Source organism: Magnetococcus marinus MC-1 (assembly GCF_000014865.1).
Taxonomy (GTDB): Bacteria; Pseudomonadota; Magnetococcia; order Magnetococcales; family Magnetococcaceae; genus Magnetococcus; species Magnetococcus marinus.
In genome coordinates this window covers 230,686-275,000 of record NC_008576.1, presented here as the reverse complement: position 1 = coordinate 275,000, position 44,315 = coordinate 230,686, and the positions used below count along the sequence as shown (strand labels likewise).

The following is a 44,315-nucleotide window of genomic DNA, read 5'->3' as shown; positions in this document are numbered from 1 at the left end:
GACTTGGTGACCGTCCGTGTTACCGTGGTGCCCCCTGTCGAGAACGCAGATACTACGCACCTGACACGCTTTCGTCAAATGAAAAACGCATACTTTTTAACTTTTTTTGAAATCATCAATAAAACAAGGGCTTGCCATTCGGCAAGCCCTTGTTATTCCCAACCATTCGCGCATGCTGTTGCTCAGCACCCTATGGGTATGTCCACATTAACCCAGCTCACCGAGCCCTGGAAAGATCTGCAACAGCAGACTGCTGATCACCGTCATGTTACCAAAGAAGATCAGCACTCCGATGATCACCAATAGCCCACCCGCCACAATCTCCACCTTATGCATATGCTGGCGCACCTTCTTAAAGAACACCAAAAAGCGGTTGATCGCCAAGCCTGCCAAAATGAAGGGCAGCCCCAAGCCGGCTGAATAGGCGACCAGTAAGACAATGCCCTCATGCACCGTATCTTGCCCAGCCGACAAGGCCAGAATACCCGCCAGAATCGGACCGACACAGGGGGTCCACCCAAAAGCGAAGGCCAGCCCAATGAAAAAGGCTCCCCACATACCAGGGGGCTTCCGGTCCGGGTTAAAACGCGCCTCAAAATTGAGAAAGCTGATGCGAAATAGCCCCATGAAGTGCAAACCAAAGATCACAATCAGCACACCGCCGATCTTGGAGAGATACTCCATATAGTCAAACATAAGCTGACCAAGTGCCGAAGCGGTGGCACCCAGCCCCACGAAAACCAAGGAGAAGCCCAGCACAAAAGCGAGGCTGTGCAGAGCCGCATGCATGGCAACCTTGTGGTTGCCCTGGGCCCCTGCTGCTTTCATCTCATCCACCGAGATACCGCTCATATAGCTTAAATAGGCGGGAACCAGTGGTAAGACACACGGGGAAATAAAAGAGAGAAAACCGGCACCAAAGGCGGTGAGCAGTGTAACGTCGGGCATTTATGGCTCCTGTTCAGGGGATAAAGGGTTTTGCTCCACCGACTGGGCCAGCCACTGCATATAGGCCGGCAGCCCGGCATCAATGCGGGTCAAGATAATCTCTGGAACCTCATAGGGGTGGTTCGCACAGATGGCTTCTATCAAGGCTGTTTCGCAACGGGGATGGGATTTGATCATCAATAGATGTTCGCTTTGGTGTTCCACCTTACCCAGCCACCGATAGGTGGACCGCCCTTGGGGCAGTGTGTGCACACAAGCGGCCAGCTTCTGTTCCACCAGCCGTTGACTGAGGGTATTGGCAGAAGCCTGATCTGGGACCGAACACCAGACGATTATACCTTGTGCTGTGCTCATCGCCATCCCCCCCTTGGTGAACCAGCTACTTTATAGCCGCGGTTTAAGCCAGTTTTCCAAGTCTCTGTAGTGAAGCTGTCCTGTATGGGTTTTAACGATTTTCCCGTCTCTGTCAATAAGAAGGCTCATGGGTAGGGCAAACACCCCACCCATCTCTTGGCTTAACTGCTGGATCTTACCTGGGTCATCCTTAATCACCGGATAGTTGATGCGCTTGCGTTGCACAAACGCTTTTAAGCTCGCGGTGTCGGCGCGATCTTGAAACAGAATACCCACGACCTGAAAGCCCTTATCGCCAAAATCATTTTGTGCCTGCACCAACTCCGGTATCTCTGCCAAACATGGGGGACACCAGGAGGCCCAAAAGTTGACCAACAGCAGCTTGCCCTTAAAGTCGCCCAACGTGAGGGTTTCCTCACCAAGGGTGGTTAAGGGGTGCTGCAACCAAGCAGGCTGTGAGGGGGTCGCAGAGGCAGCTGGCTCTGGGCTAGCTGTCGAGGGAGGCGGAGCCTCTTTGAGCAGCGTGACCAGTGCGATACCGATGCAAGCAAGCACAAACAGCGTGAATAAGAGGGTACGGCGCATGGGCAGATCACCTGAATGTAAGAAGCCAAAACAAGACCGGCAGCTGCGGTTGGCGGTAGGCCATCATGCCGCTTTACCGCCCAAATTACCAGATCGGTTTGCCCGTGCCCGGCAAACCCAACCGTGGCCATTTCTCTGAAACACGGTCGATGGTCGGTTGATCCATACGTAGCACCCGCCCCCACTCTCGCTGGGTCTCTCCCGGCCATTTATGGGTGGCATCCATGACAAAACCGCCGTGAATCTCATCCCGATAGAGATCTCGTCCGGCATCACTGCGGGTGGATACCACCCACCATAGATCATCCCACAGGGTCACATCCACATCTTCATCCATCAGCCAAATCTGCCGTGGGGCGCCCGGATGCCACGCCGCAAGCAGCTGTTTGGCCAGGGTGCCACTCTGCCCCGCAGCGGTTTTGTGCATGCTCACCACCGCCATGGCACACGCCGCACGTAGATGGATCTGCACAATCTCCCCTGCATGGCGCTGCTGCGCGGCCTCGGCCCACTGCTGCAACGCCTCGGCCTCGGGCCATACAGCGGGATGGGGCACCACCTGCAACTCCGCACCGCTCTTACGGGTGGCATCCAGCCCCAATTTACCCCCTAAGCCCGCCACCGGTGAGGCAAAATCCAGATAGTCAATGGGCGTATTGGTAAGCTGTTGCAGATCTCGCCGGGCATCCACATGCCGCCCCACGGCGGCCATAACCGCATCCCAGTTATGACAATCCACGCTGCTATCCACGACAATGAGATACTTGGTGTAGAGAAATTGCCGCAAAAATCCCCAGACCCCCGCCATCATACGGAAAGCATGCCCTGCATACTGTTTGTTAATAGCGATCACCGCCACCCGGTAGGAGCAGGCTTCGGCAGGTAAATGAAAGGCGCTGATCTCCGGAAACTGCTTTTTCAATAAGGGTACAAACACCCGATTAAGCGCCAACGCCAACACCGAAGGTTCGTCGGGTGGGCGGCCTGTGTGGGTGGAAAGATAGATTGCATTGCGCCGCATGCTGATGCGTTGCACGGTAAAGACGGGAAAACGCTCCACCTCATTATAGTAACCGGTGTGGTCTCCGTAGGGACCTTCATCGGCCAAATCGTTTAAATCGACCGTGCCCTCCAGCACAATCTCCGCTGAATAGGGAATGGGCAGACCGCTCTCCTGACCCGTCACCACCGTTACGCTCTGCTCCATTAACAACCCGGCAAAGGCGTACTCGGAGAGGGTATCTGGCACCGGCGTAACCGCCGCCAGTATGGTACCAGGATCACAACCAATGGCGACCGCTACCGGCATCGGTTTGCGATAGCTGCGGCTGTGCTGAGCCCCACCCCGATGCTTTAACCAACGCATGATCAAGCGGTTTTTACCCAGCAACTGCATACGGTAGATGCCCAGATTAACCGCCCCTTGATCGGCACCACGGGTAATCACCACCGGCCACGTAATCAGTGGGGCCACATCCCCCGGCCAGCACCCTTGAATGGGTAAACGGGTTAAATCCACCGCCGCACCCTGGTACACCACCTGCTGCCATGGCGCACTTTTTTTACTGCGGGTCGGCATGTGCCGTACCGAGGAGAGCTTACGCGCCGTGCCCAACAGACCACCGACCCCCCCCGTGGGCGGATCGGGCTGGCGCAAATAGGCCAGTAATTCACCCAGCTCCTCTAATTGGTGCAGATCGGCCCCAATGGCCAAACCGACCCGCCGCTCTGTGCCAAACAGATTGTTGAGCACCGGCATCGCATAACCGCTTACCCGCTCATAGAGTACCGCAGGCCCCTGCTCGGCCAATAACCGCGTCGAGATCTCGGTCATCTCTAGGTGGGGGTCAACCTCTTCACGGATGCGCACCAGCTCACCTTGTGATTCTAAAAAATCACAAAAACTGGAAAGATCTTTAAAATGTTTGGGATCGTGACCCATGGGAATCTACCCAGCTTATTGGCAAAGGGTGGTTATCGCCGATGGCGTGTACCACCGGGGTGGTACCAAAAATAGGCACGCGACACCCTACATACCACCGCTTACACCATAAAGGAACACATGCGCGGCGATGACCCAGCTTGTCGGGTGCGTGAGGGAGAGGCGCTATTCCGATTTGGGGGGTAGATTAACCCGCACCACCACGGTATTACCTGGATCGTGATACTCCAAACGATCAAAACTCAACATTTTCGCCATGGCAATACCCCGCCCATGACTGTCAAAGGCCCGTGCTTGGTCAAACTCTAAAAATCCACGCCAATCAAACCCGTTGCCCTCATCCTGAATAAGAATCTCCAACCGATCCTCACTCTTAGTAAAGCGAATGCGCCCCCACTTTTGGCAATTTTCTGGTAGGGATTGACGACGATGCACCTCCTGCCACCAATCATCACGATTTTTTAAGAGCCGGGATTTATCTTCATAGGTAATGCCCAGATTGCCATGCTCCACCGCATTGATCAGCAGCTCCGACAACCCCAACACCACCCGTTCTGGATCGGGACAGCTATGGGAGAGCAACGCGGCCAAATCCTGAGCCTGCTTAATGGTCTGAAAGCGAAACTGCCCCGAATCCATCAAGCGCATGCTCAAAACGGAATCCACTGCCTTATCTTGGGCTTCGCGGGACCGATCACGGATTGCTCGGTAGTTGTTGTAGTCATCCACAGCGGTCCGCACAATGGCGCGCAGCATCTCTTTACGGTAGGGTTTGGTCAAATAGTAGTGCGCTCCGCCCTCCAACCCCTCCACGATCTCCTCTTGCGAAGCCTTGGCGGTCTGCATAATCACCGGCACCATACGCAGCTCATCATGCTGCTTCATACGGGCCAACACCTCCATACCATCCATGCGGGGCATCATACGGTCTAATAATAGGGCGTGAAAATTTAAGGGGTTTTTCTCCAGCAGTTCCCACGCCTCTTGCCCATCGCGGGCAATGCAGAGACGGTAGCCCTCATCACGCAGATATTCAGAAAGGATTTCCAAATTGATGGGTTGATCATCCACCAACAGGATTTGAGCTTTGCTCATCGTCACCATCCCAAAATAATAGATCCATCCCTTTTGCCGTTACCAATCCAATGACAACCACGCTGCAACAGGCTAAGAAAGGACAAAAGAGGTAAAAAGATTCATAGGTTAAGCGCCAAATAGAGCCAAATTTCCAAACACTTCGTCGGTTGCCAACGGCTTTGCGTGCCACCATTTTAGGCTGCTACTTTTGCAGCAAACAGACTGCTTTGCACTGTTATAGACGGCATACCCTACCAAACATCCTACCCGTTCATAACCATAACGCAAGGCTAGAAAACCCCCTACATCATGGTGTGCAATTATGCACACACCAAATTGCAGTTATCCCGTCATCTTTTTTACAGGGTTTGATTATCCGAGCCATAATCCGACCCCAATCAACATACCCAACCATTGGTTGCTTAAAAATGCCTCCATGAGCACCTCTGCCTGCCGACTGCGGGCATGCTGAATCTGCCACACCATATGCAAAGCGGCCCCTGCGACGGTGCCATAATAGGGCCACTGCATCTGTAACTGCCAACCGGTCACCAGCAACAGCAACACGGTGAGGACATAGAGTATCGCGACCCAAAAAAGGTCCCGTTGACCAAACAGAATGGCGGTGGATTTGACCCCAATTTTTAGATCATCCTCCCGGTCCATCATACCATAGAGGGTGTCATACCCTGCGGCCCACACCAGGGTGGTCGCAAACAGCAGCCACGCTCCAGGGGCCAACGCGCCAGCGGTGGCCGCCCAAGCCATCACCGCAGCCCAACCAAAAGCCGCTCCCATATAGAACTGGGGAATGGCCACAATGCGCTTGGTCAGCGGGTAGGTAACGGCTAAAAGGGCTCCTGCTACCGCCAACTTTAAGGTTAACAGGTTAAGCTGCAACGCCAACAGCAGCGCCACCCCCAACAACAGCACCAGCAGCACCACCGCAGCCCGTACCGAGATACGCCCCGCCGCCAAGGGGCGCTGCTTGGTCCGGGCCACATGTGGATCAAAATTTCGGTCGGCCAGATCGTTGGCCACACAGCCCGCTGAACGCATGACCCACGCACCCAGGGCAAACAGCGCCAACAAGACAGGATTGGGCGGTGCCGGATGCGCCGCAGCCACCACCCCCCATAGGGCCGGCCACATGAGCAGATAGGTGCCAATGGGACGATGCACCCGCATCAGCAGCAGGCTTTCCCGCAGCAGCGGCCAGGATAGGCGTTCTATCCAGTGTTCAGCCATGATCAACCGGCACAAAAAGTTCTAAAATGCGCGCATTGGGACGGCCATCCACGGTAAACAGCGAGCGCCGACACCAGAGTGGTGCTTCTCCCACCCGCTCCAGCCCCGCCACCGTTACCCGACTGATCTGCAAATGGGCCCGGTTGACCTGTGCGCCATTGGCCAGATAGAGCCCACCCAGGGGAATCTGTCCATTGCGAATGGCCACCCGCTCCGCCTGATCCAAGTGGTCCCAATCAATTTGGGAGTGGGCATAGACCAACATGGGACCGGCATGGTTGACCCAGGCATCGCGAATCAATAGGGTATGCGCCTGTAAGGCGAGGGTTTTATCCCAAAGGGCAGATAGGGGAGCTTTGGCCAAAGGCGCGGTGACCTGTTGTCGCACCGTCACATCCACAGGGTGCCCATAGCGCCCCTCTAAAAAGCGGGTCAAAGAGCCCGTATGGGTAAGCGCGGCGCACAGGTCGGCATCCGCCACCTCAGCTCGGGAGAGGGCGGTGGCCTCTTGCCACCCTTGTAACAACTGGAACCTTGGCGTCTGCATACGCCATGCTCTCCTCAACCGGTGTGAAGAACCCCCACCCGTTAGGCGGGGGACAAGGATGGCAAAAAAGTATACCCTATAATCGCCAGAAACAATGTTTACAGGTAAAAAAAGCGTGGCATACTCCCACACTTGATCTTTTATCACCATGCCATTGGGTCGCCTATGTCCACCACACCAAGACTCTATACCCCGCAACCCCTCTGCGCCGGGCAACCTGTTACCCTGGATCGGGAGGCCCAGCGCTATCTCTTGAAGGTGCTGCGCTTGGGCGAAGGAGACGCGCTCTATCTATTTAATGGCGAAGGGGGTGCTTGGTCGGCGCATATTACCCAAACCAGCGGCCCTCTACAGGTGACACCCCAACAGTTTGAGCCGGAACCGATGGCCCCCCTAAACCTCACGTTGGTGCAGGGCTTATCCCGGAGCGGCCCCATGGAGTTGGTCATTCAAAAGGGGGTAGAGTTGGGCTTGCAGCAGCTTATTCCCCTACAGAGCGCCCGCAGTGTCGCCCGCGCCAAGGGCGAGCATAAACTGGAACGCTGGCAACGTATCGCCATCGAGGCCGCAGAGCAGTGCCGCCGCAGCCGCCTGCTCCAGTTCCAGCCCGTGTGCGATTGGTCTCAGTTGGCGGGGTCTCTGCCGGAGCAGGGACCCCGCATCCTTTTTTGGGAAGATCACCGTCACCACACACCTAGCCTGCGCCAGTGGGCAGCGACCCTGGAACAAGCCCCGACCCAGATCACTCTGCTCATTGGTCCCGAGGGGGGGTTAAGCGCCGAAGAAGTGACCCATGCAACCACCAATTTGGGGTTTCAAACCTGTAGTTTGGGTCCACGGGTACTGCGTACGGAAACCGCTGCCCTGGCCGCCATCACGGCCCTACAGGCCCTGCTGGGAGATATGGCATGAGCCGTACCTGGTCGACCCTGCTCTTACTCGTCAGCCTGCTGCTGAGTGGCTGTAGCGAGAAGGTGGAGAACACCACGCAGTTACGTATGGGCACCTGGGTGAGCATCTCCACCCTTGGCCAACATGGTGCTGCGGTGGAGGCTGCCTTTGCCGAGATGGGCCGCCTGGAAAAAGCCCTTAGCAGCCACGACCCAAACAGCCCCATTTCGCGCATCAATCAGGGTTCGGTCAACCAGTGGCACCCCTTGGATGATGAAACCGCGCAGCTGCTGGAACGCGGATTAATCATTCAAAAAGCCTCCCTTAACCGCTTTCACATGGGGCTCTATCACCTCTCCCAACTCTGGGGTTTTATGTCAGAAACCCCCCTCTCGCAGCCCCCGGCGCTTCCCCTGCGGGAGATGTGGCGTCAGCAAGCCACCCCCAACCTAGAACACGCCTTTAGCCTGAGCAAACAGCCGGATACCACCACCCTACGCATCAACAACCCCGCCTTTGGCCTGGATCTGGGGGCCATTGCCAAAGGGTATGCCATCGACCGAGCCATCGCTGTGCTCAGGGCTCATGGGGTAGAGAACGCCATTGTCAATGCGGGGGGGGATCTGCGGGTCATTGGCTCCAAGTTTGGCCAACCTTGGCGTATTGGTATCCAAGACCCCACCGATAAAGAGCGGGTCATCGCACGCAGCGATCTACAGGGGGATCGTGCCATGGTCACTTCTGGCGACTATGAACGCTTTTTTATCTATCAAGGACGCCGCTACCACCACATCCTTGACCCCATGAGCGGGGAACCCGCCGATTATGGTTGGCGTTCGGTCTCCGTCCAAGCGGCTGATGCTGAAACCGCCGATGCCCTCTCCACGGCTCTGTTTACCATGGATTTGGCGCAGGGTAAGCGGCTGCTCGAACAGTTCCCCGGCTGTCAGGCACTCTGGGTGGATCAACAGGGGGAGCACCAGCAGAGCGAAGGGTTTATCGGCCAATGGCTCACCCCCTCTTAACCTCCCTAAGCTGGATACGTCGGGCTACCACCCCCACCGATGGGTTGATCGCATTTTCTACGCTGGGGATGATTCTCTATTTTTTGGTTGCTGCATCGAGCCAGGGGACCGACCGCTTGGAGATCTATAAGGAGAACCAACTGCTTCAGAGCCTCTCCCTGAATCAAACCACGGAGATTCAGGTGGCCGGACGTCTCGGACCGGTCACCATTGAGATAAAGCCCGGCGCGGCCCGTCTGCGTGAGTTTGACTCACCCCGCATGATCGGTACCCGTAGCGGTTGGATTCGTGGCGGGGGCGAGATGGCCATCTGCCTGCCTTGTGGCCTCTTTATTCGCATTCCAGCCCGCCAAACGCCACCCCATGGCTTGGATGCGGTGGCACAATGAAAACCTCCCTCACCCCCCTACGGCGGGATCTGCTGATTGGCTATCTGGCCGTGGCCGCCGTAGCCGCCCATATGTTAGAAGCCACCCTGCCCGGTTTGGGCCCCTGGTTTAAACCGGGGCTGGCCAATGTTTTTACGGTGGTCGCCTTTTTTTACCTGGATCGTGAGGCGGCCATTTGGGTGGCGCTCATACGGGTGTTGGGGGGGTCGCTGGCCATGGGGGCCTTTCTTACCCCCAGTTTTTTCCTCAGTGGGGCAGGTATGTTGGGGGCCATTGTGGTCATGCTGCTGCCTCCGCTACCGGGTATGGGAGCGGTGGGTCTCTCTATTCTGATGGCGCTGGCCCATATGTGCGCCCAAGTTGCTGCCGCCCATCTTCTGTTTGTACAACACAGTGGCCTCTTTTATCTGCTCCCCTGGTTTCTTCTCGGGGCATGGTGTACGGGCTGGTTCAATGGTGTGTTGGCCCATGGACTGCTGCACACCCTGCGCCAGCATAAGGTTTAAACGCAATGACCCTGCCCCATCTGCCCGCCGATCTGGCTCAACGTCTGCTGGCCTACTATGATGAATATGGACGGGATCTGCCCTGGCGTCAGCAGCAGGATCTCTACCGCATCTGGCTCTCAGAAATCATGTTGCAGCAGACTGGGGTGAAGACGGTTATGCCCTATTATGAAAAGTTTTTATCCCATTTTCCCAGCATTACACAGCTTGCAGCGGCCTCCCAGGAGCAGGTGTTGGCCCAGTGGCAGGGCTTGGGTTACTATCGCCGGGCCCGCATGCTGCACCAAGCGGCGCAACAGGTGGTGCAACAGCATGGTGGCCTTTTTCCTGAAGAGATAACCCAAGTGCAGGCGCTACCAGGCATCGGTCCCAGCACCGCAGCGGCCATTTTAGCCATCGGGCGGAACCAAGCCCACACCATTTTGGATGGCAATGTGATGCGGGTTTTGGCCCGCTTGCTAACGCTGGAGCTGCCCGTGGATAGCACCCCTGGCAAACAGCGGTTGTGGCAGGTAGCCCGCCAGCTTACCTCTCAGCAGCGCCCCGGTGATTATGCACAGGCAATCATGGATCTTGGGGCAACCCTCTGCACCCGTAGTCAACCGGCCTGCTCACGTTGCCCCTGGGGCGGCGCCTGCGCGGCGCGACAACACGGTAGCTGGGCAGAATACCCAAAAAAGCGGGAGAAAAAACCAAAACCCCACCACTACCAATGCATGTGGGTGTTACTCGATACACAGCAGCGCATCTTTTTACGTAAACGCCCCCTAGAAGGGCTGTTAGGAGGCCTGTGGGAACCCCTCGGCGAGCCTCTACTCGAAACCCCGCCCCTGGGTAATTTGGTACAGCGGGCCAGCCATCACTTGACCGCCTTGGGGATCCAGGGCCAGCCGCTGCTTGAGGCGCAGCCGGTCGATCATATCTTTACCCATTTCCGCCTGACGGTTTATCCTATTCTGGTGGTGGCGGCCAGCGGTGCGCCCATACTCAACGATGCCAACTGGTGGCCCCTTGCTCAACTGGATCAGCGCCCCATCGCCACCTTGCATCGAAAAGTGAATGAGAACGCTGTGGGTCTGGTGGAGCTTAGCCTAAATGGATAGGATAGAGTGTGATCGACGCCCCTTTATTTTAGGCTAGGCAGAAAACATAAAGGAAATCAAATCATGGCAGTTGTTGCGCACTATGCCGGGGAACACTATGCGGAACAAATTCTGTTTCGTAACATTCACTGGGAAGAGCTGGCATCGGTTTTATGCACATGTCCTGTAAAATCTATGCAGCCAGGAGAGGTTTTACTGGATCCAAAACACCCCAATGAAACCATCTATTTGGTTATTGAAGGGCGTTTAAGCATCCACTTAAAAGATTTGGAGACCCCCCCCATCGCCTCCATTGGGCAGGGTAGTTTTGTTGGTGAGCTCTCTATTATGGATGAGAAATACCCCACGGCTTTTGTGGTGGTGGAGCATCCCAGTCAGCTGCTGATGCTCTCTAGGGTTCACCTGAAGCAACTTATTGATTGCAGCAGTACCTTTGTATTTAATCTGCTGCAAGTTTTTTCGCATCGTATGCGGTTTAGTACCGAGGCACTCATTGAGAGTCATTTTGTGCGCACGGTACCTGATATTATTTATCGTTTGGATGCCCAAGGACATTTTATTTATCTTAATGAATCCATTGAGAAACTTGGTTATACCATGCAGGAGTTACTGAGCCAGCATTTTAGTGTACTGGTCAGTGTGGAGGATCTGGATTCGGTTAGTTTTGATTCGGTGGTGGTCCGTCATCCGCAAGCAACACCCTCATCAGGCACGGGCGTACAGCCTAAACTGTTTGATGAACGGCGCTCTGGTGATCGCAAAACCACGGGGTTGGAGTTAAAGCTTTGTACCCGTGATACAGAATCTACTCAGCGATCCATTATTCATGCGGAGGTGAGCTGTACGGGTATTCAGGTCGAGTCGTTGGTTTCGGGTGTGCGGGATTATCATGGCACCATTGGTATTATTCGGGATGTGACCGAGCGCAAGCAGTTTATGACCCAGTTGAGTGAGCAGAAGGCGCAAATGGAGGCGATTTTTAATACCATTGCCGATGCGCTCTTGGTGACGGATGTGTATGGCATTATTCAGTCGGCGAACCATTCGGCCAGTGAGATTTTTGGATATTCGCAAGGGGAGCTGTTGGGATGTTCCATAGGTATGTTGTTGGAGGCCGAGCAGCATGAAGATGCGGTTGTAAGTCGTTGGACGGCGTTGGCAGGGCATCGTAAGGAGGTTAAGGTACGCCGCAAGGGTGAACAGATTTTTGAAGCGGAGATGTCGGTTTCACAGGTTTTTCTGGAAGATCGCATTTTGTATACTGGGATTATTCGCGACATTACTGAGCGCAAGGAGGCGGAGCGGCGCATTACCTATCAGGCCAATTATGATGCTTTGACGGGTATACCCAACCGCAGTTATTTCCAACAGTTGCTTAATCAATCCATACAACGGGCGGCGGCGGAAGGCAAACGGTTAGCGATTATATTTATTGATTTGGATCGGTTTAAGTGGGTAAACGACAATTTGGGACATGGTGCAGGGGATGAGTTATTGAGGTTATCGTCGAAGCGGGCGGCCAGTTGTTTGAAGGGGCGGGATACGGTGGCGCGTTTGGGAGGGGATGAATTTGTTGCGATTCTGGAGCATGTTGGGGATACGGAGCAGGCATTTGCGGTGTCCAAGCGGGTATTGGAGAGTTTAAACCGGCCCTTTATGTTGGATGGCAAGGAGGTTTACATCTCGGGGTCGATGGGGGTTGCGATTTATCCACAGGATGCGACACAGCCGGAGGAGTTATTAACCCGTGCGGATGAGGCGATGTATTGTTCTAAGCGTGCGGGACGCAATGCGTGTCATTTTGTGACGGGGGAATCTTTTCAGATGGAGAAGAAGTATTGAGGCGGCGGAGTGATTCGCGTATTTTGGGCCTTCTAAGTCCCCGTAGCTCAGCCGGATAGAGCATCAGATTCCTAATCTGAGGGCCGTGCGTTCAAATCGCGCCGGGGACACCAATAACGAATGGCTTACCTAAGCGATTGGGTAAGCCATTTTTGGGTGGGGTGTGATAATGCGGCAAACAGCATGACGTAATGAAAATCGTGGGTACCTATCATGGCCACCTCAATCCTTAAAACATAGGCACCGCACAGTGCGCCCATGCAAAAACGAAGATTTGGGTAAGGAGCCGGCCAGCCACCCACACATCGACCCTACGCAGCAATCGTGGAGCAACCCGGAATAAACCCCTGCCATAAAACTAATATATTCTATAACTCTTATATCCATGCATACTACTCTATATACTTATTATCTAATGCTTATTATTAAGTTATATTATTACCCTTAAATTAAAACTCTAAAAAAATTATACCCACTTCAAACGCTCATCGCGCTATTATGATATAAAATTGAAGGTGACGGATCAAAAATTTATAACCAAACGTAACAATATTTATCACTTAGCTCCATTTTAAAATTTGAAAATATGGAGTTAGTTGTAAATATTCTGCCCGTTGGTGCGACTAAACATCCAACATGGCATACATAAGAAGAGGTTGGGTAGATCTTAAGAAAGGTAATCGGTACTCCATGAGCAAGCTCAACGAAATCTTGATGGTTGCTGTGGTCTATTTCATAACCGCCCGGTTGGGTCAACTGCTGGCTATATCCCCGGGCAATGTAACTCCTGTATGGCTCCCTTCTGGCATCTGCTTGGCATGGGTTTTATTGCGGGGTCGGCACCTCTGGCCTGGTATCTTTTTGGGTGCTTTTGCGGGAAATATCTGGGCCTATTTTGATACAAACACTTTGTCAGCTATCCTAAAATCTATCCTGGCAGGCAGTGCAAATGGGCTGGGGGATGTCATCGCAATCGTCGGTGCCGCATGGATGATTAATACTATATCTCCCGCTACAGCCCTATTTAATAACAGCAAAAATACCACCATATTTCTTATTTATGGGGGTATCATTGGGCCATTTATTAGTGCTTCTATAGGAATTTTTGGACTATTGCTCACCGGTAATATTTTACCCAATGATGCTTTTTTTTCTCTTATTACTTGGTGGACCGGCGATGCAATGGGTGTATTATTCATTACACCTGTTATTCTTGAACTCTATCATTTAAAAAATATTCAAACCATACGACCTAACCGTGATGTTATACTGCATTTTGTTTTATTCTTATCCATCACTACCACTGTATTTTTCTTGTCTTCTAATCAAGACCCATCTATTTGGATTGTTTTTCTTGCCCCTATGTTAGTCTGGGCAACACTTAGATTTTCTCAAGTTATTTTATTTTCTGAGCTTTTTATATTATCAACCATTTCAATTGTTGCAACAGCAACACAACATGGACCTTTATTAATCCTTGATGATTTAGCCTCTACATTAATTCATCTTCAGGTGTTTTTGGGTAGTGTTGCCCTATCGGTCTTCTATCTCAACAGTGTCAACCGTGAGCTGCGCGCGTCTAAACACAACCTTGAGCTCAATGTGATTGAGCGAACCAAAGATTTACAAGTGCTCAATAGCAATCTGCTTAAAGAGATCCGTTCTCGCCAACACGCGGAAGATTCTCTTAAAGAGAGTCAAAAAGCCCTGCTCGAAGCCCAAAATATTGCCCAAGTGGGGAATTGGACATGGACAATTGAAACCAACACGCTAAGTTGGACCGATGAAATCTACCGCATTTTTGGTTTAATACCACAAGAGACGCCACCAACCTACCAAGCCTTTCTGAGCGCTATCCACCCTGAGGATCGTCTCTTTGTGCAGAATGCGGTCAACCAAGCCTTGGAACAGTTAAACACCCCCTATCAAGTCGAACATCGCATCATACGTCCTAATGGTGATCTGCGCACGGTTGTCGAACTTGGCCGTGTCGAGCGCGACCAACAAGGAACCCCCTTTCGGATGATCGGCACGGTTCAGGATATCACGGCGCGCAAACAAACGGAGGCGTTGCTACTCTCCAGTGAAATAAGATTTCGCTCTTTGTTTGATTCCATGAATGAGGGTGGTGCTTTACATGCCATGGTTTTTAATGAGCATGGAAATCCCATTGATTACCGCATCCTTGAAGTTAATAAGGCCTATACCGAAATTTTGGGTATTACCAAGGAGCAAGCGGAAGGCCGATTGGCCACAGAAATCTATGGTCAGACTTCACCTCCCTATCTTGAACTTTATAACCGTGTGGTTAAAACGGGGCAGAGCTTACGCTTTGAAACCGAATACTCCCCTATGGTCAGAAACTTTGAAATCTCCGTTTTTTCACCCGGGGAAAATCAATTTGCTACCGTTTTCACAGATATTACCGAGCGCAAAAAAACCTTACAAAAGCTCAACGGTGCTCTGGATGAACTTGAGAAAAAAAGTAATTTTCTGCAATCATTGGTGCAAAATCTTCCTGATTTGATCTGGATGAAGGATCCTGAGGGGGTGTTTCTAACCTGTAACCCTGCCTTTGAACGCTTTGTTGGTTCTCAAGAGCAGCAGATCAAAGGAAAAACAGATTATGATTTTGTTGATCAAAAACTTGCTGATTTTTTTAGAATGAATGATCTGTTAGCCATAGAGAAAGGGGGTCCGGTTATCAATCAAGAGTGGGTGACCTTTGCCGCAGATGGTCATAAAGCCCTTTTAGAAACCACAAAAACCCCCATGTTTGACAAACAAGGGCGCATTATTGGTGTATTAGGTGTCGCGCATGACATTACAGCCACCAAACAGGCTGAACAGGATTTAATCCACGCCAAGGAGAAAGCAGAGGCCGCTTACCAGGCAAAAAGTGAATTTCTTGCCACCATGAGTCACGAAATTCGCACACCCATGAATGTCATCATTGGTCTGTCTGATATTTTAATGGAAACCCCTATTGATCATGAGCAACGCGATCATCTACTACGGCTACAGAAGGCCAATAAAACACTGCTTGATTTGGTCGACTCCATCCTAGATTTGAGCCGAATTGAAGCCAACCAAATTTCATTAAAACAAGAACCCCTCAACCTGGCGCTCATGGTTGAGGAGACCATGAGCATGATGAGCATTGTCGCCGACCAAAAGGGGTTACGTCTGGAGAGTCAGGTCACCCAGGCCACCGATGATTATTGGAGCTTGGGTGATGAAAGTCGTATACGCCAGATTTTGGTTAATTTGATTGGCAACGCGGTTAAATTTACAGAAAAAGGCTCTATATGGGTAACCCTTGAGCTTTTTACAGACACCCTTGAGCGCACACTGGTACGTTTGTGCGTCAAGGATACGGGAATCGGCATCGGCCCTGAGCACCTGGAAACCATTTTTGATAAGTTTACCCAGGTCGATTCCAGCTATGCGCGTCGATATAGTGGCACGGGCTTAGGTTTGGCTATTACACGTCGCATCATTCAATTAATGGGCGGGAAAGTTTGGGTGGAAAGCAACCCATCCCAAGGGAGTCTCTTTTGCGTTGAGTTACCTTTCATCCCTGTCCAGCCTATTGCTCTCAAAGAGGATACAACCCTGCAAAATGACGTGAACAGATCAACCAACCGCCCTCTACGTATCCTCTTGGCTGAAGATTCTGAGGATAATCAGATGTTGGTACAGACCTATTTACGACGCACCCACCATGAATTAGTCATCGTCATGGATGGCCAGCAAGCGGTTGATGCGGCCTGTTCTAAACCATTTGATCTTATCCTTATGGATATTCAAATGCCTATTATGGATGGTTATCAAGCCACGGGTATAATACGTGACGATCAACACCGGCATAACAAACCTCACACCCCAATTTTAGCATTGACCGCCCATGCCCTCGATGAAGATGTCGCTAAAAGTTTGGCTGCGGGTTGTGATGGACACCTGACCAAACCCATCAGAAAGGCTAAATTTTTACAATGCATCGAGCGCTATCAACCCATTACGTTTCTGGACGAGTCTTAATAACCCAACCCTGTTAGCATGCACGGTTTAACACCCTGACCCCGTGGCACCCCATCGCACGGTAATCCCCCCATGACCCTTCACAGCCGCGCCCCTTTGCGCTTAGCCGCCAGATGTGAAGCTGTTTTTTGTCCCTGTTGAATTTTTAGTGGGTTTCCTCCCTTTGTTTATGGGACACTATCGCCATACTCCATGTTATACAGCTCTGACCTGTGTGTAAGGTATGATCACCGATCTCTTTGCCAGACTGTTTCTACCCACCCTACAGCCGGTCACACAGCTTATTGAGCCCTTGCAGCTATCGGCTGAACGGGTCTGCATGGATCTAAACTCAAGTTTCGCAGTTCGTTGACCGATCAATTGGACTGATATTTGCCAACCAAGTCAAGGGCAAAGCTGCCTCGTGTATGCTATAATTCTGGTGTCGAATCAGTCAGATAGCTCAGGGACGAGGCCAGCTTCATGAATCAGCATAACAGGGAACAGGCTACTGTGCCTACCCCCATGATTGACGAGATCAAAACCCAATCCTTTGGAGTATTCGGCGTAGATAACGCTATCGTCGATTTTCTCCAGGAAATTGGCTTCCAGGCGATATTCAATCGGCGCGGATGGAGCAAACGAACGGGGAAGGATCTTCCGACGCTGATCATGTTACTGATCCTGCATCCTCTGTTGAAGGTGCCATCCATTCACCTTTTTTGCCGCGACCACTTTCTGTCGGTCTTCGCGGTAGGCAAGGATACCTTCTACCGGTTGCTCCAACGCCAATTTCCATGGCGGAATGCGCATTGGGCGCTAATCAAAAAGTTACTACCCCAGTGGCGAACGCTGGATCTCGGCCCCGGCTACCTTGTTGCCGATACCACCGTCAAAGAGAAGCGTGGTGATCGTATTGAAGGTGTTTGCTGGCATCATGACCACAATACCGGCCGCTCAGTTGCAGGTTTTGAAGCAGCCCACTTGGTCTGGGTTAACAAGCAGGGAACCTTGCCACTGGATGCCGCTTTGCGTTTTTCAAAGCGGCCTCTGATCAGCAATCTGCTCCACATCCTCAGTTACCGGTTCGATTGTCGCTCACATCTTGGACGGCGTTACCGTGAGGCGGCCAAGATGTCTAAGCTTGATCAGACTGTCGACATGGTTGCCAGAGCCATTCAAGCTGGGATTCCGGCCCAGTATTTTCTCGCCGATGCTTGGTACTCATCGGTTAAGTTCGTCAAGAAAATCCTGGATCTGGGCGTGGTCCCCCTGATCCGATGGAAGCGCAACAACACCAAGTTCCTATTCCAGGGCGAGAGACTGACCAGTGCCGAACTTTACACCCGGTTTGCCAAGGGCAAGATCAGGAAAGCTAAGGGGTCCAAGCGCTTCAAAGGAACCTTCCTAGATGCAGAGCACCCCGAAATCGGCCTTATACGTCTGTTCTTCGTCCGGCTGATCGATCCGAAAACCGGCTCGAAGGAGTGGGCCGTCTTTCTGACCACAGACCGGTCAATGGGGCTGTCAAATATGATCGAGCACTACGCCAACCGCTGGGGAATCGAAGTTTTCTACAAGGAATCCAAACAGCACCTTGGTTTCCTTAATGAATCCGTCCGATCCTTCGAAGCAGTCATCGCCTGCCTACACCTAGCTGCCATGCGCCATGCTGTTCTCTCCAGCATGGTGGCGATCAAAGGCAGCCAGCGGGATCAACTCGCCCACAATCTGGCCGCTTTGACCTATGCCCGAAAGCTCTGGCATACCTTCCGCGCCATCTTCAATGATGCCCTTGGCCGAACATCCATTCTTGAAAATCACCAAAAAAACGAGGTAATTGAACTCTTTGAACAGGAGGTCGAGGCTTGGCTCAGCAAGGCATTGATGCTCGATCCCCTTGGTTCACAACGTCAAATTCTGGCCGAAACGAACTGCGAAACTTGAGATCTAAACACACTCCCCCTTCAACTCACGCTCGGCCCTCATCTCGGCGCGATCCTTGTCGTACTGGAACCCTCAACCAACGACGATCAGCCTACGTGCGTTAAACTTATCAATAAAAATCGCCACCTCACGCAAGCGTGGGGTTTTTTGCGCCTGCAACAAGGGCAATCTTTACTGTTAGGCCGTGACCAACCCTACCAACAGGCCCTGTTTGAGTGGGATGCCACCGTCGCCACCCGTCATGCCGAATTGCACTTAACCGCCACCGAGCTGCATATCCGAGAGTTGCACACCGATTATGGCCTCACCATCGCGCCTGCACAGTGTGAACCTCACAGCACCGCAGACACCCTCTTAACCAACCTACTGCAACCCTTTTCACAGCCCTTAACGCCGCTGCCCGCCACGGCGGCCTTGGAGCTATTAGAGCAGGTTAACGCGCAGCGCAGCCAAGAGCCCTATCACCCCCTTAACCGGTTTGGCCAGCCCGGTGCGCTCTTAGAGTTGCCCCCTCACGTGCAACCCATATTGGTCGGTGATCTACATGCGCGGGTGGAAAATCTGCTTACCATCCTGCAATGGGATGGCCTGCTCAGTGGCATTGCCTCGGGACAACAGGCTTTGATCATTCTGGGCGATGCGGTGCACTCGGAACTGGATGGTGAGATGGAGAACATGGAGAGCTCCATGCTCATGATGGATCTTATCCTGCGTCTTAAATCGCTTTTCCCCAACGGGGTATTCTATCTACGCGGCAACCATGACAGCTTTTTAGCCAGTGTCTCCAAGGGTGGCGTCCCCCAGGGTAAACTGTGGCAGCATGCCCTCTTAGAGCAGCGTGGCGAGGCCTATGTGGCGGCGATGCAGCACCTTTATGAACACCTGCCCCTGGTGGCTGTGGGGCAAGCTTTTCTCTGCTGCCACGCAGCACCTCCCAGAGCCAAGGTGACACGTTCCATGATTACCGATGCCTACGCCTATCCAGGTTTGGTTAAAGAGCTGCTCTGGAACCGCATTCGTACCCAATATCTGCTGCATGGCTATAGCAAACGAGATATCCATCGTTTCCGTAAAAGCATGGGCTGCACCCCACAAACGCCTTTTATTGTTTCGCATAATCCTATGGACCGTCGCCAATCGCACTGGACCAACGCCTGTGACATTCCCCTTTATCATATTTTTTTCAGTGGTCTGACCTCAGATATTGGCTTGTTTGTGGGCGTTGGCCACGAAATGATCCCCCTTACTCTACCATGTCAATCCATGGTGCACGCCCACCCCTAGACAGAACCACCACCATACAGATGAACCGGCAAAAAAAACGCGATGGTGCAAGGCCATCGCGTTTTTTTTTGGCAGGATCACACCTTCAGGACCCAAAGATACCTTTGATGATGAAAAAGATCGCCGCAGCCAGCAATCCACCTGCCGGCAGGGTAACCAACCAAGAGAGAAAGATTCCGCCGATCACCCGCATATCCAGCGCCCCAATACCCCGGGCAAAGCCCACTCCCATCACCGCACCCACCGCAATTTGGGTGGTCGAGACCGGCATACCGGTTTTAGACGCCAACACCACCGTTACCGCAGAAGCCAGCGTCGCACAATAACCACGGGTTGGGGTCAACTCGGTAATCTTGGTACCGATGGTCTGCATTACCTTGTGGCCCATGGTCGCCAGACCGATCACAATGCCCACCCCCCCAAGCACTAAAATCCATACCGGCAAGGAGGCCTTTTGCGCCACTTCACCCCCAGATTGTACAATAGAAACCACCGCAGCCAACGGACCAATGCCATTGGCCACATCGTTAGAACCGTGGGCAAAAGCCATGGCACAAGCGGTGAACACCATCATGGGCATAAATACCTTTTCGACACTGGCAAAATGGTATTCTCGATCGGCCTCTACATCTAGCTTAACCTTATCAATCATACGCTTGCCCATATAGGCCACGATTAAACCGATCAATGCCGAGATGAAAAAGCTCTCTGCCATACTAAAATCGAGTTTAAGGTGTTTCAGACCTTTCCACAACGTCACCAGGGCGGTAATAAAACCCACCATAAACACATAGAGAGGACCCCACTTGCGCGCGGATTGAAAAGGATTGTCGGTATTGAGGATCAGCTTGCGAATGGAGATCATCAACATATAGGCGATGCCACCCCCCACAATCGGTGACACAATCCACGATGCCGCGACGGTACTAATTTTTTGCCACTTCACCGCATCCGGGCCAATGCCCACCACCGCAAAACCCACAATCGCCCCCACGATGGTATGGGTTGTTGAGACGGGCCACCCCTTGGACGAGGCAATCATTAACCAAATCGCCGCAGCCAGCAGCGCAGCAAGCATTCCATAAACCAAGAGTTCAGGATTATTCGCGATGGGTGCCGGATCAATAATACCCTTACGGATGGTTTTGGTAACCTGTCCCCCCGCGATAAAAGCACCTGCAAATTCAAACACTGCCGCGATTAAAATGGCCTGTTTAACCGTTATAGCACCCGAGCCGACCGATGTACCCATGGCATTGGCCACATCATTGGCACCAATACCCCAACACATGTAAAGGCCAAATATGATGGCCAAAAACATAAATATGGTACCATGTTCCTGAATTATCTCCATCGTGCGATCCCCTGTTTGCGATGTGCGATCTCTATTAACGTGCGATAAGAAGACGCAGGCGATCCCCCACCTTCTCTGCATTATCAGCCAGTTCACCAATCTCCCGAATCATCTGGTAGAGCATAATGGTAATCACCGGGTTAAGATCTTTCTCTCGCTCAAACAGTGATTGGCACAGCGCGATACCCAACTTATCGGTTTCGCTCTCTAGCGTACCCACCTCACCCAATAAGCGCTGCACCCGTTCCGACTCTCGGCCACCAAATCCTGTTTCCAACAGTTCATCGAGCTGCTCGATTGCCTCACCCGCCTTTTCGCAGGTTCGTACGCAGTGCTGGGCCAACGCTTTAAAAGCACCACACATACCCGCCGGTGGCACCAGATCCACCCGCAGGGTGAGCATACCTGCAATCTCTTGGGCGGAATCTGCTATGGCATCCTGCACCTCTAACAGTTCCAGTAGGTCCCGCCGGGCCACCGGCATAAACAGTGAGTTTGGCAGATGTGCACGCAGATCGTTTTTTAGGGCATCGGCCTGATGTTCCAATTCAAAAATGGATGCTTTGACTTGGTTTAAGGTTTCGCGGTCATCCTGTTCCAGCGCGTCAAAGAGTGCCGGTACCAGTTGTGCGCACAAAACGACCTTACGCATATGTTCTTGCATGGGTTTAAAGGGCGAACGCCCCAATAATGAGGCTAAGGGATTCGTTGTACCCATCGTCTTTCCTCTCCGCTCTAGCTCTACTTAAATGTATCGTTATTGGACAGCATGCCACCCACATCCATCCGCCACAGGTTGCATAACCCCTGCAACACGCACAGGGAACGCTTAGTGTCGATTCATGAATGCAACAGGCCTTTGCGTTGTTTGGGCAACGATTGGCTTAAAATTCTGTCATTGGATTGTACTTTAAATTAAGATGCCCTCTTATTGTGACAATGTGCCACCTGTATTTGTGAAATTTTAATGTCGACTTGGTAAAAATAGCGGTTTTTAAGGGTGAATATTAAGATATACCTACCGATAAACCTGTATAGGTGCCTGACTCTGCCCAAATACGATCGTTGTAAATATCCATTCGGCGTCATGTACCCGCGCGTCACCGTGCGATCCCCCCTGGCAAAGGGCGAACCCGCACATGAACCGTCTGGGTTAAATAGGTAGCGCCATTGGGCGTGGTGGAAAATCCACCCTAGGGAGGGATTAATGCAGGATCATGAGCAGTGCAGTTTCAGCCAACACCAACATGCTCAGCAGGGCAATGATCATCCGTAACCATTGGGTTGTTTCTACTTTTTGCCCCAAAAGTTCCGAAAAATTGGAGAGTTGCCGCCGTAAAAACAGGGTTTCCGAAGCGGTTTGTAAATGCTGTGCCAACCGCTCTAAAAAGTTGCGATCTTCTGCCCGGAAAGCGCGGCCATCTGTGGTATTGCGCACCAAAATCGCCCCTGATGCCCCTGCCCTAGAGAGGTGCGGAATGGGTACACAAAGGGCGTTGCGCATCTCTAACTCTCCATCTTGGGCAGGTTTCTGTTGCCCCTCGCCCAGCTCGAAAACTTGGTGCAAACCGGTGTGGATTACTTGGCTCACCAGATCACAGCCTAATGATTTCTGGCTTTTACAGCGCGCTGTGGTTTTTTCTTCAGCGTTGCTACTCACCAACCACAAGGCCTCACTATCTTGTTGACGGATAAAGATGGCACACTCCTCTACCTGCAAAATGGTGGGCACCATCTCCACAAACAGAGCCATAAGGTCACGGTTGGAGCGCTCGTTCCACGAACGGTTAAAGACGCGCTGGCGAAGTTGTACCTTATCTAGGGTCTGTAAAAGCTCTTGGGCAGAGAGTTTATTGATCGGTTGGGTGGCGCATTGTGGGCTATCAATGACCATAGGTGGGGCGTCCACCTCTGTACGCACCAGCACCCGCATACCCTCTTGGTGCATAAATTGAGCAAGCTGTTGGTAGATGCTCAGCTCTAACCGCACTTGGGCTAAGCTCAAATCCTCTTCTACGGTGTGGCTTCTGGCTTTGGCCCGCTGTTGCCGCCGTTGATACATGACTTCCGCATCTGGCAATAAAAATTCAAACAAAAAACGGTTGCGAAAATCCGTTGCCAGAGGGCCCTGCTTGCGGGGTGGTAATACCAAGCGAAAAAGGTCGATCTCCAGAAAATCAGGATGATCCAAACTTTTCAGTTCATACACAGGTACCGCACGCTCAAACCCCACAAAGGGTATAAGAAAATGTACCTCACGAGGGCGCATGTGCAGTACCGGCTGTTTCCACCATCCCTTTTGGGTTAGGTCGACCACCCCCTCTTCTGACCAACCATCCAAATAAGCTATCAAAGTACTCTTCCCCGATCCTGGTGGACCGGTGACAACCAGATCACGAAACGATACGGCCTCGGGATAGGTAATCCCCTTAATCAACTTATGGGTCGTGAAGGGGCGTAATGGTAGTCGGGTATCATCCATCTATTGACGCTCCTTAGTACGCATGGGCCAACCCTGTTTTTTCCAGATCATCACACTCACGTGATGGTGCGGTGACACCATGGTAACGCTTTCATCTGCCCAGGCAGATAATCCATAAAAAAACGATAACGTATTAAAATTTTGCAATATTTATTTATTAACTAAAACATTTTATGCCACGTTAAGGCTCACCATCGTCTGGCTAGACTCTCGCCTAGATCACACGCATATTAAATGACCGCATACATTTTGTAAATTTTATGTGACAATGACGTGGAGATATTGATATGTTTGTACAGAATAGAGCGCCTCTCTAACAGGCCATGCGCTGCTACCTGCTCTATTGTTCCCACATCTATTGATCAGCGTTTCAATTAAGAGCCACTTTTATGCTGCGTAAGATTTTTCTGCCCATCATCTATCTTCTGCTGGCCTATGGATTTTGGCTGAGCCCGGATTTTAAAGAGATTGCCGCCGGGGTTGCCATTTTTCTGTTTGGCATGATCTCTATGGAGGAGGGATTTCGCGTCTTCTCTGGCGGGATATTAGAAAAAATCCTTCGTCACACCACCAATCGCACCTGGAAATCTTTGGGATTCGGCATTGTCAGTACCACCATAATGCAGTCCAGCTCATTGGTCTCTGTCATTACCATCTCCTTTGTTAGTGCGGGGTTATTGGGTTTACAAGAGGGTATTGGGATTATTTTTGGTGCCAATTTGGGCACCACCACCGGCGCTTGGTTGGTGGCCGGTTTGGGGTTGAAGGTCAAGATCTCCGCTTATGCCATGCCCATGCTGGTATTTGGCATTATCGGTATCTTTCAAAGTACCAAGGCTGGTCGTGGATTGGGCTACATTTTAGTGGGGCTTGGTTTGCTGTTTCTTGGTATCCATTACATGAAGGAAGGCTTTGAGACCTTTAAATCCGCTTTTGACCTCGCCCGCTTTGCCGTAGGGGGATGGCAAGGTTTGCTGCTGTTTACCGGTATTGGCATCTTAGCCACCGTGGTCATGCAGTCCAGCCATGCCACCTTGGTGCTTATTATCACCGCGCTGGCCGCCGGGCAGATCACTTATGAAAACGCCTTAGCCCTCGCCATTGGTGCCAATATTGGCACCACCATTACCGCCATCATTGGCTCCCTTACTGCCAATGCGGCGGGTAAACGCTTGGCTATGGCCCATTTGATTTTTAATATTCTCACCGGCCTACTGGCGATCTTATTAATGTCACAGCTTATATTCATGGTGGATAAAACCAGCGCCTTGGTAGGCATTGCGGCGGATAATTACACCCTTAAACTGGCTGTTTTCCATACCCTGTTTAATCTCTTGGGTCTGATGGTCATGTTACCGTGGTTGCGGTTTTTGGTCACTTTCCTAGAGAGCCGCTTAAAAGATCAAAAACATGCGCTGGCCACACCCCATTATCTACACCAAGCCAACCGGACCATTCCCGTTGCATTTTTAGAATCCATTCGCATGGAGATTATCCACCTGTACGATAATGCTGTAAGCATCTCCATACAGGCCCTAAATTTTACCCCGCAAGATTTTAAGGATCCTATGGATGCCTGCGATTTGGCTAAAATACGTCGCCAAGTGGTCGCAACCGATATGGACCAATACTATGAACAGCGCATCAAGGGGCTTTACGGCACCATTATCGAGTTTTCCAGTACCCCAGATTTTATTATGTCTGCGCAGATGAGCTCTCGCCTGTTTGACCAACGTATTGCCTGCCGCCGGGTGGTCGAAGCGGTTAAGGATGTCAAACATATGCGTAAAAATTTGGTCCGCTATGCCGATGGGGATAATTTAGCCATACGCGATGAGTACGACAAAATTCGTGGGCAAATGCTTGATCTGTTTCGCTCATTGCACGAGATCCGTCAAGAAGCCGCTACCCAAAACGATGCCCTAACCGTGCTCTCCCTGGACACCCTGCGGGTGCGTATTGAAGAGAGTGATGTGCTCGCCAATGATGTTTTGGATTCGCTCATTCGCGAAAAACGCATTACCGATACCATGGCAACCTCACTGATGAATGATAGCGCTTATGCCTATGATATTGCCAAACGGTTGATTCAGGTTGCTGAAACGGTTTTTCTGCCGTTTAATGAAGAGCGACTGCGTGAGGCTGAACAGGCCATTTCTCTCTCGGATGACGAGTTGGAAGCGGTGATGGACCATGGCGGTAAGCCAACCCAATGAACCGCTGGCCTCCACGTCATCCCTTGATCAGGAGGCCCAACCATGGACATGTCAAAAATTGTAACACGGCTGAAAAATCTTTTTGATTCAAGCAAATCCAAAAAAAAACAGCAGTGCGATGACATGCAGGAAGTCTTGAAAAAACTGAAAAAGAAAGAGAAAAAACTTCAGCAGCAGATTGCTGACGAAAACAGTGACAAAAAGAAAAAGCGTCTAGAAAAAGATTTGCGCGTCTTGCAGTCCCATTGGAAAAAGGCCGATAAAATCTGCCGCAGCATTAAAAATTAATGGCAGACACACCCCCTGGCCAACGCCCACGCACGCTCCAGCCCAACCACCTAATGGTTAAAAGATCACAGCTCCTGGGCATGCCGGAGTCGCGACTACCGCTGTTTATGGGTTTAAACCATGCTCACCCCAGCACCTATTTACTTATTTAAAAAAGTGCTCCTGCACGGTAAACACCACCTCAATGACAATCAGCACCACAATGGCCCACTCCAAAAAGAGAGCGTGGCGGGTTTGGTGCAGTTCTAACAGGGTTTGTGCGGTATTTTGAATCAGCCCCAATTTACGCTCCAAAATGGCCTGCCGTTCATGAATTTCATACTCCCGTTCCATACGGTTAAACAGCGCCTCCATATCTGGGCGATCCCATAACATCTCCGGTTTTTCCCCGATTTGAGCCAGGCCAACCATGCGATTTTGTACATGTAAGGCCTCTCCAATATGCTGAACCAACCCATGTTCCCGGCGTGGAAAAGTATGACCCTTACGCATGGCTAAACCGAGCGGTTCCATCTTTTCTAAGGTTTGGGAAACCTGCTCTTCATACACCGCCAACAACACACTCTTGGCCAAAACATCGGCGATCAATTTAAGTCGGTCGGTATCAAAACTGCTGAGCAGCATTTTACCATGACTGAGCAGACCCGCCTGTTCGGCTGTGGTGGTACGTTGTAGTACCAACGTCTCCTCATGCAGTTGATTCTCCTCACTGGGTTCCAAACGATCCCCAAGTTGCTCAACCAACCCCTCAAAACGGGGGGGACTGGTGTGAAAAGCCACCGCCACGCCAAACCGATAGAGCACCACCAAGCCCCCTTCAGGATTGACCGTCATGGGTGGCTGCCACGGGTATTTGGTACCCGTCGCCAAGGGTTGAATGCGTTGCCCAAGATAGCTAGCCTGGGCAATCAACGATTCTTCGTTAGAAAGATCGTAGTGTACTTCTTTGGACATCAGACCATTCCTTCAATTGTGTGGATCCTGCTTGGCGCTTAGGTCGTGGGCCTAGAAGGGTCAGCGAGGGCTTCCAACGTTTGTCGAATCACCTGCCGCCCACGCCAGATGACCATCTCCTGCCAACTGGCCGAGGGGGGGTTAAAGAAATCCTCTAACTGCTTGCGCCAATGCTGCATGGTTGGATGATTCGTCGCTAATTTTTGTCGGTGACACCAATGGTCCCCTTGCAAAACCTGCAATAGGGTATCAAAGGGACCGGTACCAAACTCTAGCGTCACAAAGCTCAAGCGCTCACCAAAGGCGGCCAACCAACCATAGTCGGTAAGGCCATATCGCACCCCAGAGGCGGAACCCCCCAATACCGGATGGGTTACCGACGCCCCATACCAACGCTGGGCGCGCTGACTGCCGACCCCACCAGGGGGTAGATCACAGATAAGCTCACCATAACCGTGGGGACCAATACCCGTATGGATATCTACCACGGCAATCTTAACACGCTGGGTCAACCCAAAGTGCTGCCATATTTTTTCCAGCGTCTGGCGGGACCAACTGGGCTCAACCCCCCCATAAAATAGGCCGTGGGGATCACTATATTGACCCGCAGCCACCCCATGATCATAGCGAATTTCACCATGCTGCTGGCGATAGGCGGTGCGTTGCGCTTGCGCGTGTTGGAGGCTTGCTGGGTTTAATTCCCGGGGCAGTATTGCCTCGGCCAGCGCATTATAGTCCTGATTGAAGGGTAAGGGAGAAGCAAAATCGACAAAATTTCGATTAAGATCCACCCCCTTTTCATCCACCCGCCGCCCCCAGGAGAAACCATAGGGATTAAGCCCGTGTATGAGTAAAATTTCTACCCCCGCTGGTAGATTCTCCAACAGAGCATGCCGCAACAGGTCGCTCTGTAAGGCCGAGCCGGCAGGCCCCTCCACCCCATGACAGGCCGATGTAATCACCAAGGTAGCGTGGCACTGGGCATGCCCAAGGCGCACCACATCCATCGCCAGCTCTTCGCCACGACTACCACGCAGAGGATGCACATAAGCCATGTGACGATGGGGGCAGCCTTTAGCCGCCGCTAAAAAATGCTCCCGTAGTTGTTGGTAACTGGTGGCGGGAAAAAGCCGCTCAGTCAGTGATTCCACAACAGGCAGCGGTCGGTAAAGGGAGAGTGGAACGGTATGATCCATAATCAACCTCAAGATCTAAAACCAGATCGTCAACCCCACAGGGCGGGGTCATGCCCTTGCACGATGATGCGCCCACTGTTGATGCTACGGGGCTGGTGCTTAATTCTCGTCCACAGTTATGGATTCCATCCGGGGTGGACGCAGCAACACAGCGGCCTGTTGACGGGCTTTGCCATAGCTCATCATACCCACAAACGCCTCACAGGGAATGGGAATGCCGATACATTCGGTGGAGGTTTGGCCCTTTTCATCATCCAAATCTGGTTCGTGAACATAGACAAAACCATGGTTAATGGCCGCCACAATCACCCAATGGGGCGCTTTGCTACCGGAGAGTCGGTAGGCGCTGATCAAGACCAACACCGCCCAACCCGCCTCTAGGGCTGCGGAGATTTCCTCTAATGTCATGGGTTCTTCTTGCACGTTGACGTCATGCTGGTGCAGCACATCGATAAAATTGCTCTCCACCAGCCGAATCACCGATTTTTTATCCGGGTGGCGAACCGAATCCACAAACAGATCTTTACCCACAGAGGTATGGATGCGTACCTCATAACCCCGGTGCAGGGCTGCCACAGCCAGGCCGTGGGGTCCACAGCCACCATGCCCAGAGGTCATAAAAATGGTGGTGGACTCCCGCCATAGCTGCAACTCTAGCGAACGATCCAGGGCAAGCTCGGGAAAAAATCCACCCATTGCCATCATCAGCGAAGCCGGACCACAGGTAAAGGGTAGGGATTGGGCATAATAGGGCCAAGGGGTATCCCCCGGTTCCAGATTGCGCAACAGAGATTTTTCCATGCGCACGGCTTCGGCAAAGCCCTCATCCTTATCAATAAAGCGTTCGAAAGGTCGGTACCCACGGTTTTGATAAAGGGCAATGGCGGCCTCATTATCTTGATGCAGTTCCAACCGCACCCAGGCGGTTCGGTGTTCTAAGGCGGCCTCTTCCAATGCTTTGAGCAGCAACTTAGCACGCCCACCACCGCGCATCTCCGGGGCGACTGCCAGGGAATAGATACGCGCCAGTTGGGCACCACGGCGCAACAACAGCACCCCATAACCAGAGAGGGTGTGGTTCTCTTCTACTGCGACCAGAAAAACCGCATGGGCACGTTGAATAAAGTGGCGAAAACTGCGACGACTGATGCGGTCCCGGCTAAAACAGGCTCGCTCCAGCGCAACCAAGGCCGACAGATCTTCTAGCGTGGCAGGGCGCACCCTGGACATCACACAGCTGTTCATGGTGTGTGGAACCTCACCCAAGGTGTAAACGGGGACCCATTCGATCAACACAATGTTGTGTTCTCAAAGACCAAACCAACGACATATAACTTAACTTAATCTTATGGCAACAAAAAACAACCCAAACCCACTGTAAGCTACCCTTGATTGCCCACCATACTATCACATTTTGGCTAAAAATGGCTTTTTTCCACCCCTGTGGTTACCAACCATGCTCAGCTAGGAGCCGGACACCAATCTCCTTACATACCGCGATCTGGCACAAATCAAGAGGATGCCAAAAAGTGCTGAAAATGGAATAATCGTGCATGGGCAATTATACGTTATCTCTCCGCAGAGTGTCCTTGTCTGTTTTAGACACCATAACCTGTTCCAGCACTCAAAAATTGGCTGATGCCTGCGGGAGGATTTGACGTCATTCATTAACACAACTGGAGGATTGTTTCTCTCGGTTTATGCCGCCCCAAGAGCTGGATTATCAAACGGTGGGTGCATTGGCACTCTTGTCGCGGATGGCCGAGCTGGTCCCATGGCAGGATATTACTCTATTTTTGAGGAAAAATTGCTTTCTTGAACAGCCTGTTTTGTGCTCTCCACATGGGTTGGCTGCAAATAATCGTAACCAGCTTTTACTGCTATACCGAAGATGACACCGAAGATGACCAAGAATAGACTCCAGATAATGTCTTTCCATTTTTTGATCTTCAAGCTTTTTTTATGTTCACACAGTTCTTGACCAGCATACAAGACTGATTCATGCAATTTCTTTAATTCATCCACATCCTGAACGTATTGATCAAAAGTATCGTCTGTAATTCTGCCGATGTCTTTTTTGCCACGCCTATCCGCAGCCTGCTTAGTTAACTGGTTAAGTTTAATTTTAAGCATATAGTAATTAGGAATAACATCTGAAACTGTCTCCATCGTATATCCACTTAAATTCGCACTGATATGCTCTCGTAAGGAAAGAATAGTGGCGTCTAGAGCATCGAATGCTGCCCTATACAAATGTCCTATTGATTTTCCGATATTTATATCTCTATAGCCATCCAGGTCTTCTATATCTGCTGACTGAGCTGAGAGGCGATGATAAAGAACCCGCATAAGATGGTCCATGCCATCCCGAAGCTCTTTATATACTAATATATCGGCTTTATGATCTACTTGAATTTCTTCGGCATAAGCTATAAAAACTTTGATCTGGACATATCTTTCAGCAAGCATCCTGAGCGCATCAATATCATCTTGCGACAATCCATGCTCTTGAGGCGAGTTCTCTCGGCTTTCCATAAATTAAGGGAGGTTTAAGTGACGGACCTTGTCAGCCCATGCCTTAGACTCTTCAGGACTAAAAAACCTTCCAGTCGCAAGCCGCACCGAGCCACGCCCCTTCGATGCATAAGAGGCTAGTTCCTGATAGCTAATTTTATCAGGAAGATCCTTGTACGGCTTATTGGCAACCTCAGAGAGGTTTCCCATCTTCAAAGCTTTTTTGAGGATTGCCGTTGTCTTATCAGACAGGTTCATTGTTATCCTCTCGAATGGAACTCAATCACACTCCGACCGGGAAGTATTGGGGAAGGATGTATCTGATGTCAATGAAAAACCGTTGGCCTCAAACATGATCCCTAGAAAATCACTTAGCTCTCCTCACGGTCGTCATGCAAAGTTCGATTTTTGCTAAATCGCCTTAACTTAGTGCCATTCCCCCCGGACACCAATCACCTTACATACCGCGATCTGGCACAGGCAACTGGTGGTTCATATAGTAAAAGAGCAGCGCGGCCAAGGCATGCAACGAATCCATATGAATACGCTCATAACCGTGGGAGGCATCCAGCCCAAAACAGACCAACGCCGTACGGATATCATTCCCCGCTTCCAAAGCTGCGGCGGCATCGCTACGGTAATACCGAAACACGTCACGGCTGTGCATAATCGCGTGCTCTTTGCACAGATCCAGCAGATGGTGGGTCAGGTGGTAGTCAAAGGGACCACTGGAGTCTTTCATGGCAATGGTCACCCCAAACTCACAGGTGTTCTGTCCCGGGGCCAGGGTGCCATTATCCACCGACACCAACTCCGAGATATCTCCATGCAGAATATGGGAGGCCCCCACCCCCACCTCTTCCGAGATGGTAAACATGACGTAGACCGGGGCTGGTAAGGTGATATCCTGTGCCATAATGGTTCGTACAGCCGCCAGCATCGCCGCAACCCCCGCCTTGTCATCCAGATGGCGGGCGTTGACAAAACCGGACGCACTCACCTCCGGTGCCGAGTCCACCGCCACATAATCCCCCACATGGACACCCAGCTTCATCAAATCTGCAACGCATTGCGCCCGCTCATCCAGCCGTAACTCTACATAGTCCCAACCGGCAGGTTGGCTATCAATCGCCTCATTATAGACATGCCCCGATGCCTTTAAGGGCAGCAGCGTACCCCGCATATGGCGGCCCGATTCCGCCATTAATGTCACCCGTGCCCCTTCGGCAAAACGGCCATTCCAATGACCAATGGGCGAAACACTTAAACGCCCATTGCCTTTGAGCTCCCGCACCATAGCGCCCAGGGTATCCAGATGCGCCACCACGCCGCGCACCCGCTTTTCATCCTTACCCGGTAGCGTGGCGCGAATCGCCCCCCGGTGGGTCAACTCATACTCCACCCCCAATTGGGTTAACTCATGGCACACCCACCGCACCACTTTATCGGTCATGCCCGATGGACTGGGAATGGTCAACAGTGTCAGCAGCGTTTCAAGCAGATAGTCTGTATTGATGATAGGCGCGTTACTCGCGTGTTGATCGCTCATCTTGGCCTGTTACCCTCGGTTGCTCACCCCATTAGCCACCCTGCCCTAGCCTATTTTTTGGGGATGGGACATTTAAATATCTCAGCCGTTACATAGTGGTTGAGGGTATAGGTGCTCTGCTGCTCCTGCACAATCCAGATATGGTTACCCCCCCGTAAGCGGGCCAGCCGTTTGACATCCTCTAGGGCACCCTGACGCCCTTGACCGCTGGCGGCTCCGGCCCCCTCGACCATATCTAGAGTCTGACAATGGGTAGGACGCTGGGGCACTACCACCACCGTTGGCTGCGCGTCTGGCCCATGGGCAACCGGTCTCTGCGCCCCTATAAGCCCATTGACACAGCCACTTAGCAGAGCAATTGGGATAAGAGACGCCAACACCAGCGTCGCAGCCATGCTCCCCCGCCTGCATTTTTGCCAAAGCCCAACCGGGCACGCTATAGATCGCTTGGGTAAGGAGCGGCTTCTCATACCTTGGCTAGCCCTACCGATCACAGCGTTTAAGCATACGTATGGCTTTGGAACTGCCTTTTAGGGAGAGTTCAAACTCAAACATGTGGCTGCCATTATAGAACGCCAACTGCATGGAGCGTCCCTTCGCCGCTTGGTTTAGTAGATCAGCAGGCACCTCAAAATAGCGCCAACGCCACACCTCTTCCCGGCCTGCACTCTCTTTGGCAAAGTTAATGCGCATTTTGCGCTTGCCATCAAAACCGATGCGTAGGTTACTTTTGGCCTCACCCACGGTGCGCCGTTCGGTAAACAGCTCACCAAAAAAGTGGGGCGAGTTAAACAGTCCCAAATAGGCCATGGCATTGCCTTTTTTGGAGAAGGTGATCTCTAATTTGCACACCCGTTTGCCATCCACCTTATACTGCCGCACCGTATAGGGGCCTTGCTCATAGTAAATTTTATGACGGGTGGCCGCTTGAGCAGGCATAACCAAACCAACCATACTCAGCAATAACAAAATTTTAAACCAAGGCATTGATGCTTCTCCCTTTATACTGGTCTCTTCCGCTTGATTTTAGCTGGGTTATTGATGGCACCCTCATCCATGGCACCCATCATTTAGGTCATTTGCGTGGTAGCTGTCTGCCTTGCTCTAGAGCCGCCGACGCGCAAAAATGCCCCTGTTGCTTTGTTCTAGGGGCTAAGAAACACCGGTGCCTTGCAGCACCTCGTAATGCTGTTGGGGTTGAGGATCTTGCCAGTAGCGGTCGATTACCCCGTAGGCCAAACCCACCAATAACACCAAACCAACCATGCGTTTAATAAGGCGTGCGCGTTCCCCGCGGTAAGACCCACCACGATGGAGATTGGCAGAACGGTAACGGTTGCTGGTTTGCCATCGATGCCGCATGGGTCTCTTTCCTAGGCTTCGGTTGATACGCAGCGGGGCAGCGTGGTTTGTGGAAACAGCATATCGATAAAGCGTTTAGCGGTTGGCTGGGGCTCATGATTGGCCAACCCTGGGCGTTCATTGGCCTCAATGATCACATAGTCGGGACCCTGCACATCGGGTACTAAAAAATCCAAGCCCACCAAAGGCATATCCAATACCATGGAAGCCTGCTCAGCCGCTTCACGCAAGGCAGGGTGCAACTGCTCTGTCACATCATGAATGGTACCACCGGTGTGTAGATTGGCCGCTCGTCGCACCAAAAGCTGCTGCCCTTTATCTAGGATGCTATGCATCTCCAGCCCCGCTTCTTGGACGCAGCGTTGGGTTTCACCATCGAGGGGAATGCGACTCTCCCCTTCGGTTGCGGCAGCACGGCGGCGACTTTGCCGTTGGATGAGCGCTGCAATATTGGAGTGACCATCGCCCCGGATCATCGGAGGCTTACGAACGGCAGCGGCCACCACCTCATGCCCGATTACAATGATGCGCAGATCGTCCCCCACCACCAGCCGTTCCAGCAACACCTGCTCACCATCCCCCTCTTGCTGGGCTTTGGCAATGGCTTGCTCCAGACTGGTCAGATCCCGCACATCGACACTGATTCCCCGGCCTTGTTCCCCCCGCACCGGCTTAACCACCACCGCACCATGCCGCGCTAAAAAGTTTTCAACCCGCTCCCCCTTACCCACCACCATCTGTTCTGGAACCTGCAAACCGGCACTTTTGAGTAGACGACTGGTGAGCCGCTTATTGTCACACACGGTCATGGCGGTGGCACTGGTCAGGCTGCTCAGGGACTCCCGACACAACACGGTTCGACCCCCAAGTTTCAGGCGGAACAGCTCTAAACTTTGATCCAACACCTCGACACTAATACCGCGACGGCGGGCTTCATCCACAATAATACGGGAGTAGATAGAGAGATTGGCCTCAGGGGCCGGACCAGAAAAGAGTCGCTCGTTGATGGGGTTTTTATTTTTTAAACAGTAAACCGGGATCTGCTTGAAACCCAACTTGTTATAGAGTGCGATGGCCTGTTCGTTATCATGCATCACCGACAGGTCCATATAACCGCGGCCCTGCTGCCAAAAGTGATGGGCCAAGGCACGTACCAGTGCCTCACCCACACCACCAATGGCTGTCTTGCGATCCACCGCCAAGGCCCACAGACTGGACCCATTTTCTGGATCATTAAACGCACAGCGGTGGTCTACCCCATTCACCACCCCCACAATCTGCTCACTCTGCTCATCAATGGCGATCAAAAACAGGGGGGCGCAGCCCTCCTGCCCATCCAACCGAAAGCCCGCTCTTGGTGGCACCATACGGCGGGTTTCGTAGAGTTGCCGTACCACCGCCATATCTTGTTCCCCACGGATGGGAAGGATACTCAGTGCGGCTGGCGGCGTAAAATCCTGCCAAGGATCTTGCGTCAACGCCAGCCGGTAGGTGTGTGAGGGGTCCAGGAACAGCTCTTGTGGATAGAGGGAGAGCACCACATGGGGATCCCGCAGATAGAGCGCCACATTACGCTGTCCTGGTTGTTCGGCACGCATGGCCTGACAGAGCGCCTGATTGTCACTAAACGTCTGACCAAACACCAGTTTACCCCAGCCACAGTCAATGACCGCCTCATCCAACATGGCCGCTGTGGAGTCATGGGGTTCCCCCCAGTTTTTGAGGGAGGCTAATGTGGCCTGTACAAACAGGCGGGTATCACTCTGGTCAGCAGCCATCACGTTCCTTAGTGTATATCATGGGTCTGCAACCATAGCTCCAACAGGGTTAACTGCCATAGTTTGGAGCCATGCAGCGGGGTTATGTGCTGGGTTGGATGATCCAACAGACGGTTTATATAGCTGGGTTGGATCAACCCTCTTTGGGTGGCGCGTGGCGAGGTCAACACCTCTTTGGCCAATTTCAGTACCGGGCCATCCATATGTTTGAGCGCAGGCACGGGGAAATAGCCCTTGGCACGATCAATCACCGCATGGGGAATAATGGGGCGGGCGACCTCTTTTAGAATGCCCTTCCCCCCCTGTTGCAGTTTGAGATGGCCCGGAATACGCGCGGCCAACTCCACCAATTCATGATCCAGAAAGGGTACCCTGGCCTCCAACCCCCAAGCCATGGTCATGTTGTCTACCCGCTTAACCGGATCGTCCACCAGCATGATGTTTTGGTCCAGATGCAACGCCTTGTCCACCGCCGCTGTGCCGCTATGGGGGTGGGCAAACCAAGACTCCACAAACGCGCTGCTATAATCTTGCTGCCAAGCGGCGGCAATGTCGCGATGGACCATCTCGCAGCACTCTTCATGGCTGCGGTCAAAGAAGGCTTTTCTATAATCTTGAAAGGCATCTTGACCGGCATCTACCTTGGGGTACCAGTGGTACCCTGCAAACACCTCATCGGCACCCTGCCCACTCTGTACCACTTTGACATGCTTGGCCACTTCGCGGGATAGCAGATAAAAGCCCACCGCATCATGGCTGACCATGGGTTCAGACATAGCCCGTACGGTTTCCCTTAACAGCTCGGGCAGGTTGTTGGTTTCAATGAAAATTTTATGGTGATCCGTGCCAAAATGAGCCGCCACAATATCCGAGTATTGGAACTCATCCCCCTCTTCACCACCGGCTTGTTCAAAACCGATGGAGAAGGTTGACAAGCCACCACGGCTCAACTGCCCTGACTCCACCAATAGCCCCGCCATCAAGCTGGAATCCAACCCCCCAGAGAGCAGCAGCCCCACCGGCACATCGGCCACCAAGCGCCGCGATACCGCCGCCCTGAGCGCTTGATCCAACAGCTGTTGCCACTCCGCTTCGGTACGCTCTGCATCACCCGCCTGGGGACCCATCTGGAGGTTCCAGTAGGTATGGTTCGTTTCAGAACCGTTTTTCTCCACAATACGTACGGTTGCCGGGGGTAGTTTTTGCACCTGTTGTAACAGCGTACGGGGTGCGGGTACCACACTGTGGAAAGAGAGAAAATGGTGTAAGGCAATGGGGTCAAGGGTGGTTGTGATGCCCCCCCCCGCCAACAGTGACGGAATGCTCGAAGCAAACCGCAAATGGGATTTATCTTGATGGATATAGAGGGGTTTAATCCCAAGTCGATCCCGTGCCAACACCACTCTACCGCTCTGCCGCTCGTAAATGGCAAACGCAAACATGCCATTAAAGCGCTGCACACACTGCCAACCCCAAGCATGGTACGCCTTTAAGATAACCTCGGTATCACTGGTTGAAAAAAAGCTGTAGCCCAGCTCCAGCAGGGATTGACGCAGTGCTTGGTAGTTATAGATACACCCATTAAACACAATGGTCAGGCCCAGCGCATCATCCTGCATGGGTTGATGACCATTTTCAGATAGGTCAATAACTTTCAAACGCCTATGGCCCAAACCAAGCTGCCCGTCTATTTCAATCCCTCCACCATCGGGGCCACGCTGGTGGAGTTTTTCGACCATTTTTTCCAGCATCGCTGGTTGGGGTGTTTGAGGTTGGAAATACATTACCCCACAGATACCGCACATAGAAGATCCTCGTAAATTAGTTTCTACACAAACTATGATAGCACCGTTCCCGTGTCAACTGATTCCAGTTGAAACCATTTCTTTTGCACGCACAACTGGGGTATGATACGCCGTTTATTTCACTTTGGGATGGAGTAATTTTTACGATGTCCGTTGCCCCGCAGCAGGTTACCAATCGCGTCCTGATGACCCTACGCAAGATTATTCGTGCCATTGATATGCACTCTCGCTATCTGGTTGCCCAGCACGATTTGACGGGGCCGCAAGCGATCATTTTGAGTGAAATTTTGCAAAGAGGTGGCATAACCGGGGCAGAATTGGCCAAACAGGTCCATTTAAGTAAGGGCACCATTAGTGGTATTTTAGCGCGGCTAGAGAGCAAAGGTTTGATCACCCGTCTACGGGATGAAGGTGACCGCCGCCGCTTTTGGTTACAGGCCACCCCCAAAGCGGAGCAGTTATTGGCGCAGGCCCCGCCCCTTCTGCAACAATCGTTTGTGCAAAAGTTTAATGCCCTGGCTGAACATGAGCAGTTGGGCATTTTGACCACCCTGCTACACATCTCCGACATGATGGGGGCCGATTCGCTAGAGGCCGCCCAACTGCTCTCCACCACACCGCTACTGGTGGAGGTAAGCCGTTCGGAAGCCATTGAGGGCATTCGCATGGACAAAGAAGAGCCCCCCACCATCGAAGAAGAGTGGGAGTAAAATCGCCACTAATCGCGTAGAATGGCACGACTTTTAAAATTTTATCCGCTTATTTGAATAGGATAAGTTATTCATGAATATCAAATACTTATGCGCCATGTGCTAGAACTTGCAGCAGAGGGTGAGGTACGTATTGGTGATGCTGTGGAGCGGATAGCCAATCGGTTTGGTTTAACGGACGAAGAGAAACGCACTCTGCTGCCCAGTGGCAAGCAGGCGGTTATCTCTAAACGCGTTCAATGGGCAAGTCTTATCTCTTACAAGCGGGGTTGGTTTCAGCGCCACGCCGGGCGCATTTTATGATTACCCCCGCAGGTCAACAGGCTTTAGCGGAGACCCATGATAAAAAGATGTTGCCTATTTAAGAAAATATGAAAAATTTAGTCTGTTTAGAGACAATGGTAAGGATAAAAATCCCAAACCCGATTTGGAACCGTCAAGCGGGGATCCCTTCCCCTGCTTGTATGCGCTTCGCGTAACATCACACGATGCTCAATGCCCCAGCTTTTAGCTCCACATTTCAACTTACGATATCAGCTTTATCCACGGTTCATCCGCGTATGAGAAATATTGGTCTATCTGTTGCCCATTCCAGTGGAATTGTATGTGCGGTCCCTGTATGGGGATGGTCACAACATCGGGCCAGAAAACGGCAACGCACTCTCCTCCAGGATGACGCACGGATCTATATGCAATGCCGTCACTACCTTTATCACGTTGATTGATGGCAACCAATTTGCGGACTTAATGGTGCGTTACAGTGTCGGCTGTCTGGATGAAGAGATTTTATACATCAAAAAAATTGACGCGAGCTTCTTCAGCTAAGGCAACCGGCTCTCTGTCACCATGGCCCTGCCAATCTATGAGACCCATCGCCCCATTTGGTGGCAACAGATACCCACCCTCCGCGATGCTAAACATCGGAGGGTGGGTCGTGCGGCATGCCCTAGGGATAGGCGTGGTACCCCACTTTACATCATGGACATCTCTAGCTCATCCAGCACCCCTTGGGCACCCTCTTTGGCACATGCTTCGTCGGTCTCGCCAGAGGGGGCGCCCGATACCCCAACACTCCCCAAAAAGATCCCGCCGACCTCCAGCGGAATGGCCCCCGCCGACATCACTACCCCGGGCACCCGACCAATGGGGCTCTGGGCGCGTTGGCTCAACTGAGAACTGGGCACACGGAACATGGCGGCGGCATAGGCTTTGCCTTTGGAGATGGTCAGGGTAATGGGGGGGGCAACGGTATCCCGCAAAATCGCTTGGGGAATGCCATCCCGGTCCATCACCGTAACCCCAATCTGCACACCTTTAAGACGGCACGCCTCAATCACCTTGTGGGCGATGGTGGAGGCGGTTTTTAAGGTCATTTTTTTCAAGGGTACAACGGCAGCCTCTTCTCCTGCGTAAACAGGCGTTTGCGCCAGGATTGCCGCCGCTGCTAATGCTATAACGATTTGTTTTTTCATGAAACACTCCTCCCAAGGGAAAATGGCCCAACGGGACCGGTTCAGGGCTACATGGCATGCCGCCACCTATCTTGTGTACCCCATGCCCGTCTACAAACCAAGCTTGGCAGAGAGGGTCAGGTAATAACCCTAACCCTTAAACCGACTTATAAAACCCAATCCTAACCTGGAAAATCCCCATTAAACGTTATTGTGTGCTAGAATGGGACATGCCCACAACTTATTATGCGTTCTCCATGTTGCCACAGGAGGTGATCTTATGGATGGTTATGCCGTTGTACATGAAGGACATGGCGTTCTTGGTGCGGGCCAGGATCAAGCCGCCGCCATCGCCATGGCACGCCGCCATACAGACTTAACTTTGGACGAAGCGCAGTTAAGACACCATTTCGATGCCATTTATGGCGAGCTCTATCTGCTACCTGCCACCGAGGCTTTGGTACAAGCGGTCACGACAAGCCAGCCGCTGCACACCTTTAAAATTCGTCAGTTTGGTCTGGGCTGGATCGTTGATCTCACCGGCGAGGGTGAGGATGAGGGGGAAGAGGAGGCGTAAGGCCCGTTTGTTGCACGCCTCCTTGTAAACGCGCCCACCCACCGGCGTGGCCCATGGCCCCGTCGGGGGCGTGCGCGCGTGGGTTATTGGGCAGTGCGCCCTAAAATTTTACCCTCAACCGCAGGGTTGTCGTATCGGCGCTGTTACCACTGCCTCCCTCGCTGCTGTCATAATCGTGATCGCGGCTCCACTCCATCTGCACCGCTGTGTTCTCGATCACCTCCACACTGGCATGCAGCGCAACCCGCTGGGCCATTAAACCCACCGCTTGTGCCCCATCGCTGCCGCTGTAGGAGAGCGCAATGTTGCTCGCTTTGCCACCAATCGGCAGGGTATAGGAGATCTCCCCGTGCCACGCCGATGGTTTAAGCTGGCTATTGTTCCAACCTGTACTCCCCGTACTGCTGGAGATAGCATCCATAAGCTGCACATACTCCCCCAACAGGGTGGTATCCTGCCACGTTAAAGCACCATGCAAACCCCACGCAGCACTGTAATTTTCCATATCGGTCATGGAATCTACCTTGGCGATGGCTGTGCTTATGCCCCCAGCGTTTTCCACACTGTTCACATAGTGCAGCGCCACTTCGGCGGTAAAAACCCCACGCTCATAGCGATAGCTCAGATCGCCACCCCATTGGTCGATGCTATTTTCATCGCCCTGTTTTTGTGAGGGCCCATTAAAAAGATAAAAATCGGCGGTAAACCCCCGCATCTTGACCGCCACCAGCGCCGCCGCATCCACAATTTCACCCAGCTCTTTGGTTAAGGGATCGGCTATCGCACTGCTGGCATAGGAACCAAAAGGTAGGGTCATTTTGCCCACGGTTAAGGTCATGGGATAGCGTTCACTATCCCCCACTGTGATGGTGGCTTGATCCACATTAAAGGCCGTCGCCCCATCATGCTCATATTTTAATTGGGTCGATGCTTTTACCCATTTGTTTATCTTGGCATCTACATCCAACTCAACCAGCCGTACCTTTATGTTGCTGCCATGCTCCAGGGTACTCATGCTGGTACCGTTATGCTCGGTGCTGCTGGCCTGCACCCGCACCTGCCCGCCAATGGTCAGGCGGTTCGTCCAACCCGTGGCCGACGTTCCCGAGGATGTTGCGGTATTACCCCCTTGCCCCTGGTCCATGAGCAGCGTGGCTTGAGCGATCTGTTGCTTGAGCAGCTCCAACTGTAACTGCTGCTCAACCATAACCTCTTGGTACTGACGATGCATCTGTTCCATCTGTTGCTGCTGCTGCAAGACAATGTTCCACATCTCCGCCACTGTGGGCAGCTCGGCCGCCATGCAGGGCAGGGGAATGGTGCCAAACAGCGCTCCTGACACCCATACGGTTATTTTTTTGGTCATAGATAGCCCCCCTCGCCGCTTTACATCCCTGTTCTGCTGGGCGCCCCCTGCCCGCGCACCCCATGCTTCCATAACCTAACATCGACATAATCTTAAAAAACCTGCATCACTTTCCTATTGGTCTGTCTCGTTTGCTTGCCCACGATTGGCTTTTACCCCCATGATTCAGGCATACTGGTTGAGGATGGTTGATAAACCCAGCCCCCTATCCCAGCTGTAAGGGATTTGCTCATGACACAACGGTTTTTGTCATGCGCCATGGTTCGGTTTATCCCACGCAGGTTCAATGGGGCTTACTCGGGAAACATAGGCGTCATGGTATCGGTTCAAACGGTAGGTCGCAAAAGCTTACGGGTGTTACTTTTCACCCTGACGGGCCTTGCCCTGCTGGTGAGCATATTGCTCCTGGTACGCCTACCCCTGCTTAATGCCCTGTTACCCCACCTGCTGCAACAACAGGGGTTACCACCTCTACCGGTGCAGATCACCCAATTGGACCTTAACCGCTTGGTGGTGGGGCCAACCCGTAGCCAAGATGGCACGCTGGCTTGGCAACGCATTGAGCTGCTCTACACACCTAGCCTTTTGTTGCACGGAACACTCACCGCCCTGCGTTTAGAAGGGCTACAGATCACTTTGCAACAGGATGCCCAAGGGGCTATACAGTGGCCCATGGCCCAGAACCAAGCCCCTGCCCAACCGAGCCGCGCCGAACCGTTTCAGCTGCCCACCCTGCCCATTGACCACGTGGAGATTGTCCACAGTCAGCTCCAGCTCAACACCCCCACAGGTCTGCTGAGCGCCCAATTGCAGGGCCAATTGGAACACCGCCTTGACCATCTACACACGCTGTTACAGCTCTCCCTGCCTGGCTTGGATATGACGCTCAAAGGGGCATTGAGCCTGTTTCCCCCTTATGGGGTAGAGCTACAGAGCGATCTTAAACTGGATCATTTTCAACCGCCTCTCCTCCCCATCCCCTATGCAGGTAGCCAACTCACAGGTTTGGCGGGGCTGCGGCTGGATGGCCCCTTGCAAGCTCTGCTTGAAGGCAGTCAGTGGCCACGTCTCCAAGCGCAGCATCAGCTACGAATTGCCCATGCTCACCACCCTGGCCATCTCCTGCTTAAAGGGCAGAGTCGACTGCAAGGCGGTCCCCAAGGCAACCTTACCCTTAGTGGCACCCTAGCAGGTGCCGCTTTGCAAGCGTGGACCACCAACCTACCCCTCCCTCCACAGAGTCAGATAAAGGGTTACAGTGCCTACCATCTAACCGCCTCCGTGGAAGATTGGCTCAAGCAGGGGGTAGTGCGTCAGGGTTGGAGCCGCTTTGGCCTCCAACTTAACCATCCCCACCAGGGGGAGATTGCGCTCACCGGTGAACTCACCCAACCGGCCGGTAGCGATGCCTTTAAGCTGCACGGGCAATGGGCTTTTAATCGGTTGCGTGGGTGGCAAACTCTGTTTCAGCAGCCCGCAGCAACCCAATTGGATGGCACCATGCGCTATGCGGTGGGTGGAAAATTTCCCCTTCATGCGGCTTGGCGTCCCACCCTGACCCTGTACCCTGAGTTTCAGCTAACCGCGCTGCAACCCGGTGCCGCCACAGGCAACCTAACCGCCACCTTAACCGCCCAGCCAGAACCGCAAGGTATGGGCTTGACTTTGCATCCTGACACCCAAGTTACGCTCCAGCACCCCCTGCCCCCATCGTTACAGACCTGGGCCAAATCGTTGGGTAGTGATGGCCGCTGGGTCCGTATTCAGGCCCAGCTGCCCCAACCCTTACAGCTGCACTGGAATGGCCACCAGGGATTACACCTAGAGGGCGCTCTCCAGAGTAACCTAGCCCTCTCGGCTGGGGGTCAACTGCACGCCACATTGAGCGGCTCGGCCCAAACCCAGTTGGATCAACCCACCCAACAGTTACGCTTTAATCTTGAGCAGCTAGAGGTGCAGCTCAAGCAACTGGAGTGGCACGCTCTACAGATCAACAAACTGCAACTGCATGGACATGGCGCGGGCCGTTTGGCCGACTATCAGGGTGAACTTCAGCTAGAGAGCCACTTGGATGGCACGCTGCCCGGTGGTAGCCGCCTCAAACAGGGACGGGTGGCGTTTAAGCTACCCTTTAGCGGGGGAGAAGATCACCTGCATGCCGCCTTATCCCACTGCATGAGCCTAGAGTATGCCACCTTCACACCCAGCGCGGGTCTTGTACTAGAGGGCCAGCAATCCCCACTCTGTATCCACGCCCCCAAGCTACACTTCAACTGGCAGCAACCGACGCAACCCCGACTGGATCTTGAGCTCATATTCCCGGAACACCGTACCGACCTGCTTATTCAGCAGGAGAAAACGCCCCAATTGGTACAAATCCGCACCCCACACATGACCCTGGCGCTCACGGGATCACCCACACAGTGGCATGCAAGCAGCACCCTGTTGGGGGGGCGTTTTAAGCATAAGGGGCAAGACCTTTTGGTGCGGGATCTGGATCTTCAGCTACAGGCCAGTGCCGATAAAGGCAAGATTACGGCGCACGGCACCATTGCTAAGGTGATTCTTCGCCCCATGGCAGCCACCGGGCAGATTGCCCCCTTTCAATACCAGGGCAAACTGCTGGTGCAGAACGACCATCTCACCCTAGATGGCCGTTTGGCAGATCTAAAGGGGATCTTAAATTGGGATCTACGGGTTAACCACTCTCTACCCACGGGTGTGGGTAATGCCGCCCTTGTGATGACCCCTCTGCTGCTACGGGCACAGGGCATACAACCGAAGGATCTGTTGCGCATGTTGAAGGGTAAGCTTGAAGGGGTTGAGGGGGAGGTCTCACTGCAAAGCCACCTGAACTGGGGTGCTGCGGAGCGGTCGGATCTAACCTTACGACTGCATGGCGTGGGCATGCAGACCCGCCCGGCCCGCTTGGAGGGGCTGGATCTGACCTTGGAGCTGGCATCGTTGCGTCCACCCAAGAGCCGACAACCCCACCGATTACACAT

41 protein-coding genes and 1 tRNA gene (1 of these 42 running past the window's edge) are annotated in these 44,315 nt (G+C 52.5%); 18 read left to right on the top strand and 24 right to left on the bottom strand.

Going from position 1 to position 44,315, the window contains the following annotated elements; all coding sequences use genetic code 11:
- Nucleotides 1-207: 207 nt before the first annotated feature.
- The 7 genes from MMC1_RS01275 to MMC1_RS01245 form a co-directional block, all read right to left on the bottom strand.
- Nucleotides 208-948, bottom strand: a complete 741-nt coding sequence (locus MMC1_RS01275) for a cytochrome c biogenesis CcdA family protein (RefSeq protein ID WP_011711944.1) — start codon at nucleotides 946-948, stop codon at nucleotides 208-210.
- Complete coding sequence (gene cutA, locus MMC1_RS01270; RefSeq protein WP_011711943.1) at nucleotides 949-1,302, bottom strand: divalent-cation tolerance protein CutA; 354 nt, start codon at nucleotides 1,300-1,302, stop codon at nucleotides 949-951. It abuts the gene before it with no gap.
- Nucleotides 1,303-1,332: 30 nt separating this feature from the next.
- Nucleotides 1,333-1,887 (bottom strand): TlpA disulfide reductase family protein, encoded by a 555-nt coding sequence (locus MMC1_RS01265; protein WP_011711942.1) that lies wholly within the window; start codon nucleotides 1,885-1,887, stop codon nucleotides 1,333-1,335.
- Between the two features lie 85 nt (nucleotides 1,888-1,972).
- Nucleotides 1,973-3,829 (bottom strand): UbiD family decarboxylase, encoded by a 1,857-nt coding sequence (locus MMC1_RS01260; protein ID WP_011711941.1) that lies wholly within the window; start codon nucleotides 3,827-3,829, stop codon nucleotides 1,973-1,975.
- Nucleotides 3,830-3,994: 165 nt separating this feature from the next.
- Entirely contained in the window at nucleotides 3,995-4,924 is a 930-nt protein-coding gene (locus MMC1_RS01255; protein WP_011711940.1) for a response regulator, read from the bottom strand.
- Nucleotides 4,925-5,278: 354 nt separating this feature from the next.
- Entirely contained in the window at nucleotides 5,279-6,154 is an 876-nt protein-coding gene (gene ubiA, locus MMC1_RS01250) for a 4-hydroxybenzoate octaprenyltransferase (protein ID WP_011711939.1), read from the bottom strand.
- The gene (locus tag MMC1_RS01245) at nucleotides 6,147-6,701 is read right to left on the bottom strand and encodes a chorismate--pyruvate lyase family protein (protein WP_011711938.1); all 555 of its coding nucleotides are present in this window, start codon (nucleotides 6,699-6,701) and stop codon (nucleotides 6,147-6,149) included. The genes ubiA and MMC1_RS01245 overlap by 8 nt, the downstream gene beginning before the upstream one ends.
- Before the next feature lie 165 nt (nucleotides 6,702-6,866).
- On the opposite strand from MMC1_RS01245, the gene MMC1_RS01240 reads away from it, so the two are divergent.
- From MMC1_RS01240 to MMC1_RS01195, 11 genes are all read left to right on the top strand, one after another.
- The gene (locus MMC1_RS01240; RefSeq protein ID WP_011711937.1) at nucleotides 6,867-7,613 is read left to right on the top strand and encodes a 16S rRNA (uracil(1498)-N(3))-methyltransferase; all 747 of its coding nucleotides are present in this window, start codon (nucleotides 6,867-6,869) and stop codon (nucleotides 7,611-7,613) included.
- Nucleotides 7,610-8,617 (top strand): FAD:protein FMN transferase, encoded by a 1,008-nt coding sequence (locus tag MMC1_RS01235; protein WP_011711936.1) that lies wholly within the window; start codon nucleotides 7,610-7,612, stop codon nucleotides 8,615-8,617. Before MMC1_RS01240 ends, MMC1_RS01235 begins: the two co-directional genes overlap by 4 nt.
- Nucleotides 8,599-9,006: a NusG domain II-containing protein gene (locus MMC1_RS01230; RefSeq protein WP_011711935.1), complete on the top strand. Its 408-nt coding sequence runs from the start codon at nucleotides 8,599-8,601 to the stop codon at nucleotides 9,004-9,006. Before MMC1_RS01235 ends, MMC1_RS01230 begins: the two co-directional genes overlap by 19 nt.
- Nucleotides 9,003-9,512 (top strand): Gx transporter family protein, encoded by a 510-nt coding sequence (locus MMC1_RS01225; protein ID WP_011711934.1) that lies wholly within the window; start codon nucleotides 9,003-9,005, stop codon nucleotides 9,510-9,512. Before MMC1_RS01230 ends, MMC1_RS01225 begins: the two co-directional genes overlap by 4 nt.
- Before the next feature lie 5 nt (nucleotides 9,513-9,517).
- Entirely contained in the window at nucleotides 9,518-10,615 is a 1,098-nt protein-coding gene (gene mutY / locus MMC1_RS01220; RefSeq protein ID WP_011711933.1) for an A/G-specific adenine glycosylase, read from the top strand.
- Between the two features lie 63 nt (nucleotides 10,616-10,678).
- Nucleotides 10,679-12,457, top strand: coding sequence for a diguanylate cyclase domain-containing protein (locus tag MMC1_RS19420; RefSeq protein ID WP_011711932.1), 1,779 nt, complete (start codon nucleotides 10,679-10,681; stop codon nucleotides 12,455-12,457).
- Between the two features lie 36 nt (nucleotides 12,458-12,493).
- Nucleotides 12,494-12,570 (top strand) — tRNA-Arg (locus MMC1_RS01210).
- Nucleotides 12,571-13,147: 577 nt separating this feature from the next.
- A complete protein-coding gene (locus MMC1_RS19415; protein WP_011711931.1) occupies nucleotides 13,148-16,498 on the top strand; it encodes a PAS domain S-box protein in 3,351 nt (1,116 codons plus the stop codon).
- 223 nt (nucleotides 16,499-16,721) lie between these two features.
- Nucleotides 16,722-16,850: a hypothetical protein gene (locus MMC1_RS22335; protein ID WP_265101284.1), complete on the top strand. Its 129-nt coding sequence runs from the start codon at nucleotides 16,722-16,724 to the stop codon at nucleotides 16,848-16,850.
- 110 nt (nucleotides 16,851-16,960) lie between these two features.
- Complete coding sequence (locus tag MMC1_RS01200; protein ID WP_011711719.1) at nucleotides 16,961-18,424, top strand: IS4-like element ISMasp2 family transposase; 1,464 nt, start codon at nucleotides 16,961-16,963, stop codon at nucleotides 18,422-18,424.
- A 147-nt stretch (nucleotides 18,425-18,571) separates the two neighbouring features.
- Nucleotides 18,572-19,708, top strand: coding sequence for a metallophosphoesterase (locus MMC1_RS01195; protein ID WP_011711930.1), 1,137 nt, complete (start codon nucleotides 18,572-18,574; stop codon nucleotides 19,706-19,708).
- A gap of 85 nt (nucleotides 19,709-19,793) precedes the next feature.
- On the opposite strand, the gene MMC1_RS01190 is transcribed toward MMC1_RS01195, so the two are convergent.
- From MMC1_RS01190 to MMC1_RS19410, 3 genes are all read right to left on the bottom strand, one after another.
- Nucleotides 19,794-21,062 (bottom strand): inorganic phosphate transporter, encoded by a 1,269-nt coding sequence (locus MMC1_RS01190; protein WP_011711929.1) that lies wholly within the window; start codon nucleotides 21,060-21,062, stop codon nucleotides 19,794-19,796.
- A gap of 34 nt (nucleotides 21,063-21,096) precedes the next feature.
- A complete protein-coding gene (locus MMC1_RS01185; RefSeq protein ID WP_011711928.1) occupies nucleotides 21,097-21,780 on the bottom strand; it encodes a TIGR00153 family protein in 684 nt (227 codons plus the stop codon).
- Between the two features lie 486 nt (nucleotides 21,781-22,266).
- Nucleotides 22,267-23,544 (bottom strand): GAF domain-containing protein, encoded by a 1,278-nt coding sequence (locus tag MMC1_RS19410; RefSeq protein WP_011711927.1) that lies wholly within the window; start codon nucleotides 23,542-23,544, stop codon nucleotides 22,267-22,269.
- Between the two features lie 389 nt (nucleotides 23,545-23,933).
- Here MMC1_RS19410 and MMC1_RS01175 point away from each other — a divergent pair, with 389 nt between their 5' ends.
- Nucleotides 23,934-25,760, top strand: a complete 1,827-nt coding sequence (locus tag MMC1_RS01175) for a Na/Pi cotransporter family protein (protein WP_011711926.1) — start codon at nucleotides 23,934-23,936, stop codon at nucleotides 25,758-25,760.
- Between the two features lie 42 nt (nucleotides 25,761-25,802).
- Complete coding sequence (locus MMC1_RS01170) at nucleotides 25,803-26,048, top strand: hypothetical protein (RefSeq protein ID WP_011711925.1); 246 nt, start codon at nucleotides 25,803-25,805, stop codon at nucleotides 26,046-26,048.
- Between the two features lie 144 nt (nucleotides 26,049-26,192).
- Here the strand turns inward: MMC1_RS01170 and MMC1_RS19405 are convergent, their stop codons facing one another.
- From MMC1_RS19405 to MMC1_RS01115, 11 genes are all read right to left on the bottom strand, one after another.
- Nucleotides 26,193-27,002 carry an RMD1 family protein gene (locus MMC1_RS19405; protein ID WP_011711924.1) on the bottom strand — a complete coding sequence of 270 codons (810 nt, stop codon included), beginning with the start codon at nucleotides 27,000-27,002 and terminating at the stop codon, nucleotides 26,193-26,195.
- A 38-nt stretch (nucleotides 27,003-27,040) separates the two neighbouring features.
- Complete coding sequence (locus tag MMC1_RS01160) at nucleotides 27,041-28,198, bottom strand: M14 family metallopeptidase (protein WP_011711923.1); 1,158 nt, start codon at nucleotides 28,196-28,198, stop codon at nucleotides 27,041-27,043.
- A gap of 99 nt (nucleotides 28,199-28,297) precedes the next feature.
- A complete protein-coding gene (locus MMC1_RS01155) occupies nucleotides 28,298-29,443 on the bottom strand; it encodes a GNAT family N-acetyltransferase/peptidase C39 family protein (protein ID WP_011711922.1) in 1,146 nt (381 codons plus the stop codon).
- A 540-nt stretch (nucleotides 29,444-29,983) separates the two neighbouring features.
- A complete protein-coding gene (locus tag MMC1_RS01150) occupies nucleotides 29,984-30,697 on the bottom strand; it encodes a hypothetical protein (RefSeq protein ID WP_143711323.1) in 714 nt (237 codons plus the stop codon).
- Nucleotides 30,698-30,736: 39 nt separating this feature from the next.
- Nucleotides 30,737-30,970: a hypothetical protein gene (locus MMC1_RS01145; protein ID WP_041640575.1), complete on the bottom strand. Its 234-nt coding sequence runs from the start codon at nucleotides 30,968-30,970 to the stop codon at nucleotides 30,737-30,739.
- 199 nt (nucleotides 30,971-31,169) lie between these two features.
- Nucleotides 31,170-32,261: an osmoprotectant NAGGN system M42 family peptidase gene (locus MMC1_RS01140; protein WP_011711920.1), complete on the bottom strand. Its 1,092-nt coding sequence runs from the start codon at nucleotides 32,259-32,261 to the stop codon at nucleotides 31,170-31,172.
- Nucleotides 32,262-32,311: 50 nt separating this feature from the next.
- Nucleotides 32,312-32,656 (bottom strand): DUF4156 domain-containing protein, encoded by a 345-nt coding sequence (locus MMC1_RS01135; RefSeq protein ID WP_041640573.1) that lies wholly within the window; start codon nucleotides 32,654-32,656, stop codon nucleotides 32,312-32,314.
- An 88-nt stretch (nucleotides 32,657-32,744) separates the two neighbouring features.
- Nucleotides 32,745-33,248, bottom strand: coding sequence for a hypothetical protein (locus MMC1_RS01130; RefSeq protein ID WP_011711918.1), 504 nt, complete (start codon nucleotides 33,246-33,248; stop codon nucleotides 32,745-32,747).
- A gap of 165 nt (nucleotides 33,249-33,413) precedes the next feature.
- Nucleotides 33,414-33,623, bottom strand: coding sequence for a hypothetical protein (locus tag MMC1_RS01125; RefSeq protein WP_041640568.1), 210 nt, complete (start codon nucleotides 33,621-33,623; stop codon nucleotides 33,414-33,416).
- Nucleotides 33,624-33,634: 11 nt separating this feature from the next.
- Nucleotides 33,635-35,401: an N-acetylglutaminylglutamine synthetase gene (gene ngg, locus MMC1_RS01120; RefSeq protein WP_011711917.1), complete on the bottom strand. Its 1,767-nt coding sequence runs from the start codon at nucleotides 35,399-35,401 to the stop codon at nucleotides 33,635-33,637.
- A gap of 8 nt (nucleotides 35,402-35,409) precedes the next feature.
- Nucleotides 35,410-37,206 carry an N-acetylglutaminylglutamine amidotransferase gene (locus tag MMC1_RS01115; RefSeq protein WP_011711916.1) on the bottom strand — a complete coding sequence of 599 codons (1,797 nt, stop codon included), beginning with the start codon at nucleotides 37,204-37,206 and terminating at the stop codon, nucleotides 35,410-35,412.
- Between the two features lie 146 nt (nucleotides 37,207-37,352).
- Here MMC1_RS01115 and MMC1_RS01110 point away from each other — a divergent pair, with 146 nt between their 5' ends.
- Both MMC1_RS01110 and MMC1_RS01105 read left to right on the top strand, forming a co-directional pair.
- Nucleotides 37,353-37,916 (top strand): MarR family winged helix-turn-helix transcriptional regulator, encoded by a 564-nt coding sequence (locus tag MMC1_RS01110; RefSeq protein WP_011711915.1) that lies wholly within the window; start codon nucleotides 37,353-37,355, stop codon nucleotides 37,914-37,916.
- 90 nt (nucleotides 37,917-38,006) lie between these two features.
- On the top strand, nucleotides 38,007-38,219 hold the full coding sequence (locus MMC1_RS01105; protein WP_011711914.1) for a winged helix-turn-helix domain-containing protein: 213 nt from the start codon (nucleotides 38,007-38,009) through the stop codon (nucleotides 38,217-38,219).
- Nucleotides 38,220-38,441: 222 nt separating this feature from the next.
- Here the strand turns inward: MMC1_RS01105 and MMC1_RS22465 are convergent, their stop codons facing one another.
- Nucleotides 38,442-38,597, bottom strand: a complete 156-nt coding sequence (locus MMC1_RS22465; protein WP_407081022.1) for a hypothetical protein — start codon at nucleotides 38,595-38,597, stop codon at nucleotides 38,442-38,444.
- On the opposite strand from MMC1_RS22465, the gene MMC1_RS22330 reads away from it, so the two are divergent.
- Nucleotides 38,523-38,741 (top strand): hypothetical protein, encoded by a 219-nt coding sequence (locus MMC1_RS22330; RefSeq protein ID WP_265101283.1) that lies wholly within the window; start codon nucleotides 38,523-38,525, stop codon nucleotides 38,739-38,741. The genes MMC1_RS22465 and MMC1_RS22330 overlap by 75 nt on opposite strands.
- 146 nt (nucleotides 38,742-38,887) lie before the next feature.
- On the opposite strand, the gene MMC1_RS01095 is transcribed toward MMC1_RS22330, so the two are convergent.
- Complete coding sequence (locus tag MMC1_RS01095; protein ID WP_011711912.1) at nucleotides 38,888-39,388, bottom strand: GlcG/HbpS family heme-binding protein; 501 nt, start codon at nucleotides 39,386-39,388, stop codon at nucleotides 38,888-38,890.
- Between the two features lie 259 nt (nucleotides 39,389-39,647).
- On the opposite strand from MMC1_RS01095, the gene MMC1_RS01090 reads away from it, so the two are divergent.
- The gene (locus MMC1_RS01090) at nucleotides 39,648-39,944 is read left to right on the top strand and encodes a hypothetical protein (protein ID WP_011711911.1); all 297 of its coding nucleotides are present in this window, start codon (nucleotides 39,648-39,650) and stop codon (nucleotides 39,942-39,944) included.
- Nucleotides 39,945-40,044: 100 nt separating this feature from the next.
- On the opposite strand, the gene MMC1_RS01085 is transcribed toward MMC1_RS01090, so the two are convergent.
- Nucleotides 40,045-41,310, bottom strand: a complete 1,266-nt coding sequence (locus MMC1_RS01085; RefSeq protein ID WP_011711910.1) for an LbtU family siderophore porin — start codon at nucleotides 41,308-41,310, stop codon at nucleotides 40,045-40,047.
- Between the two features lie 315 nt (nucleotides 41,311-41,625).
- Between MMC1_RS01085 and MMC1_RS01080 the strand changes: the two genes are divergently transcribed.
- Nucleotides 41,626-44,315, top strand: partial view of an intermembrane phospholipid transport YdbH family protein gene (locus MMC1_RS01080; RefSeq protein WP_041640564.1) — the 5' portion only. Its footprint extends 622 nt past the window's final position; only the first 2,690 of its 3,312 coding nucleotides appear in the window; its start codon is at nucleotides 41,626-41,628; the stop codon falls past the right edge of the window.

Excerpts from the sequence above, each read along its gene's own strand:
- ubiA (WP_011711939.1), bottom strand. The coding sequence starts at position 6,154 with ATGGCTGAACACTGGATAGAACGCCTATCCTGGCCGCTGCTGCGGGAA.
- MMC1_RS22335 (WP_265101284.1), top strand. The coding sequence starts at position 16,722 with ATGATCACCGATCTCTTTGCCAGACTGTTTCTACCCACCCTACAGCCG.
- MMC1_RS01185 (WP_011711928.1), bottom strand. The coding sequence starts at position 21,780 with ATGGGTACAACGAATCCCTTAGCCTCATTATTGGGGCGTTCGCCCTTT.
- MMC1_RS01265 (WP_011711942.1), bottom strand. The coding sequence starts at position 1,887 with ATGCGCCGTACCCTCTTATTCACGCTGTTTGTGCTTGCTTGCATCGGT.
- MMC1_RS01230 (WP_011711935.1), top strand. The coding sequence starts at position 8,599 with ATGGCTCACCCCCTCTTAACCTCCCTAAGCTGGATACGTCGGGCTACC.
- cutA (WP_011711943.1), bottom strand. The coding sequence starts at position 1,302 with ATGAGCACAGCACAAGGTATAATCGTCTGGTGTTCGGTCCCAGATCAG.
- MMC1_RS01105 (WP_011711914.1), top strand. The coding sequence starts at position 38,007 with ATGCGCCATGTGCTAGAACTTGCAGCAGAGGGTGAGGTACGTATTGGT.
- MMC1_RS01235 (WP_011711936.1), top strand. The coding sequence starts at position 7,610 with ATGAGCCGTACCTGGTCGACCCTGCTCTTACTCGTCAGCCTGCTGCTG.
- MMC1_RS01125 (WP_041640568.1), bottom strand. The coding sequence starts at position 33,623 with ATGCGGCATCGATGGCAAACCAGCAACCGTTACCGTTCTGCCAATCTC.
- MMC1_RS01090 (WP_011711911.1), top strand. The coding sequence starts at position 39,648 with ATGGATGGTTATGCCGTTGTACATGAAGGACATGGCGTTCTTGGTGCG.
- MMC1_RS01085 (WP_011711910.1), bottom strand. The coding sequence starts at position 41,310 with ATGACCAAAAAAATAACCGTATGGGTGTCAGGAGCGCTGTTTGGCACC.
- MMC1_RS01275 (WP_011711944.1), bottom strand. The coding sequence starts at position 948 with ATGCCCGACGTTACACTGCTCACCGCCTTTGGTGCCGGTTTTCTCTCT.
- MMC1_RS01155 (WP_011711922.1), bottom strand. The coding sequence starts at position 29,443 with ATGAACAGCTGTGTGATGTCCAGGGTGCGCCCTGCCACGCTAGAAGAT.
- ngg (WP_011711917.1), bottom strand. The coding sequence starts at position 35,401 with ATGGCTGCTGACCAGAGTGATACCCGCCTGTTTGTACAGGCCACATTA.
- MMC1_RS19415 (WP_011711931.1), top strand. The coding sequence starts at position 13,148 with ATGAGCAAGCTCAACGAAATCTTGATGGTTGCTGTGGTCTATTTCATA.
- MMC1_RS01170 (WP_011711925.1), top strand. The coding sequence starts at position 25,803 with ATGGACATGTCAAAAATTGTAACACGGCTGAAAAATCTTTTTGATTCA.
- MMC1_RS01095 (WP_011711912.1), bottom strand. The coding sequence starts at position 39,388 with ATGAAAAAACAAATCGTTATAGCATTAGCAGCGGCGGCAATCCTGGCG.
- MMC1_RS19410 (WP_011711927.1), bottom strand. The coding sequence starts at position 23,544 with ATGGATGATACCCGACTACCATTACGCCCCTTCACGACCCATAAGTTG.
- MMC1_RS01175 (WP_011711926.1), top strand. The coding sequence starts at position 23,934 with ATGCTGCGTAAGATTTTTCTGCCCATCATCTATCTTCTGCTGGCCTAT.
- MMC1_RS01135 (WP_041640573.1), bottom strand. The coding sequence starts at position 32,656 with ATGGCTGCGACGCTGGTGTTGGCGTCTCTTATCCCAATTGCTCTGCTA.
- MMC1_RS01130 (WP_011711918.1), bottom strand. The coding sequence starts at position 33,248 with ATGCCTTGGTTTAAAATTTTGTTATTGCTGAGTATGGTTGGTTTGGTT.
- MMC1_RS01245 (WP_011711938.1), bottom strand. The coding sequence starts at position 6,701 with ATGCAGACGCCAAGGTTCCAGTTGTTACAAGGGTGGCAAGAGGCCACC.
- MMC1_RS01115 (WP_011711916.1), bottom strand. The coding sequence starts at position 37,206 with ATGTGCGGTATCTGTGGGGTAATGTATTTCCAACCTCAAACACCCCAA.
- MMC1_RS01140 (WP_011711920.1), bottom strand. The coding sequence starts at position 32,261 with ATGAGCGATCAACACGCGAGTAACGCGCCTATCATCAATACAGACTAT.
- MMC1_RS01225 (WP_011711934.1), top strand. The coding sequence starts at position 9,003 with ATGAAAACCTCCCTCACCCCCCTACGGCGGGATCTGCTGATTGGCTAT.
- MMC1_RS19405 (WP_011711924.1), bottom strand. The coding sequence starts at position 27,002 with ATGTCCAAAGAAGTACACTACGATCTTTCTAACGAAGAATCGTTGATT.
- MMC1_RS01110 (WP_011711915.1), top strand. The coding sequence starts at position 37,353 with ATGTCCGTTGCCCCGCAGCAGGTTACCAATCGCGTCCTGATGACCCTA.
- mutY (WP_011711933.1), top strand. The coding sequence starts at position 9,518 with ATGACCCTGCCCCATCTGCCCGCCGATCTGGCTCAACGTCTGCTGGCC.
- MMC1_RS01190 (WP_011711929.1), bottom strand. The coding sequence starts at position 21,062 with ATGGAGATAATTCAGGAACATGGTACCATATTTATGTTTTTGGCCATC.
- MMC1_RS01145 (WP_041640575.1), bottom strand. The coding sequence starts at position 30,970 with ATGAACCTGTCTGATAAGACAACGGCAATCCTCAAAAAAGCTTTGAAG.
- MMC1_RS01255 (WP_011711940.1), bottom strand. The coding sequence starts at position 4,924 with ATGAGCAAAGCTCAAATCCTGTTGGTGGATGATCAACCCATCAATTTG.
- MMC1_RS01200 (WP_011711719.1), top strand. The coding sequence starts at position 16,961 with ATGAATCAGCATAACAGGGAACAGGCTACTGTGCCTACCCCCATGATT.
- MMC1_RS01160 (WP_011711923.1), bottom strand. The coding sequence starts at position 28,198 with ATGGATCATACCGTTCCACTCTCCCTTTACCGACCGCTGCCTGTTGTG.
- MMC1_RS01260 (WP_011711941.1), bottom strand. The coding sequence starts at position 3,829 with ATGGGTCACGATCCCAAACATTTTAAAGATCTTTCCAGTTTTTGTGAT.
- MMC1_RS19420 (WP_011711932.1), top strand. The coding sequence starts at position 10,679 with ATGGCAGTTGTTGCGCACTATGCCGGGGAACACTATGCGGAACAAATT.
- MMC1_RS01240 (WP_011711937.1), top strand. The coding sequence starts at position 6,867 with ATGTCCACCACACCAAGACTCTATACCCCGCAACCCCTCTGCGCCGGG.